The 57,671-nt window shown below is 57.9% G+C and carries 45 protein-coding genes (2 of these 45 cut by a window edge); 23 read left to right on the top strand and 22 right to left on the bottom strand.

All coding sequences use genetic code 11. The features are described 5' to 3' along the window. On the bottom strand, positions 1-256 hold the 5' portion of the coding sequence (locus ACIPR4_RS08270) for a 2-keto-4-pentenoate hydratase (RefSeq protein WP_013568204.1). It extends 518 nt beyond the left edge of the window; only the first 256 of its 774 coding nucleotides appear in the window; it begins with the start codon at positions 254-256; the stop codon falls past the left edge of the window. A gap of 145 nt (positions 257-401) precedes the next feature. On the opposite strand from ACIPR4_RS08270, the gene msrP reads away from it, so the two are divergent. The 3 genes from msrP to ACIPR4_RS08285 all read left to right on the top strand — a co-directional run bounded on the left by msrP (position 402) and on the right by ACIPR4_RS08285 (position 4,281). Further along, complete coding sequence (gene msrP, locus ACIPR4_RS08275) at positions 402-1,367, top strand: protein-methionine-sulfoxide reductase catalytic subunit MsrP (protein WP_013568205.1); 966 nt, start codon at positions 402-404, stop codon at positions 1,365-1,367. Positions 1,368-1,381: 14 nt separating this feature from the next. Then, on the top strand, positions 1,382-2,080 hold the full coding sequence (locus ACIPR4_RS08280; RefSeq protein ID WP_013568206.1) for a protein-methionine-sulfoxide reductase heme-binding subunit MsrQ: 699 nt from the start codon (positions 1,382-1,384) through the stop codon (positions 2,078-2,080). Between the two features lie 65 nt (positions 2,081-2,145). Further along, positions 2,146-4,281: a DUF1800 domain-containing protein gene (locus tag ACIPR4_RS08285; protein WP_013568207.1), complete on the top strand. Its 2,136-nt coding sequence runs from the start codon at positions 2,146-2,148 to the stop codon at positions 4,279-4,281. On the opposite strand, the gene ACIPR4_RS08290 is transcribed toward ACIPR4_RS08285, so the two are convergent. Further along, positions 4,269-4,955 carry a peroxiredoxin family protein gene (locus tag ACIPR4_RS08290; RefSeq protein ID WP_013568208.1) on the bottom strand — a complete coding sequence of 229 codons (687 nt, stop codon included), beginning with the start codon at positions 4,953-4,955 and terminating at the stop codon, positions 4,269-4,271. The two genes, ACIPR4_RS08285 and ACIPR4_RS08290, sit on opposite strands and share 13 nt — an antisense overlap. Before the next feature lie 2 nt (positions 4,956-4,957). After that, positions 4,958-6,340 carry a signal recognition particle protein gene (ffh, locus tag ACIPR4_RS08295; RefSeq protein ID WP_013568209.1) on the bottom strand — a complete coding sequence of 461 codons (1,383 nt, stop codon included), beginning with the start codon at positions 6,338-6,340 and terminating at the stop codon, positions 4,958-4,960. A 56-nt stretch (positions 6,341-6,396) separates the two neighbouring features. Between ffh and ACIPR4_RS08300 the strand changes: the two genes are divergently transcribed. Continuing rightward, positions 6,397-6,906 carry a DinB family protein gene (locus tag ACIPR4_RS08300; RefSeq protein ID WP_013568210.1) on the top strand — a complete coding sequence of 170 codons (510 nt, stop codon included), beginning with the start codon at positions 6,397-6,399 and terminating at the stop codon, positions 6,904-6,906. Here the strand turns inward: ACIPR4_RS08300 and yihA are convergent. After that, entirely contained in the window at positions 6,903-7,517 is a 615-nt protein-coding gene (gene yihA, locus ACIPR4_RS08305; protein ID WP_013568211.1) for a ribosome biogenesis GTP-binding protein YihA/YsxC, read from the bottom strand. The two genes, ACIPR4_RS08300 and yihA, sit on opposite strands and share 4 nt — an antisense overlap. Positions 7,518-7,685: 168 nt before the next feature. On the opposite strand from yihA, the gene ACIPR4_RS08310 reads away from it, so the two are divergent. Both ACIPR4_RS08310 and ACIPR4_RS08315 read left to right on the top strand, forming a co-directional pair. After that, complete coding sequence (locus tag ACIPR4_RS08310) at positions 7,686-8,033, top strand: PilZ domain-containing protein (protein WP_013568212.1); 348 nt, start codon at positions 7,686-7,688, stop codon at positions 8,031-8,033. A 5-nt stretch (positions 8,034-8,038) separates the two neighbouring features. Further along, positions 8,039-8,788 (top strand): response regulator transcription factor, encoded by a 750-nt coding sequence (locus ACIPR4_RS08315; protein ID WP_013568213.1) that lies wholly within the window; start codon positions 8,039-8,041, stop codon positions 8,786-8,788. 60 nt (positions 8,789-8,848) lie between these two features. Here the strand turns inward: ACIPR4_RS08315 and ACIPR4_RS08320 are convergent, their stop codons facing one another. Further along, complete coding sequence (locus ACIPR4_RS08320) at positions 8,849-9,442, bottom strand: YceI family protein (RefSeq protein ID WP_013568214.1); 594 nt, start codon at positions 9,440-9,442, stop codon at positions 8,849-8,851. A 176-nt stretch (positions 9,443-9,618) separates the two neighbouring features. Here ACIPR4_RS08320 and ACIPR4_RS08325 point away from each other — a divergent pair, with 176 nt between their 5' ends. The 4 genes from ACIPR4_RS08325 (at position 9,619) to cobA (ending at position 14,232) form a co-directional block, all read left to right on the top strand. After that, the gene (locus ACIPR4_RS08325) at positions 9,619-10,866 is read left to right on the top strand and encodes an MFS transporter (RefSeq protein WP_013568215.1); all 1,248 of its coding nucleotides are present in this window, start codon (positions 9,619-9,621) and stop codon (positions 10,864-10,866) included. 251 nt (positions 10,867-11,117) lie between these two features. Further along, positions 11,118-12,830 carry a nitrite/sulfite reductase gene (locus ACIPR4_RS08330; protein ID WP_013568216.1) on the top strand — a complete coding sequence of 571 codons (1,713 nt, stop codon included), beginning with the start codon at positions 11,118-11,120 and terminating at the stop codon, positions 12,828-12,830. Then, the gene (locus ACIPR4_RS08335) at positions 12,827-13,459 is read left to right on the top strand and encodes a precorrin-2 dehydrogenase/sirohydrochlorin ferrochelatase family protein (RefSeq protein ID WP_013568217.1); all 633 of its coding nucleotides are present in this window, start codon (positions 12,827-12,829) and stop codon (positions 13,457-13,459) included. The genes ACIPR4_RS08330 and ACIPR4_RS08335 overlap by 4 nt, the downstream gene beginning before the upstream one ends. Then, positions 13,456-14,232: a uroporphyrinogen-III C-methyltransferase gene (gene cobA / locus ACIPR4_RS08340; RefSeq protein ID WP_013568218.1), complete on the top strand. Its 777-nt coding sequence runs from the start codon at positions 13,456-13,458 to the stop codon at positions 14,230-14,232. The genes ACIPR4_RS08335 and cobA overlap by 4 nt, the downstream gene beginning before the upstream one ends. 7 nt (positions 14,233-14,239) lie before the next feature. Here cobA and ACIPR4_RS08345 read toward each other — a convergent pair whose 3' ends face one another. The 4 genes from ACIPR4_RS08345 to ACIPR4_RS08365 form a co-directional block, all read right to left on the bottom strand. After that, entirely contained in the window at positions 14,240-14,872 is a 633-nt protein-coding gene (locus ACIPR4_RS08345; protein ID WP_013568219.1) for an RNA polymerase sigma factor, read from the bottom strand. Between the two features lie 827 nt (positions 14,873-15,699). Further along, the gene (locus ACIPR4_RS08355) at positions 15,700-19,767 is read right to left on the bottom strand and encodes a sodium:solute symporter family transporter (RefSeq protein WP_013568221.1); all 4,068 of its coding nucleotides are present in this window, start codon (positions 19,765-19,767) and stop codon (positions 15,700-15,702) included. A gap of 223 nt (positions 19,768-19,990) precedes the next feature. Next, positions 19,991-21,133, bottom strand: a complete 1,143-nt coding sequence (gene nagA / locus ACIPR4_RS08360; protein WP_013568222.1) for an N-acetylglucosamine-6-phosphate deacetylase — start codon at positions 21,131-21,133, stop codon at positions 19,991-19,993. Positions 21,134-21,137: 4 nt separating this feature from the next. Beyond that, positions 21,138-23,240, bottom strand: coding sequence for a beta-N-acetylhexosaminidase (locus ACIPR4_RS08365; protein WP_013568223.1), 2,103 nt, complete (start codon positions 23,238-23,240; stop codon positions 21,138-21,140). A 165-nt stretch (positions 23,241-23,405) separates the two neighbouring features. Here ACIPR4_RS08365 and ACIPR4_RS08370 point away from each other — a divergent pair, with 165 nt between their 5' ends. The 4 genes from ACIPR4_RS08370 (at position 23,406) to ACIPR4_RS08385 (ending at position 27,489) form a co-directional block, all read left to right on the top strand. After that, the gene (locus ACIPR4_RS08370) at positions 23,406-24,554 is read left to right on the top strand and encodes a TIGR03435 family protein (protein WP_013568224.1); all 1,149 of its coding nucleotides are present in this window, start codon (positions 23,406-23,408) and stop codon (positions 24,552-24,554) included. Positions 24,555-24,815: 261 nt separating this feature from the next. Next, positions 24,816-26,201, top strand: a complete 1,386-nt coding sequence (gene uxaC, locus ACIPR4_RS08375) for a glucuronate isomerase (RefSeq protein WP_013568225.1) — start codon at positions 24,816-24,818, stop codon at positions 26,199-26,201. Continuing rightward, complete coding sequence (locus tag ACIPR4_RS08380; RefSeq protein WP_245536493.1) at positions 26,198-26,701, top strand: gluconokinase; 504 nt, start codon at positions 26,198-26,200, stop codon at positions 26,699-26,701. The genes uxaC and ACIPR4_RS08380 overlap by 4 nt, the downstream gene beginning before the upstream one ends. An 11-nt stretch (positions 26,702-26,712) precedes the next feature. Further along, complete coding sequence (locus ACIPR4_RS08385) at positions 26,713-27,489, top strand: SDR family NAD(P)-dependent oxidoreductase (protein WP_013568227.1); 777 nt, start codon at positions 26,713-26,715, stop codon at positions 27,487-27,489. Positions 27,490-27,883: 394 nt separating this feature from the next. On the opposite strand, the gene larB is transcribed toward ACIPR4_RS08385, so the two are convergent. The 4 genes from larB to kduD all read right to left on the bottom strand — a co-directional run bounded on the left by larB (position 27,884) and on the right by kduD (position 30,889). After that, positions 27,884-28,624, bottom strand: a complete 741-nt coding sequence (larB, locus tag ACIPR4_RS08390) for a nickel pincer cofactor biosynthesis protein LarB (RefSeq protein ID WP_013568228.1) — start codon at positions 28,622-28,624, stop codon at positions 27,884-27,886. Positions 28,625-28,643: 19 nt separating this feature from the next. Next, positions 28,644-29,096 (bottom strand): RidA family protein, encoded by a 453-nt coding sequence (locus ACIPR4_RS08395; RefSeq protein ID WP_013568229.1) that lies wholly within the window; start codon positions 29,094-29,096, stop codon positions 28,644-28,646. 59 nt (positions 29,097-29,155) lie between these two features. Next, positions 29,156-30,004: an ATP-dependent sacrificial sulfur transferase LarE gene (gene larE, locus ACIPR4_RS08400; RefSeq protein ID WP_041585999.1), complete on the bottom strand. Its 849-nt coding sequence runs from the start codon at positions 30,002-30,004 to the stop codon at positions 29,156-29,158. Between the two features lie 114 nt (positions 30,005-30,118). After that, the gene (gene kduD / locus ACIPR4_RS08405) at positions 30,119-30,889 is read right to left on the bottom strand and encodes a 2-dehydro-3-deoxy-D-gluconate 5-dehydrogenase KduD (RefSeq protein ID WP_041586562.1); all 771 of its coding nucleotides are present in this window, start codon (positions 30,887-30,889) and stop codon (positions 30,119-30,121) included. A gap of 129 nt (positions 30,890-31,018) precedes the next feature. Between kduD and ACIPR4_RS08410 the strand changes: the two genes are divergently transcribed. The 5 genes from ACIPR4_RS08410 to ACIPR4_RS08430 all read left to right on the top strand — a co-directional run bounded on the left by ACIPR4_RS08410 (position 31,019) and on the right by ACIPR4_RS08430 (position 35,382). Beyond that, a complete protein-coding gene (locus ACIPR4_RS08410) occupies positions 31,019-31,525 on the top strand; it encodes a cupin domain-containing protein (protein ID WP_013568232.1) in 507 nt (168 codons plus the stop codon). After that, entirely contained in the window at positions 31,525-32,703 is a 1,179-nt protein-coding gene (locus ACIPR4_RS08415) for a glycoside hydrolase family 88/105 protein (protein ID WP_013568233.1), read from the top strand. Before ACIPR4_RS08410 ends, ACIPR4_RS08415 begins: the two co-directional genes overlap by 1 nt. Beyond that, complete coding sequence (gene kduI / locus ACIPR4_RS08420) at positions 32,700-33,530, top strand: 5-dehydro-4-deoxy-D-glucuronate isomerase (protein WP_013568234.1); 831 nt, start codon at positions 32,700-32,702, stop codon at positions 33,528-33,530. Before ACIPR4_RS08415 ends, kduI begins: the two co-directional genes overlap by 4 nt. Positions 33,531-33,607: 77 nt before the next feature. Further along, positions 33,608-34,693, top strand: a complete 1,086-nt coding sequence (locus tag ACIPR4_RS08425; RefSeq protein ID WP_013568235.1) for a sugar kinase — start codon at positions 33,608-33,610, stop codon at positions 34,691-34,693. Positions 34,694-34,713: 20 nt separating this feature from the next. Continuing rightward, positions 34,714-35,382, top strand: coding sequence for a bifunctional 4-hydroxy-2-oxoglutarate aldolase/2-dehydro-3-deoxy-phosphogluconate aldolase (locus ACIPR4_RS08430; RefSeq protein ID WP_013568236.1), 669 nt, complete (start codon positions 34,714-34,716; stop codon positions 35,380-35,382). Between the two features lie 245 nt (positions 35,383-35,627). On the opposite strand, the gene ACIPR4_RS08435 is transcribed toward ACIPR4_RS08430, so the two are convergent. Then, complete coding sequence (locus ACIPR4_RS08435) at positions 35,628-36,815, bottom strand: alginate lyase family protein (protein WP_013568237.1); 1,188 nt, start codon at positions 36,813-36,815, stop codon at positions 35,628-35,630. Positions 36,816-36,824: 9 nt separating this feature from the next. Continuing rightward, positions 36,825-38,708: an aminodeoxychorismate synthase component I gene (pabB, locus tag ACIPR4_RS08440; protein WP_013568238.1), complete on the bottom strand. Its 1,884-nt coding sequence runs from the start codon at positions 38,706-38,708 to the stop codon at positions 36,825-36,827. A gap of 101 nt (positions 38,709-38,809) precedes the next feature. On the opposite strand from pabB, the gene ACIPR4_RS08445 reads away from it, so the two are divergent. Continuing rightward, complete coding sequence (locus tag ACIPR4_RS08445) at positions 38,810-42,079, top strand: alpha-mannosidase (protein WP_144312367.1); 3,270 nt, start codon at positions 38,810-38,812, stop codon at positions 42,077-42,079. Positions 42,080-42,133: 54 nt separating this feature from the next. On the opposite strand, the gene ACIPR4_RS08450 is transcribed toward ACIPR4_RS08445, so the two are convergent. After that, the gene (locus tag ACIPR4_RS08450) at positions 42,134-43,318 is read right to left on the bottom strand and encodes a glycoside hydrolase family 27 protein (protein ID WP_013568240.1); all 1,185 of its coding nucleotides are present in this window, start codon (positions 43,316-43,318) and stop codon (positions 42,134-42,136) included. A gap of 298 nt (positions 43,319-43,616) precedes the next feature. On the opposite strand from ACIPR4_RS08450, the gene ACIPR4_RS08455 reads away from it, so the two are divergent. Further along, positions 43,617-47,081, top strand: a complete 3,465-nt coding sequence (locus ACIPR4_RS08455) for a TonB-dependent receptor (protein WP_013568241.1) — start codon at positions 43,617-43,619, stop codon at positions 47,079-47,081. 95 nt (positions 47,082-47,176) lie between these two features. On the opposite strand, the gene ACIPR4_RS08460 is transcribed toward ACIPR4_RS08455, so the two are convergent. From ACIPR4_RS08460 to ACIPR4_RS08485, 6 genes are all read right to left on the bottom strand, one after another. Next, on the bottom strand, positions 47,177-48,229 hold the full coding sequence (locus ACIPR4_RS08460; protein ID WP_013568242.1) for a hypothetical protein: 1,053 nt from the start codon (positions 48,227-48,229) through the stop codon (positions 47,177-47,179). Between the two features lie 50 nt (positions 48,230-48,279). After that, positions 48,280-49,422, bottom strand: a complete 1,143-nt coding sequence (locus ACIPR4_RS21580; RefSeq protein WP_013568243.1) for a lactonase family protein — start codon at positions 49,420-49,422, stop codon at positions 48,280-48,282. Between the two features lie 21 nt (positions 49,423-49,443). After that, a complete protein-coding gene (locus ACIPR4_RS08470) occupies positions 49,444-51,006 on the bottom strand; it encodes an FAD-binding oxidoreductase (RefSeq protein ID WP_013568244.1) in 1,563 nt (520 codons plus the stop codon). A 165-nt stretch (positions 51,007-51,171) separates the two neighbouring features. Beyond that, positions 51,172-52,338 (bottom strand): lactonase family protein, encoded by a 1,167-nt coding sequence (locus ACIPR4_RS08475; RefSeq protein WP_013568245.1) that lies wholly within the window; start codon positions 52,336-52,338, stop codon positions 51,172-51,174. Between the two features lie 114 nt (positions 52,339-52,452). Beyond that, the gene (locus ACIPR4_RS21585; RefSeq protein WP_013568246.1) at positions 52,453-53,463 is read right to left on the bottom strand and encodes a type 2 periplasmic-binding domain-containing protein; all 1,011 of its coding nucleotides are present in this window, start codon (positions 53,461-53,463) and stop codon (positions 52,453-52,455) included. Continuing rightward, positions 53,463-55,439, bottom strand: a complete 1,977-nt coding sequence (locus ACIPR4_RS08485) for a phospholipase C (protein WP_013568247.1) — start codon at positions 55,437-55,439, stop codon at positions 53,463-53,465. The genes ACIPR4_RS21585 and ACIPR4_RS08485 overlap by 1 nt, the downstream gene beginning before the upstream one ends. A 316-nt stretch (positions 55,440-55,755) precedes the next feature. Between ACIPR4_RS08485 and ACIPR4_RS08490 the strand changes: the two genes are divergently transcribed. Continuing rightward, complete coding sequence (locus ACIPR4_RS08490; RefSeq protein ID WP_245536494.1) at positions 55,756-57,630, top strand: alpha-L-arabinofuranosidase A; 1,875 nt, start codon at positions 55,756-55,758, stop codon at positions 57,628-57,630. A 25-nt stretch (positions 57,631-57,655) separates the two neighbouring features. Next, positions 57,656-57,671, top strand: partial view of an L-ribulose-5-phosphate 4-epimerase gene (locus ACIPR4_RS08495; protein ID WP_013568249.1) — the beginning only. 671 nt of this gene lie beyond the right edge of the window; the window shows 16 of its 687 coding nt (coding positions 1-16); the start codon lies at positions 57,656-57,658; the stop codon falls past the right edge of the window.

Genomic DNA, 57,671 nt, shown 5'->3' on the forward strand with positions numbered 1-57,671 from the left:
TGCTCGCGTTCTCTTTCATCCAGGCCTTGGGCATGGGGGCGAAAAAGGGAGTATCCGTAGCCGAGGGTGCGCCGACCTTCCAGCCGCCGTTGGGGCCGAAGGTGGGAGCGATGGAGTCCTGAATGAAGTAGGCCTCATCCAGCGTCTGGGGCGTGTGGGCTTCGTGGACCGAAGCGAGTGGTTTGCCGTGTTGGCGGGCTTCGCGCAGGGCGTCTGCAACGCTGGTAAGTTCTTTCTTTCTTTCGTCCGAAAACATAAATCGAATCCTCGCCGCTGATTGCGTCGCCTTACAGTCTGGCTTAGAGAAAGGGGATGCGCAACCTATGGTGTGTGAAAGTGAGAGGAAAAGAGATTCGAAGACACGATGAGTGGCGTCATATCATTGCAGGTTAGGAGCACTCATGCTTATCGGAAAGTCCCCCGAATTCAAATCATCCGAGATTACGCCACGCGAACGATTTCTCAATCGCCGCAATCTCATCTTCGGAGGTCTCGCGGCGGCGGGTGCAGCCTACGAGCTGCGGCACGGCCTGCCACCCTACGTTTCGACGGGCGTGGTGCAGGCCTCGAACAAGCTGCCAACAGTTCAGAGCCAATATACGGTTCCCGAAGCTCCGACCCCGAAGCAGAAGGCGATCACGTACAACAACTTTTATGAATACGGGACAGGCAAGTCCGATCCCTCGCACTATGCGAAGAACCTGCGCACCCGTCCGTGGACGATCTCCATCGAAGGCAAGGTGCAAAAGCCTCTGACCTTCGACATCGATCAGCTGGCAGGCTACCGTCCACTGGAGGACCGCACCTATCGCTTCCGCTGCGTGGAAGCGTGGAGCATGGTGATTCCGTGGGTCGGATACTCTCTTTCGGAGCTCATCAAGGCATGTAACCCTCTGCCAAGCGCGAAGTACGTGCAGTTCCTGTCGCTCGACGATCACAAGCAGCAGCCGGAGCGTCCGGACAGCTATGACTGGCCGTACAGCGAAGGTCTGCGCATGGACGAGGCGATGCACCCTCTGACGCTGCTCACCTTTGGCGCGTATGGCGAGACGCTGGAGAACCAGCAGGGCGCGCCGGTTCGGATTATTGTCCCGTGGAAGTATGGCTTCAAGTCGGCAAAGTCGATCGTCAAGATCCGCTTCCTCGACAAGCAGCCGCCAACCACTTGGAACGATCAGGCCCCCAGCGAGTACGGCTTTTACTCCAACGTGAACCCGAACCACAGTCATCCACGCTGGAGCCAGAGCCAGGAGCGTCATATCGATGCTGCGCTGTTTCCTCGCACCATCAAGACGCTTCCGTTCAACGGATATGCGGACCAGGTGGCGAGCCTGTATAACGGCATGGACTTGAATAAAAACTTTTAGCTCGCCAAGGAACGATGAACAACAACGCGATCCGTCTTCTGAAGCCTCTGGTTTTTCTGTTCTGCTTGCTTCCAGTGGCTGCGCTTGTGCGACAGGCACAGCAGGGAAACCTCGGCGCCGACCCGGTCGCCCACATCACGCACTTTACGGGCAACTGGGCGATGTACATGCTGCTGCTGTCGCTGGCGATTACACCGGTGCGGCGGATCTCGTCGAAGCTGGCTTGGCTGATCCGGTTTCGCCGAATGCTTGGCCTTTACGCATTCTTCTATGCCACGCTGCACTTGGCGACGTATGTCTTTCTCTTCTCCGGCTTCGACATTGCGGGAGCGTTCAGTAATCTGCGAATCCATGATTTCCATGGGATTGCGGAGCAGTGGCGGGCCGTCTGGCCGGTCATGGTGACCGATATCCAGAAGCGGCGCTTCATCCAGGTCGGCCTGCTAGCGTGGTTCATTCTGTTCCTGTTGGCGATTACTTCTCCGCAGTGGGTGATGCGGAAGATGGGTGGAAAGCCCTGGCAGACGCTGCATCGCTCTGTTTATGCGGCTGCGGTGCTGGCGGTCATCCATTTTGCGTGGACGCTGAAAAAGGGCAATCTGGAGTGGTGGAAAGACGGCCTGGTGCTGGCGATTCTGCTCGGTCTGCGCATCCTTTGGTCGCTGCAAAAGCGTTTTGCTCAGGGAAGGCCTAAAGTAGCCGTATCACGTTAGGCGCAACTTCTCTCCTTGGGATCGCGTCTTTACCGTGGACTCGCCCATGGGCGACAGGAGTTTGCATGCGCCTTCGGTCCGCCAGTAGATTCGTACTTCTCGGCACGATGATCGCGGTCTCAGCCCATGCGGCGGAGCGTAAGCCGAAGGCCAAGGTCAAAGTACAGGCCGTTGCAAGCGCTCCGCTCTCTGCGCGAGAGAGGGCATCGCAGTTTCTGGATCGCTTCACCTTTGGAGTGAGGCCGGGCGAGGTGGAGAAATTGGTAGCTGCGGGGCCAGATGGTCCCGACAAGTGGTTCGAGCAGCAGCTCAAACCAGCGGCGATTCCGGATGGCGATCTTGAACGAAGGCTGCGCGACTATCCCACGCTCAACATGACGTCGCCACAGGTGCTGGCAACTTTCCCGGATCGCGGAACGATTACCCGCATCGCAGACGGCAAGGCGCAGCCTCCAACCGATCCCCAGCTCGCCGCAGTCTATGAGGTGCAGCTTTACAAACTGCAACTCGAACGCGATGCCAAACGTACGGCGCAACTCAATGCAGCGGCTGCCGCCCCGGCGGGGACGGTAGATCCGCAGAAAGAGATCGACAAGGCCACAGCATCGCGCATCGCCGGGCAGCTTTTCTCTCTTCCCAAGGGGGAGCGGATGAAGGCGCTGCTGGCCCTGCCGGTTGCGGACCGCGCCGCCTTTACCTTGAATGTCGCGGGACAGCAGAAGACCACGCTCATGGCGGACTTTACTCCACGCGAGCGCGAGTACTTCAACTGCATGGCGGCCGGTGTCGGGCCCAGCTACCTGGCCCTGAACGAACTGACGCAGGCACGCATTTTGCGGGACATCCTCTCCGAACGCCAGTTGCAGGCGGTTATGGCGGATTTCTGGTTCAACCACTTCAATATCTACGCTCCGAAAGACTCCGACCAGTGGTACACGACGGCCTACGAGCGGGACGTCATCCGCAAGAACGCTCTGGGTAAGTTCAGTGACCTGCTCATGGCCACGGCCACGAGCCCGGCGATGCTGGTCTATCTCGATAACTGGCTTTCCATAGGACCCAACTCACCCGCAAATGGTGGAAACAACGCGAATGGCAAACGGGGCAATCGCGGACTGAATGAGAACTATGCACGCGAGGTGATGGAGCTTCATACGCTCTCGGTGAATGGCGGTTACTCCCAGGCGGATGTCACCAGCCTGGCGGCGGTGCTTACGGGCTGGTCGGTCGATCATCCAGAGCTTGCTGGACCGTATCTCTTCGACCCGAAGAAGCATGAACCCGGACCAAAGCAGTGGCTGGGGCAGACCATTCCGGCAGGTGAGGCAGATGAGGGTACAACGGCGCTCAAGGCGCTGGCAGCGAGCCCGAAGACCGCTCACTTCATCGCGTGGAAGCTCGCGCAGCGCTTCCTTGCAGACGATCCTCCGGCACCTGCCGTCGACCGCATCGCCCAGACCTACATGAGCACGGACGGAGACATTCGTGCCATGCTGCGAACGCTGGTGCAGTCGCCGGAGTTCAACTCTCGCAAGTACTTCCGGAACAAGGTGAAGACGCCGGTGGAGTTTGTCGCGTCGACCTTTCGCACCACGGCGACCGATCCAACGAACCCCGGCGTGATAGTCCAGTCGATCGACCGAATGGGTATGGGGCTCTATCGCGCTCTTCCACCGACGGGCTATTACATTACGGCAGACAAGTGGATGAACACCGGCGCTCTGCTGGACCGTCTGAACTTCGCCCTGATGCTTACGGCCGGGAAGTTCGGTGGACAGCGCTTCGATTCGTCGCGTCTGCTCGCGCTGGGGCTGATGTCTCAACCCGCAGGGACGACCCCATCCACCATCGCCTCGCGCGCAAGTGTAAAGGCCGCACCATTGAACGGGGCACCGTCCGCCGCCAAGGTGCGTGAAGTACGCATTTCACAGCGGACTTCAGATTCTGAGATGGAAGACGCTGCAACGCCCGGCATCACTGCAGCCACTGGCGCAAGTTCCGTAGCTACGGGAACCGGGGCAGAACTGGCTCTTTCCGTTCTGGAGACTACGCTGGTCGGTGGAGAGGTTTCGGCGCAGACGAATGGCCTTATCCTGCAGCAGCTGCATCAATCTGCATCAGCAGGCGCGGCCAACTCGGCGTCCACGCTCGATATGCTGACGGCGCTGGTTCTAGGAGCGCCGGAGTTTCAACTACGCTGAAGCGCCGCGAGGACCTCTTCCGGTTCGGGGCGAACGCGGAAGTCTGCATGTGCTTCGGCGAAGGTAATGACACCGTCACGGTTCACCACGAAGGTCGCGGGAATAGGAAGCATCCAATCTCGCTCCAGTGCCGCATCCGCGGAAGCCATGACGTTACGCCCAGCATTAATAAAAGGAATATTTACAAGGATGGAGCGGTAGTACCGCTGCATCTCGGGCGTGAGCGCATAAGCCACACCGAACTTTTCCGCCAGCGTGCAGCCCTCATCGCGCAAAAGCGGGAAGGGGATGCCATGCTGCTGCACGGTGAAGTCGCTCTGCCTCAGCGTCTGCGGAGAGATGGCGACGACGAGTCCGCCCAGTTCGCGGAGCCGAGGCTGCAGGTCGCGCCACGTCTCCAGTTCCGTGACGCAGTAGGGGCACCAACGGCCACGGAAGAAGTTGATCACGAGCGGACCGAGCGAAAGCAGGTCGCTGGATCTGATGATTTTTCCGCTGATGGCGTCGGGGAGAGCAAAGGCGGGTGCAGTGTCCCCCACCTTGAGCGCTCGGTCTTCGATGCCGCTCTCGAAGAGGTCTGCAACCGCACGTTCGCCGATGGCAAGACGTTCTTCTTGCACAAGCTTCCGTGTGTTCTGCGTGATCTCGTCGAGACGCGGCTGCAGCGCGGACATCACTACCGGCCGAAGCGGTTCATGCCGCCCATCTGACTCATCAGGCGACGCTGCATCTTGCCGCCACCCGAGCCGATGCCCTTGAACATCTTGCGCATCTGCGCGTACTGGCGGAGAAGGTTGTTGACGTCCTGCACGGAGGTTCCCGAGCCGCGTGCGATGCGCTTGCGGCGCTGGCCTGAGATGATCTCGTGGTTTGCTCGTTCGCGCGCCGTCATGGAATTAATGATGGCTTCGGTACGCGTGAGCTGGCCTTCGTCCACGTTCTCTGCCGCGGCCTGCAGGCCCTGGAAGGGACCGACCGACGGGAGCATCTTCATGATCGACTGCATCGATCCGAGCTTTTTGATCTGGCGCAGCTGATCGCGGAAGTCTTCGAGCGAGAAGCCATCTCCGGAGAGAGCCTTCTTGGCAAACTCTTCACTCTTGCCGCGATCGAGTTTTTCTTCCGCGCGTTCGAGCAGGGTAGCGACGTCGCCCATGCCCATGATGCGCGAGACGATACGGTCGGGATGGAAGGCTTCAAAGGCGTCCGGTTTTTCGCCGGTGCCGATGAACTTGACCGGAGCACCGGTGACGTTGCGGATCGAAAGTGCCGCGCCGCCGCGTGCGTCGCCGTCCATCTTGGTGAGGACGACGCCGGTGATGCCGAGCTGTTTGTGAAAGGCGTCAGCGGAGTTGACCGCGTCCTGTCCGGTCATCGCGTCGGCGACGAAGAGGATTTCGCTAGGGTTGAGCAGCTTCTTCAGGGAAGCCATCTCGTCCATCAGCGGCTGATCGATGCCGAGACGTCCGGCGGTATCGACGATGAGAACATCGCAGCCGAAGTTTGCAGCTTCGCGCTTGGCTTCGCGTGCAAGACGTTCGACGAGAGGCGTGCCTGCTGGCTCTCCCTTCAAATCGCCGAGATAGATCTGTGCGCTGATGGACTTGGCGACGATCTCAAGCTGCTGACGCGCCGCGGGACGATAGACGTCGACGGAGACCAGCATGGGGCGATGTCCGCCCTTCTTCAACCAGGCCGCCAGCTTGCCGCTGGTGGTAGTCTTTCCGGAACCCTGTAGGCCTGCCATCAGAATGACGGTGGGCGGCTGCGAGGCGAACTTGAAACGGGCCGTATCGCGACCGAGAATCTCCACAAGTTCATCGTGAACGATCTTGATGACCTGCTCGGTGGGGGACAGCGCGGTGGCAACCTGCGTTCCCAGCGCCTTCTCGCGGACGTGTTCGATGAGCGTCCCGACGACGTTCAGGTTAACGTCGGACTCCAGAAGGGCGAGGCGGATCTCAACCAGCGCCTCGGTGATGTTTTCTTCCGTGATGGTGCCCTGGCCGCGAAGGTTCTTGAAGGCCCGCTGAAGTTTTTCCTGAAGATTCTCAAACATATCGCTTCCAAGTTTATCAGTCGCGCAGGGATATCCTGATCCAGGAGAAAAACCGCATGGCAGCGCCCCAACCCGAGCCTTGGCTTCGCCAAACGCATACCGACATTCCTGTGGTCCACCGTGCCGTGCTCCATGCCCTGGAGCAGGCCGGAGAGGATATTGAAGCCTGGTGCAAGCCACTCACGCTGGAGGAGCTTGAATCCCGGCCGCATGGACTTCCGTCGGTTGCGTTTCAAGTGCGGCATATTGCTCGGAGTCTCGACCGGCTGATGACCTATGCGGAGGGGAATCCTCTGAGTGAAGCGCAGTTTTCGGCACTTCGAACGGAAAGTGAGCCATCTCCGACCAAGGTGGAGCTATTTGCGGAGTTTGAGGGAACTCTCGCTAGAACATTGCAACGACGATCGGCTCTGCAGTCTGTAGATCTGAATACGCCTCGCGGCCTCGGACGTGCGGCGATTCCGACTACCGTCGGCAGCATCCTGATCCACGTGGCCGAACATACACAGCGGCACGTCGGGCAGGCGATCACGACGGCGAAGGTCGTCGCATCTCTGCGGAGCTAGTCGACGAAGGGCTTGTCGCGTGTAGCCAGAATGCGCGCCCAGAGGTGCTTAATGTTGCGCTGATCTTTCACTGAGCAGGGCATCACTTCGTCCACGCCGTGGCCTTTTTTCAGAGCCAGCACCGAGTTGCCGAGCGTGTTGTTTGAAAGCTTATCGCTCTTGGTTCCGACGACGAGGAAAGGGCGGCGGATCTCGCGCAGATAGTTGATGAGCTGCGTATCGGGCGGCTGCGGAGGAATATTGGTGTCCACCAGGCAGATGCAGAGCGCAAGCGTTTCGCGGTCGGCGAGATAGGGATCGATGAAGCCTGACCACTCCGCGGAGATGGATTTGGAGATCTTGGCGTAGCCGTATCCGGGAAGATCCGCGAAGATAACCTCGGGCTGGGGCCTCGGATCGTCATAGAGACCGAAGAAGTTGATGGAGCGCGTGCGTCCTGGGGTGGAGGAGACGCGAGCCTGCGTGCCGCCCAGAAGGGCATTGATCAGGGACGATTTGCCTACATTCGACCGGCCGAGGAAGGCGACCTCGGGGGCGTTGTGCGTCTGCGCTTCCTTGGGGAAGTGTGCTTCGTCGAAGGCTGAGAGCAGGAAACGGGGGGTGAGGCGCATCCTTTCATTGTAGTCGGGGATAAACTGTCGGCCTTATGATCAAGCGCTACGCCACTTTGATCGCACAAGACGTCTGATCCAGATTCTGCATCTTAAGTATCTTTAGTCTTGTAATTCAAATTGGTTCGCATAAACTTTGGAGTAACTACAGTAACCTCCCGAGGTATTGTGCGTAACCTACAAGACATAGACAGCGGCAAGCAGGCAGGGCCTGCGGTCGACCCGATACGTACGGCGGTTCGCTTTCCCCTTCGGTTAGAACTCATCCTGGATACGGATGAAGGGGAGTTGACCGCAACGACTGAGGATGTTTCCGCCAACGGCGTCCTGTTTTCCGTGGCGAAACTGCCTGCGGTCGATAGCCGGGTGGAGTTCACCATGATGATGCCGGCTGCCATCATGGGCCACGAAAATGACGTGGTGGTGCATTGCGTAGGACGAATCGTTCGTCATGATCGATCGGGCCAGACGCTGCGGGCTGCAGCCGTGATCGACGAATATTTTTTAAGGGCTTAGCTAAAATGTCTGAATTTCCTGGTAACGATCAAGATGGCACGGAAGATGAGGACGGTTTTTCCGGAGGGGTCCGCATTATTCTGGCCGACTCACAGGCCATTTACCGCGTCGGCCTGCGGAAGGTCTTTGCGCTGGAAGATGACATGCGTGTCATCGCGCAGGCCGAAACACTGGCAAACCTGTACACCGCGTTACAGCGCTATCCGACGGATGTCGTAGTCATCGAAGGTCAACTGATGGCCGGTGCGGTGGATGCCATTCCGGAGTTGGTGCGGCGTGCGCCACAGGCCAAAATCATCGTTCAGGTGCTGGAGTCTGACGAAGCGAATACGGTAGAGATGTACCGTCGTGGTGTGCGGGGTGTCGTTCCGCGCTCCATTTCCCCAGACCTGCTGATCAAATGCGTTCGGAAGATCGCGGCGGGCGAGACCTGGATCGACAATCAATCGGTCAGCTGGGTGATTGAGGCGTACCGATCACAGGCGGTTCAGTTGATGAATCCGCGCTCACAACCGAAGCTCTCGCCGAAGGAGCTTGCCATCATTAGCTGTATCACGCGGGGCATGCGGAATAAAGAGATCGCCTATCAGATCGGAACCACGGAGCAGGTGATCAAGAACTATCTCCGCAAGGTCTACGACAAGCTGGGGGTGAGCGACCGGCTGGAGCTGGCTCTTTACTGCATGCACCACCAGTTGCTGAAGCGCTATGCGGTAGAAGAACCGACAACCGAGATGGTGACGAAGGTCGTTTAGAGGTCCCGCGAAACTACAACGAGGCGCGCCAGATCGGCGCGCCTCGTCTGTTACAGGGAGTTACTGTTTATCGACTTCGAGGTCGATCGTGAACTTAATCTCGTCGCCAACGGTAGGAGGAGCGAACTTAGGACCAAAGTTGAAGTCAGAGCGCTTGATCAGGCCAGTTGCCGAGAAGCCACTGACAGTTTTTCCGTTATTGGTCTGAGGCGGGACAGGACCGTCGACATCGAGCGTAACGGACTTCGTCTGGCCGTGGAGGGTCAGGTCGCCGATCAGCTGCAGCTTGCCGTTGACGTTCTTCACCGAGGTGGACTTGAAGGTCAGGGTCGGGAAGTTGGCTACATCGAAGAAGTCGGGGCTCTTGAGATGTCCATCGCGCTTGTCGTTGTCGGTGTTGACGGTTGTGGCATCGATGGTGGCGATGACGCTCGACTTGCCCGGATCTTTCTCATTCCAAACAACATCTCCAGTTACCTTCGAGAAGGCGCCATGAACGTTGGAGACGGCGAGATGGCGGATCTGAAAGTTCACGCTGGAGTGGGCCGGGTCGATCTTCCAGTTGGAAACCTGTGCGAAGGAGGGCAGAGCGAGAGAAAGCGATGCGAGAGCGAGTGCAAAAATAGCACTACGCCGATTGAGGTGAGGTTTCATGGTCGGACTCCTTGAAGGACTTGCGTCCTGATTGTGCCTTATGGCTGGCAGCTGTAATGGATGTAAGACGACACCTGTTGGATTCTTCCGTTTATTTATCTCATAAGAAAGGCTGAAATCAGACCAAAAAACTTCCTGAAGGTGGATCGGGCGGAAGCTGGTAGCATTCCGCAGATATGGCAAGCGGGATCCTGGAAAACTTTCAGCAACTCACAGTAAAGCAGCGGAATGCCTTTGTCGCTTGTTTTCTTGGCTGGACACTGGATGCGTTTGATTTTTTTATCCTGACCTACTGCCTTTCCGCGATCGCCGCAGATTTTTCTGTTGGCATCAAAAAAGTGGCGGAGTGCCTCTTCTGGACCCTGGCGATGAGGCCGGTCGGAGCGCTCCTCTTTGGCGCCATGGCAGAGCGGTGGGGTAGAAAACCCACACTGATGCTCAATGTGATCAGTTTTGCCGTCTTTGAGCTGGCAAGTGCATTTGCGCCCACGCTCGGCTGGCTGATGGTCTGTCGCGGGCTATTCGGCATAGCGATGGGTGGAGAGTGGGGCGTGGGTGCAGCGCTGGCGTTTGAGACGCTTCCTCCAAAGGGGCGAGGATTCTTCAGCGGCCTGTTGCAAGAGGGGTACGTTTGCGGAAATCTTTTAGCTGCAGCGGTCTACTGGCTTGTCTTTCCGCATCTGCATAGCCATGGCATGTTGACGAACTGGCGGGTGATGTTCATGATCGGTGCGTTTCCGGCCGCGCTTGTCTTCTTCATCCGCATGGGTGTGGATGAGTCACCGGCATGGAAAGAAGGCAAGGCCGATCCGGTCAAGCCAAAGTTCCAATGGAGCCAGGTCGGAGCTTATCTACCGTCCTTTTTGTTCTTGGTCTTATTAATGACCGCATTCACGGCATTCAGCCATGGAAGTCAGGATCTCTACCCCACATTCCTGGAGAAGACCAAGGGATTTGCCGCTGCCGAGGTGGGAAAGATTGCGATTATCGCTAACCTGGGAGCGCTCTTCGGCGGGATTTGCGTAGGCACGCTCTCGGAGAAGTTAGGGCGGCGGAAGGCCATTGTTCTGGCCGCCCTGCTTGCCATCCCGATGATTCCGCTTTGGGCCTATACGCACTCCATGGGTGTCGTTATGATCGGTGGTTTTCTGATGCAGTTCATGGTGCAGGGTGCGTGGGGCGTCATTCCGGCGCATCTGAACGAGCTTTCGCCTTCTGCCGTACGCGCGACGTTTCCGGGACTGGCGTACCAGCTTGGGAACCTGATCACGTCTCGGAATGCTGTGTTTCAAGCGGCGCTCGCAGCGCGGTTTGGAGGGATGACGATTGTGATGGCGGGGACGGTGGTTGTGGTTGCGCTCATCGTGGCGGGGTTGGCTGCGGCAGGTCGAGAGCGGAAGGGCGAGGAGATGAAGCTGGCCTGACCTATGGGACGTTTGACCTGTGCCAATGCAGCATTTAACCTAAAGTAGTTATGAATTTTTATGCCGAAGTGATGGGTGCGACGAATGTGCGCTGTTGTTGCGTATGTTTGGGGTTCGCGCGTTCCTTCGAGCGTGTCTGGAATTGAAGACGCTCTGATCGAATTCAGATGTTGCGCATGCCCACGAACCAGATCCCGATCGTGGGCGTTGTTGTTTGTAGGGCATAGATTTTGGAAGGCAGGATAAGGGCGATGGCAGAGCAGGTTGCGGATGCGGTAGTAGCGAAAAAAGAGACAAAGGCGCAGAAGTCCGAGCGTCTGAAGCTGGAAAAGAACCCCTGGCAGGCGTGGGAGGAGGTTCGCCAGTTTGCACGCGAAGGGCGCGAGGCCGTCGTTCCCGATTGGGCCAATCTCTACTTTAAATGGTGGGGTATTTACACGCAGGGCGATGGCGCGGGTGCAACCGGCGGCGTAGGTGGAGAAGGTCTGGTTACTGAATACTTCATGATGCGCGTCGGGATTCCGAACGGCATTCTGACCAGCGAGCAAACTCGCGTGATTGCGCAGATCGCCAAGGACCACGGGCAGAATCTAGCCGATGTGACCACGCGACAGAACATCCAATTTCACTGGCTGACGATTGAGAGCCTGCCGCTGGTGGTGGATGCGCTCGAAAAGGTCGGCCTTTCGCCGAAGGGCGCCTGTGGCGATGTGGTTCGCAATGTAACCGGTTGCCCGCTGGCTGGGCATGATGCAGCGGAGCTTTTCGATGCTTCGCCAATTGCCAAGAAGGTGGCTGCGACGCTGACAGCGAACAACGATTTTGTGAACCTGCCGCGCAAGTTCAAGATCTGCATTACGGGCTGCCCGATCTGGTGCTCTTACCCGGAGATCAATGACATCGCGCTGACCGGTGTGGCGAATGCCGCTGGTGAGCTTGGTTTCGCAGTGCGTGTGGGCGGTGGTCTGTCGAAGGACCCGCATATCGCGGTGAAGTTGGATGCGTTCATTCGGCAGGAGCAGGCAGAAGAGGTTTGCATCAAGATCGTGGAGATCTTCCGCGAGCAGACGGTGCTGCGCGAAAGCCGCACGACTGCGCGCCTGAAGTTCCTCTTCCTGAAGCATGGCTGGACGGCCGAGAGCTTCCTCGCAGAGCTGGAGACGCGCATGGGCTTCAAGTTCGATCCCGCTCCTGCTGAGCATGTTCCCGGCGATCAGTATCGCGATCACACGGGCGTTCATCCGCAGAAGGAGAAGGGTCTGAACTATGTTGGCCTGACCGTTCTGCGCGGACGTATGACAGGCGATCAGCTCTACGCGTTGGCGGACCTGGCGGACAAATACGGCGCAGGCGATCTGCGCTGCACGATTCAGCAGAACATTATTCTGATGGGCGTGCCGAGCGAGAAGGTACACGACCTGATCGCGGAGATCAGCAAGCTGGAGTTGCACGTCGAGGGTTCGAGCTTCTGGCGCGGGACTGTAGCTTGCACAGGCACCGAGTTCTGCAAGCTCGCCATCACGGAGACCAAGGGTTTCGCGCGCTGGATCGTCGACGAGATGGAAGAGCGCATGCCCGAATTTACAGAGCAGCTGCGGATCAATGTTACGGGCTGCCCGAACAACTGTGGACAGAGCTGGATCTCTGATATCGGCCTTGAAGGCAAGAAGATCAAACAGGACGGCAAGCTGGTGGATGCGTACTACTTCCTTCTAGGCGGGGCTGTGGGCGACCACGCGGGCATCGCGCGTCCTGTGGGATATCGCGTTCCGGCTACAGAAGTTCCCGTGGCGATTGAGCGCCTGCTGACGACGTACATGAAGCAGCGCGTGAGCGATGAATCGTTGCGCGGCTATTTTGCCCGCTACAGCAACGAAGAGTTGCGTGGACAGCTTGCTGGCGAGATCGTGGCTCCAGTAGAGCGCGATTTACCTGCGGGACGCGTTCCGGGGAATGTAGGATGAGCCTCTTTCCTCTCTTCCTGAAGCTCACGGCGAGGCCTTGCCTCGTTGTGGGCGCAGGTGCGATTGCGGAAGGGAAGATCGCTGCATTGCTGGAGTCTGAGGCGACGGTGACGGTGGTTGCGCCACAGGCCGATCCCCGGGTAGAAGAGTGGGCTGCGAGCGGTGAGATCACTCTGCTGCGACGTGAGTATCAGACAAGCGACGTTGAGGGAATGTTCCTCGTCGTTGCGGGGACGAATGTGCCTCCGGTGAACCGCGCGGTGTACGCAGCGGCGACGGAGCGCGGCATCCTGTGCAACGCGGTGGACGATCCTCCTTACTGCGACTTCTACTTTCCCTCCATCGTGCGTCGAGGCGAGTTGCAGATCGCGATCTCGACGGCGGGTGAGAGTCCGGCGTTTGCGCAGCAGTTGCGCAAGGAGCTGAACGAACAGCTGCCGAAGGACCTTGGACCGTGGCTGATGGAACTCGGACGTCTGCGTCGAGAAGTGACTGCGGTGGAGCCGCTCGGCGAGCCGCGCAAGATGCTGCTGCATCAGCTGGCAAAGCGTGAGGTTTGCGGCGCGCAGGATTGCCCGACACGGATGATTGCGCGCGAGCATATGGCTTCGATCAAGAGGGTGTCGTGAACGGTAAGGTCTATCTCGTGGGTGCTGGTCCGGGCGATCCGGAGCTGCTGACGGTGCGTGCCCTTCGCCTTCTGGAGACGGCGGATGTGGTGCTGCATGACGATCTCGTGCCGGATGCGATTGTTGCCCTGGCAAGCAAGCGGGCGCTGGTGACGAGCGTAGGCAAGCGTTGTGGACGGCCACGGATCACACAAGCCGGGATTCATGCCCTGATGATCGATTCATCGCGGCGTGGTCTGATGGTGGTTCGATTGAAGTCCGGCGATCCGATGGTATTCGGTCGCGCGGCAGAAGAGCTGAATGCCCTGCGTGAGGCTGCGATTGAGGTCGAGGTAGTCCCCGGCGTTTCTGCCATGTTTGCGGCCGCTGCGGCGATGCAGGTTCCGATGACGGACCGGCGGACGGCTTCGAAGTTGATCCTGATTGCGGGACAGCATGCGGCGGACAAGAGTGCGCCACCTCCGCTTTGGAGTGGTACTTTGCCTGAGGATGCGACGCTGGCGATCTACATGCCTGGACGAGACTTTGCGGCGCTGGCGCGAGAGCTCCGTTCTGCAGGAGTGGCGGGGGATGTTGCGGTGGTGGCTGTGAGCAAGGCCGCAACACCGGAGCAGCGTGTGGACGGCGTACGGCTCTCCGAACTGGAAACGCTGCAGGCGGGTGCGGCACCACTGCTCGTGCTGGTGGGACGCGCCATGGATTGCGTTCTGGCTGGCCAGGGAGAACATCTGATTGAAGAACTCTCAGCCGCAGCCGAAGGGCTTCACGGCTGAGAGCGGTCTACGAGAGTTGGTGCTGTTGTGCGAACTTTTGTTGGCGCTCGATCATGTAAGCGGGCATTCTTTGCACGCTCTTCCTCAGAAGCTTTTTCCCGCGTTGCAGATGCGAAGCGACGGCGCGATGGGACTTGCTGCGTAGCCTTGCAATCTCCTCAATGGATTCGTCTCCAAAGAAGTGAAGCGTTAGGATCTGACGCGTCTCTTCGGGCAGTTTTGCGAGATGTTTCTTCACAAGTGCGACCTGCGCTCTCCGGATACTTACCTCTTCGGGATTTTCCCTGAGCAGGCTGGCTTCGACTTCTGCCAATGCTACGGATTCGGCCTCATCTTCCATGAAGAAAAGGTGCCTGTTACGCCGTTTGCGCAGTTCGTAAAAAGCGGCATTGGCGACAATGCGCGTGAGCCACGTCTTCATCGCCGCATCTTCGCGGAAGCGCTCGACGGCCTTCCACGCCGAGCAGAAAGCCGCGTGCAGAGTGTCTTCTGCGTCCGCTTCGTGATGCAGGATGGATGTGGCGACGCGAAGGAAGTAGGAGCGCTCCTTCATTGCTAAATCCGCGAGAGTACGGCGTCGTGCAACGAGTTCTTCCGGGCTGCAGGAAGCCTGAGGATTGGCTGAAATAGAGTCTTGCATGGGATGTCCTTTTCCCGACGGCTCATCGCCGTCTTACGCGCAGAGTTCTGCGAGTGCCAAAGACTTCGTCGCGATTGCGACGACGGGTCTGTCAGGCGAAGGAATGGACGGGAGGGGGGCGGAACATCAACGTGGGGAGCCAGAGGCTTGCGTCGCTGCGGGGATGCAGGCATTCGCACTCATGCAGGCGCGTTGCTACAACAGCAGTAGGAGCCGTGCTGAAAAGGAAGAAAAGGAAGAGTGTGGAAACAGCGATGGCGGGTGGAGTAGATCGCTTCGCTCGCTGTGCAATCTCCGAGAGGCTGGAATGTGCGGAGACTGCGCGGCTGCCCGTGCGCTGTGGAGCGTGATTGATCTGGGTGAATTTGCAGTTAAGACTGCCAGTGAAAAGTCCAACGAACAGCAGCACAGAGAAGAGTATCCACTGTGTCCGCGACCTGGGGTTCACTGGGTGCAAGGTCAGCCTCTCTTCTTATTTTAGACGTAAACCTTACGGTGAAGGGTTAGGCGCTACTTAGTAGGGCAGTTTAATGATGCTGCCTTCCCGAATGCCTTGACCGAAAGGGTACCGAATACGAAGAAAGCCCCGAAGGAAAGAGCGGAGAACCAAAGCCGCATCTGAACATCTGGGCGTGCGTAACATGAGGGTCCGTAGGAACGACAAACCAGGTGCCCAAAAAGCACAACTACGGTCCAGAAATGAAAGAATCGCGCAAATGGATCCGCCGAGCATCAGAACGATCCTTGAGGTCAGTTTGGCAAGCCGTACTCTCCCATTCAAGACCCTAAACTTAAATTCCTACTCAGGGCACTCCGAACTCCCTTCACTACTTTCCCGACGGTAGGAATCCATAAAGCAAATACTTCGCCCGAATCTGACGGTAGGCGAAAAGATCGTCTTCCCACATGGCGGCGATCTTCCGGGGATCGGTATCGGCCATGATGGCATCCTGAGTGGCTTGGTTGCCGCCGATTCTGCCGAGACGGTCCGTCTTGAAGGCGATGGGGAATTGGCTATGAATGACGGAAATAAGTTCGATGCCGAGCTCAGGAGCGTCGATGCGCGAGCGATCAGTGACGGTGATGTGGACGCCGTGGCAGAGTTTGCCTGCCCCTGGATAAGGGGCAGTGGGCGTGAAGCTGATGGGCTCAAACTGGACGCCGGAGATGTGACGTGCGTTCAATGCATCAGCGAGCTTTTGGGCGGCTTCATCGGTGGGAATTAAAGGAGAGCCGACGATGAGGAAGGGCGTGGGCGTGCCTCGACCGACGGAGAAGTTGGAGTACTGGAGAAGCTCCACACCGGGGTAGGTGGCGGAGGCTTCGACCGAGACGAGGTTAGGTGATGGACGTACCCAGGGAATGCCCGTGGCGTCGTACCAAAGGCCGCGTTGGTAGTTGGCCATTCTGACGACGGTGACGGGTACGTCGAGATGCTTTTCGCCGTTGATGAAGTTCGCCATCTCGCCGAAGGTCATGCCGTGCTGCACGGGTTCCACCATGTAGGCGGTGTAGGACTCTTTGCCCGGATCAAGCATGGGACCCGCGACCTGTACGGCAGAGGCGAGAGCGGGACGGTCGAGGATCACGATGTCGAGACGGTGGCCGAGCTTCTTCTCTTCGGCAGCAGCTTCGAGGAAATATCCCAGGACTGTCTTGTAGGTGTAGAAGCGGACGCCCGCGTCCTGCAGGTCGATGAGGACAGCGTCGAGGTCTTTGAGTTGCTCGTGTTTGGGGTGACGGTCCGCAGCCTTTTCGCCGTAGAGGGAGAAGATAGGCAGATGGCTGGCGGCATCTTTGGTGGAGCCGATGCCTTCCCGGTCTTCCATGCCGGAGATACCGTGTTCTGGAGAGAAGAGCATCGTCAGCTTGATCTTCGTCGGAGCCTGCGTCAGGAGAACGTCGATGTTGCGTTTGCCTGTAGCGTCGAGGCCGGTGCCGTTGGTGAGGAGGCCCATGTTGAGATGGTCGTCGTGTTCTTTAGCGAGCGCGATGAGTTGGGTGAAGCGACGGGATTCGAGCTCGTCGAGGCCGGTGGTAACGACGGGGCCGGTAGCGTGTGCTGGTTTTGGAGCCTGATCTCCGGTTGTACCGGCGATTTTCTTGAGAACTCCTCCGTCTTCCGAGGATGTCTCGGAATAGAGGCCGAGGGCTTTTGCTGCGGCGGTGGCGATGGCTCCACGCAGAGGTGTGATGGGCTGCGAGACGCGGGGATGGACGGCGTTGCTCAGCAGGACGTAGAAGGTGTCCGTGCGCGGATCCATCCAGAGCGTGGTGCCGGTGAAGCCGGTGTGGCCGAAGCTGCCGACAGGAAAGAGGCTGCCTCGTGGGCGGGAGAAGGGCGTGTCGATGTCCCAGCCGATGCCACGGAGGTTCCTGCTGCCGGTCGGCTGCGCTGGCTCGCACATGATGCGGAGGGTTTCGGTCTTGAGGGGAAAGTTGGAGGGGCGGCCTGCGAGGCGGTCGAGGAGAGCCTGCGTGTAGATCGCTATGTCGCCGGCGGTGGAGAAGATGCCGGCGTGTCCTGCGACTCCTCCCATGCGACGCGTGGTGGGATCGTGCACGGTGCCGCGCGTGATCTGGTTGAAGTGCGGGTTGGTCTGGGCGTTGCCTTCGTCGTCGTGCGTGGTGGGCGCGATGTTGGCAATGAGACCGCCGGGCCAGGGTTCACCGATGCACTTGGCGAGCGGGCCGTTGGGGTTGTAGACGACGGCTGCGCCGATCTTCGTGTTGCGTCCACAGACCTTGTCATAGGGCAGGTAGCGTGTGTGTGTCATGCCGAGCGGGCGATAGATGTGTTCGACAACGTACTCGTCTTCGCGCTGGCCGGAAAACTTTTCTACGAGAAGGCCCGCGACGATGTAGTTGATGTCGGAGTAGACGAATTTTCGGCCTGCTGGACCTGCGGGGACGGAGGTGAGGGCGAGGCGAATGCCCTCGGCGCGGTCGGGAGCGGCGAGGCCCCAGGGGTCTTTGAGCGGGACGTCTGGCGCAAGGCCGGAGTGATGCGTGAGGATCTGGCGGATCGTTATGGCCTCTTTGCCATTGACGGCAAAGTCGGGCAGATACTTGGCGACGGGATCGTCGAGCTGGAACTTGCCCCGTTCATAGAGCTGCATCATCGAGGTCGCGGTGGCGAGGCATTTCGTCAGAGAAGCCATGTCGAAGACGGTCTCTTCAGTCATAGGTTCTACGGTGGGTTCAGTCTGACGGTTTCCGTAGGCGCGATGGTAGGCGATATGACCATTGGTGCTAAGGATGAAGACTGCGCCGGGGAGTTTGTGTTCGGTGATCGCAGTGGTGAAGAGCGTGTCGATTTCGCTGAAATCATAGGACGCCGTCGGCTCTGATACGAACGCGTGCATTGTGCGGGATTGGAACGCGATGATGCCGAATGCAATCACGATGATCGCCTTTGATTTCGACTGTTTTGTGAACACGCTCACCAGTGAGCCAATGGCAAAGGTGACGATGGAGCCGATGAGGACGAACCAGGGATAAGCGACCTTGGGCAAAATGAAGCTGCCAAGTTGGACAGGAGCGGTCTGGAGCCAGAGGGCGAGATTGAGAGCGAATCCAAAGATCATGCCGACGATGGCTCCTGTTTGCGTTGCGTATTGCGTAAGTGTGCCGAGAAGGAAGACGCCGAGCAGCGAACCGTAGGCGACGGAGGCGATGGAGAGGCCGGTTTCCACGACGTGGCCCTTGCCTCCGACGAAGACGGAGTAGACGGCGATGCCGAAGAGGATGAGCGCCCACATGAAGGTGCTGGCGCGGGAGATCATCGTGCGCTGCTGCTCTGTCGCGTTGGGGTGGAGATGAAGATAGAAGTCCACGACCGTGGTGGAGGAGAGTGAGTTGAGCGCGGCGGAGAGATTGCTCATAGCGGCGGCCAGAATCGCTGCGACGAGAAGGCCTGCGATACCTGTGGGCATCTGCTGCACGATGAAGGTGGGAAAGATCTTGTCCGCGGTGGAGAAGGCCTGCGGATGCTGGCCGTAGAAGACGAAGAGGCCTGCGCCGATCAGCAGGAAGAGCGTGAACTGTACGAAGATGATCGCGCCGGAGGAGAGCAGGGCGAGGCGGGATTCGCGGAGGTTCTTCGCGGCGAGCAGGCGCTGCACCATGAGTTGATCGGTTCCGTGGGAGGCCATCGTGAGGAACGTTCCGCCGAGGATGCCTGCCCAGAAGGTATAGGTCCTGCTAAGCGACCAGGCAAAGTCGAAGATCTGGAACTTGCCTGCGGCTCCGGCGACGGCGTGGATGGTTGTCCATCCGCCCTGGACGTGGGTTCCAAGCGTGATGATGGCGACGATGGTGCCGAAGAGGTACAGGCCCATCTGTACGACGTCGGTCCAGATGACGGCAGCCATTCCGCCTTCGAAGGTATAAATCAGCGTGAGCGCGGAGATGATGCCGATGGAAAGAATGTCTCCTGCTCCGATGGCGAGCGAGACGACGATGGAGATGGCGAAGACACGGACACCTTCCGCTGCCGCGCGGACGATCAGGAAGAGGCCCGCAGTCACCTTGTGCAGCGTGCTGCCGAAGCGGCGGTCGATCAACTGGTAGGCCGTGAGGAGGTTTCCTTCAAAATAGCGCGGGAGGAAGACGATGCAGAGGACGATGCGTCCGAGCATGTATCCCATGGCGAGCTGGAGGAAACCGAAGTTGCCGCCGAAGGCGAGGCCTGGGATGCTGACGATAGTGAGAGTGCTGGTCTCCGCCGAGACGATGGAGAGCGCGATGGCCCACCACGGGGCGGATCTGTCGGCCAGGAAGTAGTTCTTCAGCGACTTGTCTGAACTACGGAAGCGCAGGCCGAAGAGCGTGATGCCAATGAGGTACAGCGCGACGAGCGCGAGATCGAAAGGATGAAGGCGGGCGGGGAGCATTGTGGATGAGTGTATAGGTTAGCGAGTTAGCGGGTCAGCAAGTCAGCTGATTCAGGGCGTTCTTCGACTTTGTCATCCCGTAGCGAAGCGCAGGGATCTGCTGTTACGGAAACTTGAGAACGCCGGATAGCTTTCGCGAATTCCTCAGACATCCGGTTTGTGCGCTCCGGGCGACCCCACCCTTTCGCGATGAAGCCGCGAAAGAATGGGGCACGGTGGGGTATTAGAGGAGTTGGCCGCGGAGGATGGTTTGGGTGCGGCGGCCGGAGGGGAGGTAGACATTGAAGTTTGCGGGAGCGCCTTCGATGAGGGCTTCGGGCAGACCCAGCATGCGGGCGGGGTTTGCGGTGGCCAGACGAATCGCCGTGGGGAGATCAGCACCGGTAAAGGTCTGCAGGTTGGCTACGGCCTGATCCAAAGAGAGCACGCTTCCGGCGAGAACGCCTTCCGCCGAAGTGCAGCGGCCGTCTTTGACCTGGACTTCGGTGCCGCCGAGTTTGTAGGTGCCATTGGGCATGCCCATGGCTTCCATCGCATCGGTGATGAGAATGGCCTGTTTGGGACCTTTTGCTTTGAGCCAGAGGCGAATCAGTTCAGGAGCAACGTGGATGCCGTCGCAGATGAGGTCGGCAAAGAGCTTGTCGTCGTCCAGAGCAACGCCGAGAATGCCCGGCTCGCGATGATTGAGAGCGCGCATGGCGTTGAAGGTGTGCGTCGCGTTGGTGGCTCCTGCGGCGATGCCCGCGAGAGCCTCGGACTTCACAGCGTTGGAGTGGCCGATGGAGATGCGGATCCCAAGTTCTTTGGCGTGTGCGATGGTGTCGAGCGCATTGGGGAGCTCCGGAGCGATCGTGATCAGACTGATGTGGCCGCGTGACGCGTCCCAGAACTTATTGAGCAGGTTCACCGTAGGAGGAATGATGAACTCGGTCGGGTGCATGCCTTTCTTGGCGTGCGAGACGAAGGGGCCTTCGAGGTGAATGCCGATGATCTTCGCCGCATCCCCTTCGGGCGTGCGTTCGATGCCCGTCGCAAGGGCATCTAGGGCATGGTACGTAGAGTCGAGCGAAGCCGTGACGGTGGTGGCGAGGTATTCCGTTACGCCTGTCTTCGCAAGGTGCGCGGAGACGGTGTGGAGGGCGGAGGGTGTGCCTTCCATGACGTCGTGCCCGGCTGCGCCGTGGATGTGGATGTCGAGGAGACCGGCGGTGAGGATGGCTTCGCCGAAGTCGTGCGTGACGCTGGAAGCTTCTGTACTTGCGCGGGAGGAGACCGCGGCGATGCGGTCTCCTTCGAGCGTGATCAGAGGATTATCGAGGACGCCTGTTGCGGTGATGAGTTGCTTTGCTGTGAGAGTTGTTGCCATGAGTTCAGTGAGCCGCCGTGACCGGGGGTGCCGGAATACCGAGTTCTGTTGCGGTGGGGATGGTCTGCGTGGCGGTCCACTGGCGCTGGGCGGAGCGGACCTTGTCGATACGCGAGAGCCAGAGCTGGGTGGTGAGATCGTAACGAGCTAGGTTGTTATGCAACCAGTAGGGGCGGTAGCTCTTGAGCCAGGCCTGTTCGTAGAGATCGCGCGTGAGAGAGTAGCCGTCGCGCAGGTCCTGCAGCTTGCCATTGACGCCGTTGATCGCGCCGAGAGAGCTTCCGACCAGGGAACGATCGGTCTTCACCTTGCTCGTCTGGTTCTTTGAAGCAAGAGCGTAGTAGTTGGCGATCTCGTCTGTGACCTGGAACTTCAGACCGATGAGGTCCATGCGACGAGCACCGAGTTCGAGAGCATCGAGGGCATCGGTCTCACGCAGGTTGGCGGTCATACGGGCCTGGCGGACGAGCACAATGGCGCGCTCTGCATGGAGGCGAAGCTCCGAAGTATAGGGACGAATGAGGTCTCCGAGGTGCTGACCGTCCGGCGACCAGGGATCGACCCAAAAGAGGAGGTCGGAGCCATCGGACTGCTTGAAGTTGTCCTTCAGAAGGGCGTGCGCAAGCATCATCTCCTTCTGGGCCTCGTCGATCTTGCCAGTGGCGTCACCGTGGAAGACTGCACCGTAGGCGGATTGGAACTGCGGAATGGGAGCCTCTCCCTGCTGCCAGGCGGCGGCGGCTCCATAGAGGATGCCGTACCAGTCGGAGTTGATGAGGCCTTCGCCATCGTCGTTCCAGATGGTGTTGAGCTGGCCGGTGCAGCCGCCCTGCTGACCTTCGGCGGTGAACTTCTGGATGTTGGCGAACATCATGTTGTTATTCGGGTAGACGCGCGACCAGTTGTTCACGCCCGGAGAGACCCAGCACTCGATGCCTGCGTCGATGTAGGGCTTGATCCAGGGAGCGAAGCCCTTGGGTTGCGGGTTGTACTCCCAACCGAGAGCGATCACAGAGTCCTTGAAGGTCTGCGGAAGCGCCTTGACGAGCGCTGGATCGTGCATGGCGATGTCGCCCCAGAAGAGTATCTTGCGGTTGAGCGGCTTGAGCTCCGCAACGATCTTCTGCATGTAGTCGAGGTAGACCGCGCCGAGACCGCGTGTATCGACGTCGGCCTTGGTCTGGCCACGGCCGAGTTCGTTGGTCTCATCCGCACCCACATGGAGATAGGGGCTGGGATAGATCTGCGAGAGTTCGATGAACATCTGCTTGGTGAGCTGGAGGGAACCGGGCTGGCCGGGAGCCATGACCTGTCCGTGCGGCGTTTCGGAGAGTGGCGAGTACTGCTCGTAGTTGAGCAGGTAGTGAACGTGGCCGAAGGCTTCCTGCTCGGGAATGACGGTGATGTGGTACTTCGCGGCGTAGGCGACGAGCTCGCGGGCGTCAGCGGCGGAGATGGAGCCTCCCGGCGGCGCTATGAGCGGCTGCGAGGCGTACTGCATGGTGTGTTCAAAGTAGGGCGAATAGACGTTGAGCTTGAAGGAAGCAAGGATACGAATCTGCTTCTTCTGGAAGTCGAGCGTCGGAACGGGGCCGCGCGAGAGATCGTCGTCGAGACCGCGAATCTTCAGGGTAGGCCAGTCGCGGATGGTCGCGGTGTGGAGCATCTTGTTCGCATCCACGAGCTGCTTGGCCGTCTGTGCACCATAGAAGACGCCGGAGGGTGTGCTGCCGATGACGGCGATGCCGTTTCCGGCGGGAAGGATCACGTATCCCTCGGCGTCCATGTCGGCGGTCCAGGTGATGTGGGCATTCGACATGGCGGATTTGGCCTCGGCGGAGTTCGTGCGCATAAGGGCGATCTGCGGCGCTGTGGTGGAGGCGACGGAGATACCACGCTCGAAGAGGGCCTTGCCCAGATCGTCGGCGGCGAAGGAGTCCTCTTTGTCGCACTGATTGCAGACGATGGAGACACCGTTAACGACGTTGATCGGAGCCGCATCGTGGACTTCGCGCGGCATTGGGATGAGCGCGAGTTGGGCCGAAAGGGCGAAGGGCGCGAGCACGCAGGCAGCGAAGGGAAGCAGGCGAAGCCGATGAAGATGCATACGGCAACGTTAACCGATGAATGCCTTGCATGGGAAATGATCTGGTAATCGGACGGAATGGGGCGGGCTTGGCTGTGTGCGACTGAATCAACGACATCGCCCTTCAGAGCAAATCCTTCGAGCGAATGGTCGACTTCTGCGTCCATCTGGTAAGGACAGGGTGATATGCATCGGTTGGACGAAACTGCAGGGAGATTCGGTCTGAACAAGGCGCTTCTCTTTATTGCGAGGATCGCGCTTGTTGTGAGTTCCGCGCTTCATGCCCAGGAAATCACAGGGACCTGGCAGGGAATTTTGCCCGATGCCGACAGTCCGCGGATTGTCCTCAAGATCGCGAAGAACGAGGATGGCTCTCTGCGCGGTGGTTACTCGCTGATCGATCGCGATAGCTCCAGCGTCCCTTTCTCTGCCGTCTCTTTTGCTTCCCCGAATCTGAATATTGTTTCGGACGTCGCCGACCTCAGCTATGAAGGAAAGTTAGCCCTGGACGGGAAGTCGATCACTGGAATCTGGACGCAGAAGAAGAAGCCCTTGCCGCTGACCTTTGTCCTGGCCACACCAGATACGCGCTGGAAGCGGGGAGGTTCTTCCGCCCTGCCACCCATGTCCGCAACCGCAGATCCTGCCTTTGAGGTGGCGACGATCAAGCCGAGCCCTCCGGACGCCAAACAACGGTCCTATGCAACACGCACGCGGCAGTTTCAGGCCAAGGCCACCACCGTATCCGATCTCATCCAGTTCGCATGGCAGGTGCGGCCTCGTCAGCTTGAAGGTGGCCCGCCCTGGATCGATGATCTGAAGTTCGATATCGCGGCGGAACCGGATGCCCCAGGCCAGCCCAGTCTGGACCAATACCGGCTGATGCTCCAAAAGTTACTCGTGGAACGATTCGGTCTCAAAATTCACAAGGTCGAGAGGATTTTTTCCGTTTATACGGTGACCATCGAGCGAAATCCTCCAAAGCTGACCAGAAGCGACCCCGATGAGAAGGGGCCTGGAAATATCTACGTTCACAAAGAGGACGACGGTGAATGGAGGCTTCAATTCGCTTCCATGACGATGCTGGAGTTCGACAATCTCCTGATGAATTTCATCAAGGATCGCCAGATTGTCGACGAAACCGGTTTGACCGGCCTCTTCAACTTTACGCTCCGGCTTCCTGCAGGTGCTCTGGGTGAGGGCTCCAATGTGGATGACAGCGCAGCTGCATTTATCCACGCTCTGGAGGCGCAACTCGGCTTGAAACTCAATCCGAAGAAAGCACCACTTGAGGTCCTTGTGGTGGATCACCTCGAAAAACCTTCTGCAAACTAGGTTGCTTGCGGTGCTACTCAAAGCAGGTCCCTTCGGCTGTGTTGCGGGGTGACAAAGTCGGATACCTGGGTTCTGCCGTCAAAGTCCGGAGCCGACGTACGCATGATTTAGATCTGGCATCTCTATGGCAAATGGCCTATAAATGGTAAGCCATTGGCAACGTTGCTATCCATGGCTATGATTCCGGGATGTCAGTATTTGAGTTCGTGCGAAAGGCCAAGGGCCTAAGTGTGAGCAGGAAATTAAGCGAGGCTCGAAGAAATGTTGCATAAGGACAGGCTTTTTCCCGCGGAAGGTGTGGCGCGGGACGTTGCTCGCAAGCTTTATCAAGTAGCGGAGAAGCTTCCCATCGTCAGTCCGCACGGGCACACGGATCCCAGTTGGTTTGCGGAAAATGAAGCATTTCCGAACCCGACCGCGCTGTTCATTCAGCCGGACCATTATGTGTTTCGGATGCTGTACTCGCAGGGTATTTCTTTGGAGTCCCTCGGAATCAGCGGACAACCGGCGGACCCGCGTGAGGTCTGGCGGATCTTTGCACGGAACTACTATCTCTTTCGCGGAACGCCCACACGGGCGTGGATCGACTATGAGTTCGAAAATCTTTTTGGTTTCACGGAACGGTTGAGCGAAAAGAATGCGGACGCGTTTTATGAAACGATCGATAAGAAGCTGAAAGAGCCAGGCTTTCGACCTCGCGCACTGTACGAGCAGTTCAATCTTGAAGTCCTGGCCACGACCGATGCGGCGACGGACACGCTGGAGCACCATGCGAAGATTCGCGCAAGTGGATGGAAGGGACGCATCGTTCCGACGTTCCGTCCGGACGGCGTCGTCGACGCGGAATTTGCCGGCTTCAAAGACAACATTGAGACGCTGGGGAAGCTGACCGGTGAGGATGTTTCAAGCTGGAAGGGGTATCTCGATGCTCTCAGAAAGCGACGAGCGTTCTTCAAGGAGATGGGCGCGACGGCGACGGACCACGGGCATCTGACGGCGCGGACGGCTGACTTGGGCGAAGCAAAAGCTGCCGAGCTGTATGGAAAGATCTACAAGGGCACCTTCGAGGCTGCGGACGTAGAGCTGTTCCAGGCGCAGATGCTGACGGAACTTGCGGGTATGAGTGTGGAGGATGGCTTGGTGATGCAGCTGCATCCGGGCTCTGTGCGGAACCACAACACCAAGGTCTACGAGAAGTTTGGGCGGGACAAGGGCGCGGACATTCCTTCGCCGACGGAGTATGTGCGTGCGCTGCGGCCGCTGCTTTCAAAGTATGGGAACGAGACGGGATTTACGTTGATCCTGTTCACGCTGGACGAGACGAGCTATTCGCGTGAACTGGCTCCGCTGGCTGGGCACTATCCCGCGTTGAAGCTTGGGCCGGCGTGGTGGTTCCATGACTCGCCTGAGGGCATGATGCGGTATCGCGAACAGGTGACGGAGACCGCCGGGTTCTACAACACCTGCGGCTTCAACGACGATACGCGTGCACTGCTTTCGATTCCGGCTCGCCACGATGTGGCGCGCCGCGTGGACTGCGCCTTCCTGGGACGTCTGGTCGCAGAGCATCGTCTGGACGAGGATGAGGCCTTCGAGTTGATCGAAGACCTGACGGTGAACCTGGCGCGAAAGGCATACAAACTGTGAGCGCGCCGATGATTGTGGTGTTGATGGGAGTATCGGGGTCGGGGAAATCCACGATCGGAACCCTGCTGGCGCAGCGCGAGGGCGCTGTGTTTGCCGATGGGGACGACTACCATCCGCTGGCCAACAAAGAGAAGATGAAGGCCGGGCAGCCGTTGAACGATGACGACCGCGAGCCCTGGTTGGAGCGCTTGAATGTGCTTCTGCGGGACTGGCTTGAGACGGGGAAGAGTGGAGTCCTGGCGTGTTCGGCTCTGAAGGAAAAGTACCGTGAGACGCTTTCGGCGCATATGCCTGCGGGTGCGGTACAGTTCGTGCTTCTCGAAGGCTCCAAGGAGCTAGTCGCGAGTCGGCTGGCTCTGCGAAACCACGAGTTCATGAACCCAGGGTTGCTGGAGAGTCAGTTCAAAACGCTGGAAGATCCAGACGACGCTTTGCATGTGAAAAATGACAGGACTCCGGATGAAGTAGTCACCGAAATTTTGACGAAGCTAACGAAGTAAGAGAGGAAGTTATGGGACACCCATTGTTTGATCTGAAGGGCCGCGTTGCGGTGGTGGTTGGTGGTACGAGCGGCATTGGTCTGGCGATGGCGGTTGGACTCGCGGAGGCTGGCGCGGATGTTGTTGCCAGTTCACGGCGCAAGGAGCAGGTGGATGCAGCAGCGGCGGCGATTGAGGCGAAGGGTGTTCGTTCTCTGCGTCTCGTTTCGGATGTTGGGGATCGGGCTTCGTTGCAGGCCCTCCTCGACGGGACGATTGCGGCCTTCGGTCGCGTGGACGTGCTGATCAACTGCGCCGGCAAGATCAAGCGTGAGCCAACATTGACGGTTTCGGAAGAGACCTGGGATGACATCTTCGATACGAATGTGACTGGGACCCTGCGTGCGTGCCAAATCTTCGGAAAGTACATGCTGGAGAAGGGTTCGGGGCGGATCATCAATATCGCTTCGCTGAATACCTTTGTTTCATTGAAGGAAGTGACAGCCTATGCGGCGAGCAAGGCGGCTGTGGGTGCGCTGACGAAGTCGCTTGCGGTGGAGTGGAGTTCGCTTGGCGTGACGGTGAATGCGATTGCTCCCGGTGTGTTTCGCACGGCCCTGAATGCGGAGTTGCTGGACAAGTCTCCACGTGGGCAGGAGTTGAAGATGCGTACGCCGATGGGGCGATTTGGGAAGACGGAAGAGCTGGTTGGGTCGGCTGTGTTTCTTGCGAGTGATGCTGCGGCGTTTATTACCGGGGAGATTCTGGTGGTGGATGGTGGTTTTCTGGCTAGTGGCGTTAATCAGTAGGTGCTATGCAATCAGTAGGTGCTATGCAGTAAGGATGGGGATCGGTTCTTTGCCGATCCCTTTTCATTTTGTGGTTCGTTACTTTGTCATCCCGTAGCAAAGCGAAGGGATCTGCTTTTTGCGGAGCGACCGCCAAAGCCAGCCTCAAAAGCTGTCAAGCCCCTGCAAAGAAAGAATACTTGCAAGCTGTTGAATTTAAAAGCAATACAGACCACCCAGTTTTGCCGATTTACCCTTTCCAAATCGCTACAATTAAAACAACAGGGGAAGATCCGCATTTGGATCTTCCCTGTTTTACGTAAACCCGTTTCGGGTTTGCTGAGAGATCTGGTTCGTGTGCTTCGCGCGACTGCACCCTTTCGCAAAGAGCGCGAAAGGTGAGACACGAGGTTGTTTATTTTGCGGAGGCGCGAGCTATGAGGACAGCTGTGTAGGCTGCGCCGAAGCCGTTGTCGATATTGACGACGGTGACGTTGGGGGAGCAAGAGTTCAGCATCCCCAGTAGGGCTGCCGCTCCGCCGAAGGATGCTCCATAGCCGACCGAAGTAGGGACGGCGATGACGGGAACGGCGACCAGGCCTCCTACAACCGACGGAAGCGCGCCTTCCATGCCGGCGCAGACAATGACAACGTCTGCAGAGCGGAGGCGGTCCTGGGCTGCGAGGATGCGGTGGAGACCTGCGACGCCTACATCGGTGATGCGGTCTACCTGCGCTCCGAAGAGTTCTGCTGTGACGGCGGCTTCTTCCGCGACGGGGAGATCGCTGGTACCCGCGCAGACGACGGCGATTTTGCCAGTGGTTGGTGTGGGAGATTGCAGCAGCGTCAGGGTACGTGCCAACTCGTTGTACGTCGCGGAAGGAATGGCTGCGGCGTGCTCCGCCGTCGCGCGGGTGGCGAGCACGTTGGCGCCCGAGGCGGCGAGCCGGGCGAAGATGTCCGCGGTCTGCGCGGGCGTTTTTCCGGCGGCGAAGATGACCTCGGGCATGCCGATGCGCAGGGTGCGGTGGTGGTCGATGGTGGCGGTGGCGGTCTCTTCGAACGGAAGGCGCGAGAGGGTCTCTGTAGCTGACTCGATGGAGAGTTGTCCGGACTGTACCTGGGCGAGGAGTTGCAGGAGGGTGTTGCGATTCATTTGAAAGTATTCTTCCCGTTTAGGTAGAGGCGATGCAGTCGATGACAATGCCGTAGTCGCCCGTAGGGAGGGCTGCGGGCTGGGTGGTGTTGCGCGCGGGGAAGATGGGTCCCCAGTTGCGCGTTTTATAAACGGCGTTCATGCGATCGAAGTCTTTGATGTCTTCGAGGTAGACCTCCATCTTGAGGACCTTCGCGAGTGAGGAACCGGCTGCGGTGAGGTTCTTCTCCAGCTCGTCGAGGACCCACTTGGTCTCCTCTTCGATGGTGCCTTTGACTCGGCAGCCGATGCCGGAGACAAAGAGCAGATTGCCGAAGCCGACGACGGGCGTAAAGGGGAAAGGACCGGGTTTGCCGGAGGCTGCGCGCTTCTGCGCTGTCTGCGCCTGCGCCGGAAGCTCGGAGGCGAGGAGGGTTGCGCCAGCGGCTGCGGAGGCTGCGTTCTTGAGAAGATTTCTGCGAGTTCGTTGCATGGAAGAAACTCCTGCGAGGTAATGAGGAACCTGTCCACTGTACCGAATGCAGAAGCAGATTACTTTGCGGCGGCGATGGCGGATGCCGGCAGAAGGTCGTTCATGGAGCCGGAACGGTAGCCGTCGGCGTCGATGGAGACGAACTGGAAGCCTGCAGCGTGCACGGCGGCAGAGATGGCTTTGACCGTTTCTATGTTGAAGGCGCGGGGCAGGTCTTCGATGGCGATTTCGATGCGGGCGAGATCGTCGTGGGCGCGGACGCGGACCTGTTGGAAGCCGAGTTGGTAGAGGGCTTCTTCGCTCTGCTCGATCCTGGTGAGGGTCTCGCGGGTGACGGGCTGACCGTACTGGATGCGCGAGGAGAGGCAGGCGGAGGCAGGCTTGTCCCAGAGACGAAGACCGGCTGCATGGGCAAGGCGCCGAATGGTGCCCTTGTCGAGCTGAGCGTCGGCTAGGGGAGCGAGCGCGGCGTGATTCGCTGCGGCGCGCTGACCGGGGCGGAAGTCTCCGCTGTCGTCGAGGTTACGACCGTAGGCGATGGCTTTGAACGAGGAGGTCTCGAGTTCGCGCTGCATGACGGTGAAGAGTTCGTCTTTGCAATGGAAGCAGCGGGTTGCGTCGTTCTGGACGTAAGCCGGGTTCTCCATCTCAGAGGTTTCGAGGATGCGAAGAGGGATATCGTGTTCTGCGGCGAAGGCCACAGCGTCGGCGAGGTGTGTGCGCGGGAGTGAGGGAGAGTCCGCGATGACGGCGAGCATTTTCTCGCCAAGGGCTTGATGGGCGGCCCAGGCGAGGTAGGCGGAGTCGATGCCGCCGGAGTAGGCGACGAGGAGGCCTTCCTGCTGCTTCAGGAGGGAGAAGAGGGTTTGTTGTTTTTCCAGATCGCCGGGTTGGAGAGGAGATTCCATGGGATATAGAAATCGTAACTCAGTAGGGAGCGATTTCTTTAGGATCTGGTTTGTGCGCTCTGCGCAACCCCACCCTTTCGCAAGAAGCGCGAAAGAATGGGGCATAGGGTCGGGCTAGCGGCCTAGCCAACCGCCATCGACGTTGAAGACGGTGCCGGTGACGTAGTCGCTGGCGGAGGAGGTCAGGAAGACTGCGGCTCCGGCCAGGTCGGAGGGTTTGCCCCAGCGGGCAGCGGGGATGCGTTCGAGGATCTGGCGATTGCGCGTCTCGTCCGCCTGCAGCGCTTCCGTGTTGGTGGTGGCGAAGTAGCCGGGGGCGATGGCGTTTACCTGGATGTTTTTGACGGCCCACTCGTTGGCGAGCGCCTTGGTGAGTTGGGCTACGCCGCCTTTGGAGGCTGCATAGGCGGGCACGCGGATGCCTCCCTGGAAGGAAAGAAGAGAGGCGATGTTGAGGATCTTGCCGGGGGCGTTGCGAGCAATCATGTCACGGGCGGCGAGCTGCGAGAGCTGGAAGACGCTGGTCAGATTGACCTGAAGCACGGTCATCCAGTCGTCGAGCGGAAAGTCTTCGGCGGCGTGGCGCAGAATGGTTCCGGCGTTGTTGACGAGGATGTCGATCTGGCCGAAGGCCTTGATGGTCTGGGCGATGAGGTGCTGCGGGCCTTCGGTGGAAGAAAGATCGGCAGAGAAAGCTGCGGACTTTGACCCGGCAGCAGAGATGGCTGCGGCGGTCTCCGTGGCGGGTCGGCGGTTGCCGTGGCAGGCCACGGAGGCTCCCGCTTGCGCAAGGGCCGTGGCGATGGCTGCGCCGAGGCCGGAGGCGGATCCTGTGACGAGGGCAACTTTGCCGTCGAGGCGGAAGGTATCTAGGACGTTTGTCATTCTGCTGCTAACGATACTGCCCATGGAGATGGCGGGCAAATGCGTGTTTCGCTTGACCATGTTTTCCGTGCTCCCGTATGTTGAACGGTGGAATTGCGCATTTCTTTTTTGCGCCAAAGGAATCCTGATATGACGAAGTTTTTTGCTCGACTGGCACTGGTGGCATCGGTATCGGCTGGATCTCTGGCGGCGCAGACAGCGCTGCCTCCAGTAACGAATGACACGGTAGATCGCAGAACCTCTGCGGAGATTGAAAAACAGGCTGCGGAGTTGTTGAAGATCGCTAAAGAGAAGCCGGACGGCATGGGTGGTGTGACGTTGGAGCGTTATCCCGGACATCTGACGATGCTTACGGTGCGGACGAAGTCCGGCGGCGGTGAGATGCACAAGCATTTCAACGACTTTTTTATCGTCATCTCGGGCGAAGCCAATGTGCTGACGGGCGGAACCATCCCCGACGCCAAGGAAGGCGCGAACGGCGAGGTACGCGGGAGCAGCGTTGTGGGCGGCGTGGACCACTTGATCCGCAAGGGCGATGTGCTGCACATCTCTCCAGGCATCAACCACCAGACAACAGTCAAGCCGGGAACGGTATTTACGTACTACGTGATCAAGGTTGAGGAGCCTAAGAGCTAATGTTCGACTTAAAAAGTTTGGCTATAACGACTCCCTTGGCGTTCGCGCTCTGCCTGGGGGCGCAGACGGCAACTCCGGAGCGCCCGAAGCAACAGATCCTCAACAAGGCAGCGGGGGATACCAGCGACAACCCTGGAAAGGTCGACACTTCACTGTCGTCGAAGATCGCGCATAAGGATGTACGTATGGCGATGAAGAAGGTCGCGGACTGGGAACTCGGCCACTCTGAGGCGATCTTTACGCAGGACTGGACGTATGCGCCTTTGTATAGCGGTTTGCTGGCGACTTCTGCCACGATCGGCGATGCGAAGTATCACGATGCGGTTTTGAGGTATGCCGAGAAGGTGGACTGGCAGCTTCTGTCAGGGCGTTATGATCACGCGGACGATGAGGCCATCGGGCAGAGCTACGAAGTTCTCTATCTGGAGAGGAAGGACCCGAAGCGGATTGCGGCCCTGAAGGAGAATCTCGACAAGGTGATGGCGCGGGAGCGCGATCCTAAAAAAGACCTGTGGTGGTGGTGCGATGCGCTGTACATGGCGCCGTCGACGTTTGTCACGATGGCGAAGATCACGGGTGACCGCAAGTACATCGACTTCGTGGACAAGGAATGGGACCTGACGACGGAGCACCTGTATGTTCCGGCAGACAAACTTTACTTCCGCGATGCGACGTTTCTGCAGAAGACCGAGGCGAACGGACAGAAGCTCTTCTGGAGCCGTGGTAACGGATGGGTTTTGGCTGGGCTGGTACGGACTTTGACGGTAATGCCGAAGGATTATCCACAGCGGGCGAAGTATGTTGCGCTGTACAAAGAGATGGCGGAGCGCATCGCCGGTTTGCAGCAGCCCAGTGGTCTGTGGCGCACAGGGTTGCTCGATCAGACCGCGTATAAGGAAGATGAGATCTCCGGTTCGGCGTTCTTTACATACGCGATGGCCTGGGGCATCAACAATGGCGTGCTGGATGCCAGCAAGTATCGTCCTGTGGTGGAGAAGAGTTGGACGGCTATGCTGGGACATGTGTTCGAGGATGGCAGGCTGGGATCCATTCAGCCGATCGGAGCTGCTCCGGGGACCTTTGGGCCGGGTTCAAGCTATGTTTATGGTGTGGGCGCGTTTCTGCTCGCGGGATCTGAAATCGACAAGATGGCTGGCATGAAGGGAATGAAGAAATGAAGCTTTACCAGATGGCGGATGCGGTACGTTACCCGCGTATGACGACAGCGGAGTTGCGTGAGACGTTTCTGCTGGAAGAGCTGTTTCGGCCGGGTGCGATTGACCTGGCGTATGTGGATCTGGATCGCACGGTGATTGGCTCGGCGGTTCCAACTATTTCTCCACTGACGCTGGAGACGACGAGCGAGCTGCGGGCAGAGTATTTCTGTGAGCGGCGCGAACTGGGCGTGTTGAACGTTGGTGGCAAGGGAAGTGTCGTGGTCGACGGCAAGACCTTTGCCTTGGACAAGCTGGATTGCCTGTACGTTGCGCGTGGCAGTAAGGAAGTCACCTTCGCGAGTGAGAGCGAGGGCGCTCCGGCTGCGTTTTACCTTCTGAGCTACCCCGCGCATGCGGTGCATCCGACGGCGATGGTGAAGTTCGCCGATCTGGAGCCGGTCAAGCTGGGTGCGATTGAAACCTGCAACAAGCGCTCGATCTACAAAGCGATCCACGCAGGAGGTCTCAAGAGCTGCCAGCTCGTGATGGGGTTCACGCTCCTTGAGGCAGGAAGCAACTGGAACACCATGCCTCCGCATGTGCATATGAGGCGTTCTGAGGTGTATCTCTACTTCGACGTGGATGCCGCGCATCGCGTGATGCACATGATGGGGCCGAAGGACGAGACGCGGCATCTGGTGATCGCCGATAAGCAGGTGGCGGTAAGTCCGGGTTGGTCGATCCATGCGGGTGTGGGCACGAGCAACTATGCGTTCTGTTGGGGCATGGGTGGCGAAAACCAGGACTACAGCGATATGGATGGGATTGCGATCGCCGATCTGAAGTAAGACGTATGTCCGCAGACTGCGGAGACCCGGTTCGCCTACACTTCAATGGTGTAGGCGAATGTCTTTTTGGAGATGGAATGGAACTGTTGACGCTGCGCGAACGTGCAGAATGCAAGTTTGACCTGTTGAGTATGGGTGAGGTTCTGCTGCGGTTTGACCCCGGCGAAGAGCGCATCGTGCAGACGCGGCACTTCCGCGTGTGGGAAGCCGGTGGGGAATACAACGTGGCTCGCGCGCTGCGGCGTGTGTTTGGGATGAAGACTGCCGTAGTGACGGCGCTGGTGGACAATCCAATGGGGCGGCTGGTCGAAGACCTGATGCTGCAGGGCGGCGTCAACCTGGACCACGTGGTGTGGCGTGAGTATGACGGGATCGGTGCGGAGTCACGGAACGGCGTTTATTTCATGGAACGCGGATTCGGCGTGCGCAACGCCGTCGGTTCGATGGATCGCGGACATACGGCGATCTCGCAGCTAAAGCCGGGCGATGTGGATTGGGACGCAATCTTCGCGCAGGGTGTGCGTTGGTTTCATACGGGCGGAATCTTTTGCGCGCTGAGCGCCACGACACCGGAGGTCGCGAAGGAAGCGATGCAGTCCGCGCGTCGTCATGGGGCCGTGATCAGCTATGACTGCAACTATCGGCCATCGCTGTGGAAGGCTGTGGGGGGACGAGCGCGTGCGGCTGAGGTGAATCGTGAGCTGGCGCCTTATGTGGATGTGCTGTTTGGGCACGAAGGGGATCTCGCGCTGGAACTTGGGCCGTATTCGTATGCTCCACCGCAGCATACGCTGGAGAGTTATCAGGATATGTGCGACCGAATTTTGAAAGCGCATCCGAACTTCAAGGCGATTGCGACGACGACGCGCAGGCCGCATACGGCGAGCGTGAATGACTTTGGAGCCTTCGGATACGCGGAAGGTAAAGCCTATGAGGCACGCGAGATGCGGGATCTCGCAATCTTTGACCGCGTCGGCGGCGGCGATGGTTTCGCCAGTGGTGTGGTCTGCGGTTTGATGGAAGGGCGCGGTATGGAGTGGGCGCTGAACTGTGGCGTGGCCCACGGCGCGCTGACGATGACGACGGCGGGCGATAACTCCTTTGCGACTCGCGCTGAGGTGGAGCGCGTGATGCAGGGTGGATCTGCCGGGGCACAGCGATAATAGATCTTTAGGAGATTGTGATGGCAATGCAGACGAAGTGGACCAAACGGACGATCCTGGACAAGATGCAGCAGGTTGGGCTGATGCCCGTGGTACGGGCGAGTTCACCTGCCCAGGCGGTGCGGTTGGCGCGTGCGATTGCGGCGGGTGGCGTGACGGTACTGGAAGTGACGATGACTGTTCCGGGGGCGCTTGAGGCTCTGCGGACGCTAGTGAAGGAAAATCCTGAGCTTTTGATCGGTGCGGGCACAGTGCTCGATCCGGAGACGGCGCGGACGTGCATTCTGGAGGGCGCGCAGTTCATCGTGAGTCCCGGGACCAACGTGCGCACAATCGAGATGTGCAACCGGTACACGGTGCCGAGTCTGCCGGGCGCTTTGACACCGACAGAGGTGATCACGGCCTGGGAAGCGGGCGCGGACGTGGTGAAGGTGTTTCCGGCAAGTGCGATGGGTGGGGCAAAGTACATCAAGAGCCTGAAAGCGCCTCTGCCTCAGATTGAGATGATTCCTACGGGTGGAGTTTCTTTGGCTTCGGCGAAGGAGTTTCTGGAGGCGGGGTCGTTTGCGCTTGGAGTTGGGGCTGATCTGGCCGATACGACGGCGATTGATGAGGGGCGCGATGCGGATGTGACGGCTACGGCGCGGAAGTATATGGAGATTATTGCGGAGTTTCGGGCGGGGTTGTAAGGAACACTCGCTCCGCATACGTTGAAAGAAAGGCGGATCCCTTCACTGCGTTACGGGATGACAAAGGTAAGATCTCGGATAAACGCCGAAGCTTTGTCATCCCGCAGCAAAGCGGAAGGATCTGTTTTTGAAGCCTAGCAAAGACCGATTGAAGTGTTTCGCAGCCCTCCATACGAATCTGGTTTGTGCGCTCCGCGCGACCCCACCCTTTCGCGATGAAGCCGCGAAAGAATAGGGCACAAGGTTTATACAGGAACGGGGATGGTCCAGAGGGCTGGCTGGCGGATAGGGTAGTTGCGGATGATCTCGGGGACGGTGGGGTCTGGGTTGAGGCGTTTCCAGAGCGTGAGGTATTCGGGGCGCTGCAGTGCGCGGGCCGCGAAGATGAGGCTGGGTGAGCGCACCGGAAGGTCGCGGAAGTATTCCACGTCTGCTTTGTACGGCCACTTCGCTTTGCTCTCGATATAGGGATACATAAAGGCAATGGCGGAGCGCATGCCTCGACCATCGGCGAGTTGGTAGTCCCAGAGTTTTTCGAAGGGCGTCGACAGTACCTCGCAGGTCGTCGCCATGACGTCGAGATTGAAAAGAGAGTAGCTGTAAGGCTTCGCGCGTGCAAGTTCCAGCGGGAAGGCTCCGTCGAAGTTCATCTGCCGGATGAGCTTTTCGCGGAACTGGTGACGGCAGAAGGTGATGATGGCGTCATTCTTCGTGAAGCGTGCGAACTCGGCGGCTTGGAGTGTCCAGCAGGTGCCGTGGTTGTTCTTCTCGTCGCGTTCGAGCATGCCGTTTTTCGACTCTGTGAGCCAGGTGAGGTAATCGGCAAACCATTTCTTCAAGGCGGCTTTGTCTTCGGCGCCAAGGAGATCTGAGATCGTGAGAAAGCTGGCGGCGCGTACGACTTCCACAAGCTGAAGTGTGTCGATCACTCCGATGCCGCGCCCGGCGCTGACGCCCTGAATCGCCTGGGCATGCTCCAGGTTCGGATTCATACGTGTAGCAGGCGTAATGAACCACGCGCGAAGGTGCGCCACAGCTTGCTTGGCGTATGCGTCGTTTTTCGTGAGATTCCATGCGGCGACGAGCGCGGGAACGATGAGCGACAGGCGGATGAGCGCATCGCGATGGTCGTTGAAGTTGTCTGGATTCGAGAAACCATCCTTGCGGATGTACGGGCCGGTGGGGTTGTCGGGATCGGGCCACCAGTAGTCGCCTTCGGAGAAGTAGTCGTGCTCGTCACCAGTGCTGCGAGTCGCTCGCTTCGCCGTTACGGTCATGGGCGGTTCGTTGAGATATTTATCCGCCGCGGCGAGGATGCGTTTGCGATCGAACTCCGCAACGTTGAGGTGCGTGGATTCATTCTCGGCGAGGATAGCCGTCGGAGCCAGTATGCAGGCCGAAGCATTCAGGAGAAAATGGCGGCGTGTGAGCATGGCGGAAGGTTACAGGATCGGCGGGAGAGTGCGCGACTCCCAAACGACGGTCAGGCCTGAAGGCGTTTCTTTTACAACTCTTTCCACGAAGCGGACGCCGCGTACGGAGTTGCAGATGGCGAGCGCCTCTGCGGAGACGAGATCGTCGAGTGTCAGGGCGGATTCGCGTGCGTTCGATCGACGGTGGAGCAGATGCGCCCGTTCGATACCGGGGAGCACACCGCTCTGCAGGCGCGGTGTATGCCAGAGGCCATCGTGGAAGACGAAGAGGTTGTGAATCGCCCCTTCGGTCAATTCTCCTGCAGTGTTGAGAAAGAGCGCATCGGCGCAACGATGTGTTTGTGCATGGACGAGTTCCTTGTCGTACAGATGCCGGTGTGTGGTCTTGTGGCGAAGGTAGAGGTCCTGAGCGTCCGTTCGATGGGGTGAGAGAAGCAGGGTGACGGCTTCGCGTGAAGGCGCTGCAATGGTTGAAGAGCTTGTGGTGAGAGCTCCATTGCGAGAGTGCAGGAGGCGAACCCGATGGCTGCCACTGTAGCCGAAGACGCGGGATTCCTGGTAGAGGGCGGCTTCCGCAGCGTCGCGATCGAAAAGGAAGTCAAAGTATTCCGCAGAACCTGCCATGCGGTCGAGGTGTTCGGGGAGAGAGACAAACGCGTTGTCTTGCCATAGGACGGTTTCGAGAAGATCGAAGGCTGGCGTCCTGCGTGAGAGGAAGGCCGTCTTGGTCAGGCATTCAAAGTATTCTTCTGCGGGATCGGAGTCGTAGACGATGCCCGAGCCCACGCCCATGCTGGCATGACCGTCCTTCAACGCGATGGTGCGGATCGCCACGCTGAAGGTGGCGTCGCCATTTGGAGCGAAGAAGCCGATGGCTCCTGTGTAGACGCCACGAGGCTTTTGTTCGAGCTGGTGCAGGATCTGCATCGTGTGAATCTTCGGTGCACCCACGATGGAACCTGAGGGAAAGAGCGCACGAAAGAGATCGAAGATGCGCACTTCTTCGCGGAGCGTGCCTTGCACGGTCGAGGTCATCTGGAACAGGGTAGGGAACTTCTCTACCTGAAAGAGATCCGTCGTCAGGACCGATCCTGGTACGCAGATGCGTCCAAGATCGTTGCGCAGCAGATCTACGATCATGAGGTTCTCGCTGCGATTCTTCTCGTCGGCGGCGAGCCAGGCTGCCCGCTCGATGTCTTCCTTTGTATCCATGCCGCGGGCGGCGGTGCCCTTCATTGGTTTAGTGACGATGTGAGCTCCTTCGCGACGGAAGAAGAGTTCGGGGGAAGCCGAAAGGATGTGCTCGCCGTCATGATGAATGAGGGCGGCAAACTCGACAGGTTGTGCGCGGACGATGCTTTGGTAAAGCTCCAGCGGTGTCAGTTCCGTGGACCAACTCGCCGACGTAGTGAGATTGGCCTGATAGGTATCGCCCGCTTCGATGAAGCGATGAATCTCTTTGACGCGTCGGAGATATTCGGGCGCAGGGAGATCGAGACGCACTTCGGGGGTCGTGGCTGTGGAATCTTCTCTTTGAGCAGAGGTTATGTGTTCGGTGTTGTGGTCGAAGATCTGTGGTTCTCGATAGACGGCGAACCAGGCCAGGCGACCCAGAGCGGGCGCGAGTGTGTGAAGCGAGGGTTCAAAGGCGTATCCAGCTTCATAGGTCAAATAGCCTGCGACGTAGAGACCTTCTGAGAGCGCCTGATCGATCTGCTGAAAGAGCGCGGGAATATCGGAGAGGGTGGTCGCCGTCAGGATGCGTTCGGGATGCAGGAAGAGATAGCTTTTCGCAGTGTGTGCCGAGGCGCGCGCTGTCTCCAGAAGAACTGAATCGGGAGTTTCTGCCGCCAGGCGGCGGAACTCAGACGGAAGTGGAGCAAACGAAGACATCTCTTCTTCAAAGATTACTCGTTTTGATTGACAGCCGGACAAGGCATACTTAAGGTCAACTGGCGAATGCTTTTGAGTTTTGTGGAGGATCGATGGTAAAGATGCGTAGATTTGCGGCGGTGGCGATGGTGTGTGCCACCGTGGTGGTGGCACAGAGCCGGACGGCAGCACAGAAGGGTCTCGTTCTTTCGCCCAAGGCGACCGAGGTGCTCAAGACACTGGATGCGTTGTCGTCTTTGCCCGATGGCCCATGGCGTTATCACAGTGGGGACGTGCCGCATGGTGAGGCCGTCGATCTGGATGACTCGTCCTGGAAGAGCGTAACCAAAGAGGCGAAGGCTGATCGTGATGCGGGTTGGTTCAGGCGCACGATCGAAGTGCCGAAGACGCTGGATGGCTACGATCTGACGGGCGCTCGTATCTGGTTCCAGTTCCATGCAGGCGCCAATGGCCCCATGCCGCAGATCATCTACTTCAACGGGCGTCGCGTAGCTCTGGGAGATGACCTGGAAGCGATTGTGCTCTCCGAGAGCGCGAAGCCAGGAGAGAAGATTGAAGTTGCGGTGAAGCTGCTTGCGACCATTGATGAAAAGACCTTCCGTGGAGCAACCTTCAAGATCGAAAGTTCCAAGTCGCGTCCCAGCCCGTCGGACCTCCGCACTGAAGGGATTACGGCAGCGACTCTGCTTCCGGTTCTGCAGGGGTTCAAGCCTGAGATGGAAGATAAAATCGATTCGATTATTGCGTCGGTAGATATTGCAGGGCTGCACAAGGCGAATCAGATAGCGTTCGATGCTTCTCTGAAGCGTGTGCATCGCGAACTGATGCAGTTTGAGCCGATGTTGAAGACGGCAGTGATCGATCTGGATGGCAACTCACATATCGATGCGGCCTGGTTGTGGCCCTGGACCGAGACAGTGGATGCAGTCAAGCGCACCTGGGGAACCGCCCTTCAGCTCATGAATGAGTACCCTGATTACAAGTTCACGCAGTCCGCTGCGCAGTACAACGTGTGGATGAAGGACAAGTATCCCGCGATGAATGAAGAGATTAAGAAGCGCGTTGCCGAGGGGCGCTGGGAGATCGTGGGCGGCATGTGGGTAGAGCCTGATCTCAATATGCCCGATGGCGAATCGCTGGTTCGCCAGCTTCTGATCGGCAAGCGGTTCTTCAAAAAAGAGTATGGCGTGGATGTGCGGATTGGCTGGAATCCGGATTCCTTCGGCTACACATGGCAGCTGCCGCAGATCTATAAGAAGAGCGGCGTTGATTACTTTGTGACGCAGAAGATGCACTGGAACGACACGAACCAGCTTCCTTTCCGCACCTTCTGGTGGGAGTCACCGGATGGCAGCAAGGTTTTGACCTACTTCCCGACGGACTACACGCACAGCAACTTGAATCCAAATCGCTTGGCGAAGGACTTTGTGGAATCGACACAGAGGCTGAATGGATTTACGCACCTGCTGGATCTCTACGGTGTAGGCGATCACGGCGGCGGACCGACGCGCGATGTTCTGGACGAAGGTCTGCGCTGGATGAAGCCCGATACCGTCGCACCGACGTTGCGCTTCAGCACGGCACAGAGCTACTTCACGAGTGTTGAAAAGACCCTGGAGACGGAGTCACCGCAGTGGAACTATGACAGCCTCGCCAAGGGCTTCACCGTTCCGGCGATGGGAAGCGAAGGTAAGCTGCACATTCCCACGTGGAAGGATGAGCTTTACTTCGAGTATCATCGCGGCGTTTACACCACGCAGGCCGGGCACAAGGCATACATGCGCGAGAGCGAAGAAGCCCTCCTCAACTCGGAGAAGTACGCTTCGCTTGCCTGGTTGAAGGGCGTAACGTATCCCACCTCGGACTTCGAGGACTCCTGGAAGAAAGTCACATTCAATCAGTTCCACGATCTTGGTGCAGGCTCGGGCATTGGGGTGATCTACAAGGAAGCTGCGGAAGACTACAAGCATGTCTTCCAGCAGGCGCGCGATGCCGACATGGCTTCGCTGCCCGCGTTGCTGGCGACGGTGGATACGCAGGCGGGTAAGGGCGTTCCGGTGGCGATCTTCAACCCGCTGGCCTGGGAGCGTTCTGACGCTGTCGTAACGGTGGAAGTGCAGATGCCAGAGGCTACGCCAGACGGCGTGCATGTTGTGGATGCGAAGGGCAAGGTGCTTCTGTCGCAGGTGCTCTCCAGCAACAACAAGACCAACAGCTACAAGCTCTTGGTGAAGACAAGCGCTGTGCCTTCGTTGGGTTACACCGTGCTGCATGTGTTGCCGGGGCAGAAGTCTGCTTCGACAGATGTGCATGCTAGTGGACTTACGCTGGAGAACTCTCGTCTGAAGCTTGTCGTCGACGCAAAGTCGGGCTGCATCACCAGCCTGGTGGAGAAGAAGACGGGCTTTGAAACGATTGCGGCAGGTGGCTGCGGCAACCAACTGCAGACGTTCAAGGACACGCCCAAGCAATACGACGCATGGAACATCGATCCTGGCACGCTGGATCACTTTACTCCCATTGAAAGTGTGGAGTCTGTGCAGCTACTCGACAAGGGACCGTTGCGAGCCACGATCCGTGTGACACGCACGTGGCAGAAATCGCACTTCGTTCAGGACATCTCGCTCGATGCTGAGGCCGATGCGGCCACGATACAGAACGAGTTTGACTGGCACGAAGAGCACGTTCTGCTGAAGGCCTCTTTCCCGATGGCCGCAACAAGCGCGAAGGCGACGTACGAGATTCCGTATGGAACCATCGAACGTCCCACCGCGCGTGTGAACAGCTTTGAAAAGGCAGAGTTCGAGGTTCCTGCAATGCGTTGGGCGGAACTGGGCGATGGGAAGCACGGTGTCAGCCTGTTGAACCGGACTAAGTTCGGTTATGACGCTGTCGACAATCTTCTGCGCCTGACCTTGCTTCGTTCCGCGACTTGGCCCGATCCGGTTGCGGACCTTGGCCACCAGAGCTTCCAATATGCGATCTATCCTCATGCAGGCGACTGGAAGCAGGCAGGAAGCATGCAGCACGGGTGGGAGTACAACTATCCACTGCGTGCGATGCAGGTGGCTGCGCACGCAGGGGCTGATGCCGCGACGAAGGGCTTCGCTTCAGTCGGCGCAAGCAACGTCGTAGTGACCGCGATCAAGAAGGCGGAGGACCGGGATGCTCTGGTCGTCCGCATGTTCGAGTTCGAGGGCAAAGATGGCGATGTGAAGGTGAGTCTGCCCGCTGGCGCAACGTATGCCGTTGCGAGCGATCTGATGGAGAATCCAGATGCTGCACATCTGCCGGTAACCGACGGTGCGGTGACAGTCCACGTCCATCCGTATGAGATCGTCACGCTGCAGGCCATGTACTCTCCGCAGTAAGAAGCAGGAATGCCCGGCGCTCATTATGAGCGCCGGGCATTCCTATTGCAGCGTTTATTTGACCTTCAGCAGAACCACACCGTGCTTCGGCACCGTCATGCGGTCGGTATCGTGGATGACGCCAAGGTCCTTCGCCTCCCACACATTGCGTGCATGGACGGAGTTGCCAAGGCCGATCTCCTTCAGGTGAAGATTCATACCGCGCATTTCGGCGGTGTCTTCGCCAAAGTTGAAGATCGCCAGCGCATGAGAACCATCCGCGAGCGGGCGCGACCAGATTTGCAGAGGACCCTCACCCCAGATGCGGTCGCCCTGTTTGCCGAGTGGATCCTGATCGATGGCGATGACTTCGCGGTTGGTCAGAATCGACTTCACCTCGGGCGACATAGCGGTGAGATTGTTGCCTGCAAGGAGCGGAGCAGCGAGGATCGCCCACATGGTCATATGTGTGAGGTTCTCGTCATGTGTGAGCTTTCCATTGCCTACTTCCAGCATGTCGGGATCGTTCCAGTGGCCTGGCCCGGCGTACTTGGCAAGTCCAGCCTGCGTGAGAGCGATGTAAGACATCTGCTGATAGTGAGCATTGATGTCATCCGTCGTGCGCCATAGATTCGCGCCTACCTCAGGTCCCCATTCCCAGACAGAGTCGAAGCCGTACTGGCAGAGAGAGTAGATCATCGGGCGACCAGTCTTCAGGATAGCCTGATGCATTTTCTCGTAAGCATCGCGCATCATCCTGTTCTGTTTGGCGCGATCATTGGGAGCTTCCTGCTGCATGTTGTCGCGGAAGGAGCAGAGATCGTACTTGAGATAGTCGATACCCCAGTCAGCATAAAGCTTCGCGTCCTGCTCTTCATGCTGATAAGAACCTGCGTAGTGCGCGCAGGTTTCGCGTCCGGGAGAAGAGTAGATGCCGAGCTTGAGGCCTTTGGAGTGAACGTAATCCGCAAGGGCCTTCATGTCTGGAAACTTTCCGTTCGTGTGAAGAACGCCCTTTGCGTCCCTCTTGCCTTCCCAGGTGTCATCGATGTTGACGTAGATGTACCCTGCGTCACGCATGCCCGTAGAGACGAGAAGGTCCGCGGTGTCGCGGATGTCCTTGTCCGTCACTCTTCCGGCAAAGAAATTCCAGCTATTCCATCCCATGGGTGGTGTTGCGGCCAACGTGTTTTTCGATTGGGCCAACAGCGGAGAAGCCGCTAAAGAGAGACAGAGAGCAGAACGAAATAAGAAACGCATGAGCGAGTGGAACCTCCTTTGGAATGCAGGACTATGAGACGCGTAGATGGAAGGAGTGTCAAATCGTACGGGTTTTCCACACAGCTCAAAAATGCCGAGATTTGCATACGTCTTTTGACCTACTAAGTTTCAACAAAGACACGGATTGTTGAAACTTTTCTGTTGTCAGTTCCAATATGGGCGGCTAGAGTCTAGCAATCAAACAAAGTTCATTGATCGAAGAGGGTTCCGGCGGTTGTGTCTATACGCAACGTCAGGAAGCCGTAGATCAAGTAACAGTACGTAATCAGGAGAGCAGATGCGCACGATTTTGAAATCACTCCACTACTTGGCTGTAGCGCTACTGTTGGTATGTAGCGTTTCAGGCCTTGCCCAGACGATCACCGGCGGCGTCAACGGAACGGTCACCGATCCGGCAGGCGCGATCATTCCGAACGCAAAGGTTACGGCAACAAATGTCGCCACAAACGTATCCACTGTCTCCACGACCACCAGCTCTGGAACCTACAACATCCGCAATCTACAAATCGGTCAGTACAAAGTCATCATCGAAGCTTCCGGTTTCTCTGCACAGACACTCGGACCCTTCACGCTGGAGTCCGGTCAGGATGCGAAGTTCGATGCGAAGCTTGGACTGGAAGGTTCAAATACCGCTATCGCGGTGAACGAATCACTGGTTCCTCTCCTCAACACGGAGAATGCAACGCTTGGTGCAACTCTCGATGAGAACGCCATCAGCAATATCACGCTCGTGAGTCGCAACTTTACCCAACTGACGCTTTTTGTTCCAGGAGCGGTTACGGGAACGCCCGCATCCTTCACAGGCTCAGCGGCTATTGAAAGAAATGGCAATGGCACGCTAGCCTCTCAAAACGGTAACCGCCAAGAGACGAACAATTACCTGCTTGATGGTGTGGAGATCAACGAAACCATCAATAACGGAATCGGCTATAATCCCAGTCCTGATGCGCTTGGGCAGGTGCGCGTTATTTCGTCTAATGCCAATGCTGAGTTCGGCAATGTCGGTGGTGGAGATGTCGTTGCGCTGCTAAAAAGCGGAAGCAACACATTTCACGGAAGCGCCTTCTTTTATTTAGCGAACTACAACATGGATGCAAATTCATGGGCTAATAAGAATTTTGCGTCTTCTTCTGCGTTTGTTCCAAAGACACCCTACACCCAGTCGACGTTCGGCGGTACTGTTGGCGGACCCATCATCAAGGACAAGCTGTTCTTCTTTGGCGATTACGAAGGCATCAGGTACCACTCTGCGGGTACTGGCCTGGCTTCCGTAGCGACTGCTCGTATGCGTTCAGGAGATTTTGGGGAGCTGCTGGATCCAACTCAGATTGCAACCACGGTTCAGCTCTACAACACTCAGGCCGCTGGACAACCAGCCTATGCTGGCAACTTACTGGGTGCCGTGTCAAATCCCGTAGCCGCCTATCTGTTCGCGCATCCCGAGGTTTATCCGCTTCCGAACCACACAGCCACGGTTGGCACTTTGATCCAAAATAACTACCAGGCACCGACGAAGACAAATCGCTATAACAACCAGTATGACGTCAAGATCGACTGGAAGGCCTCACCGCGCGATTCGATCTCGGGCCGTTATTCCTGGGGTCGGAATGGCGATTTCACCACTCCGGTTCTCGCAATTACTTTCCCCGGAGCGAACATCAATCCGTTTCAAAGCTTCGCATTCAATTCCGTGCATACCTTCAATGCGCGTCTTATCAATGAGTTCACCGCTGGTTTCACACGTGTTGTTGCGTTGGGAGGTCTCCCAAGCGATTCAACGGGTACCTTCGGTTTGAATGGTAATGCTGTTGTCGGCATCTCAGGTGTCGCTCAGCCCTATAACGGCTTCATCCTGCAGTCCTTCACGGGAACCAACGGTGCGTTCAGCTCTGTTGGTAACTCGGCGACGGGAACAACGTATTACGACAACACCTTCAGCTACTATGACAACCTGACTTACCAGGCTGGACAGCACACGATTAAACTTGGTGTCCAGTTTCTCCGCTATCAGCAGAACACTTTCTATCCGGGTAACGACGGTGCAGTTGGCCGCTATCTCTATTCCGGAGCATTCTCTGCTCAGAATGGAACGGTTGGCGGTTATACGCTCGCCGATTTCTACCAGAATCACATTCTCACGCGCGCGATCGGTGGAGTCACCGGTCTGGCGGGTCAGCGCTCGTGGCGCGATGCAGCTTTTGTCCAGGACGATTGGAAGGTTAGTCCGAGACTCACCCTCAACCTGGGGCTTCGTTGGGAGTACGACCAGCCCATCCTGGAAGTCAACAACAAGCAGGCGAATATCAACTTCGCAACCAAGACAGTGCAACTCGCCGGCGTCAACGGAGCAAGCCGCGGTCTTTACAACCCGGTTTGGACCAACTTCATGCCGCGTATCGGATTCTCTTTCAATCCGTCGCCTCGCGTTGTAGTTCGTGGCGGCTATGGTATAACTACTTACTTTGAAGGAACGGGCGCTAATCTTCGCCTCAACTTTAACTATCCATTCCAGAATGGCTTCACGGCCACCGGCTTTGCCCCAAGCACAACCAGCGCAGGTCAGTTCTACACAACTGCGCAGGGCTTCGGAACCGCGAACACATCCTGCAACATTCAGACAAGCACTGTACCTTGCACCACTACGATCCGCGCATGGGACCAGGCAATTAAACCGATGTTCCTTCAGCAGTACAGCCTTACTGCGGAATATCAGTTGAGCAATACCGCATCGCTCACCTTTGGTTATGTCGGTGAGACGGGGCAACATCTCATCACTGCTGGTGCTGCCAACGCTCTGCCAAAGCCCTGCATCATTGGTGGTGTTGTGCAGACTGTGCTCACTTCAGCACAGTGTATTGCTGCTGATCCCGCTCCTTTCATTAACCTGGTTGGTCAGACGGGCTCGGTGGTCTTCACCGCGTCCAATGCGATGGAAAACTATAATGCGCTTCAGGCGACATTCCGTCAGCGCCTCAGCAAGGGCTTGGAATTCACCGCGAATTATGCATATGCCAAAGCGATGACGAACAGCACGGGCTTCTTTGGTGCACAGGGAATCAACGGACAGTCTGCCTATGCTCAGAATTTCTATGACAATCATTCTGAATATGGTCCGGCTGCTCAGGATGTTCGTCATAACATCAACGGGCATTTGACTTATGAACTTCCCGTGGGACGGGGGCGTATGTTTGGTACCAATATGAACCGGGCAATTGATGAAGTGATTGGTGGCTGGAAGGTTGCGATGACCACCATTGTTTATACAGGCTTCCCGGTAAACATCAACTCTGGCTCCAACAACAGCAACACTGCGAACAATTCTCAGCGTGCGAACCACTATCGTAAGCTGAATGTCGTAAATCGGAGTGCTCAGGCGTGGTTTGGAACCGATCCTTCGGTTCTTCACCAGCGGTCTAGCACAACGGCAGGAGCTCAGTGTTCGGCTGCAGGTGTAGATGATGGTGTCTGCGCTTATGGTCAACCCGCCGCTGGCACATTCGGTACTGCTTCCGTCGATTCAGAGCGGGCTCCTGGTTACCAATCAGCAGATGCTTCGATCTTCAAGGATTTTGCAATCACTGAGGCGCACAAAATCAGCTTCCGTGCGGATGCTGCCAATGTGTTTAACATTACCTCGCTGGGTAACCCCACTAACAATGCGCAGTCTGCAACCTTCGGACAGATTACAGCTTCTCGTTCGCAGGCTCGTCAGCTGCAGCTTTCGGCGAAGTATTCCTTCTAAAAACATCAACTGGAAAAGGCCCGGCCTCCTGAGGAGACCGGGCCTTTTCTATTGAATGCACAATGGGTTTGATTAACTGGCTGCTTTGCTTGGAATTACCTTGCGAAGAAACGATAGCTGATAGTCCAGGTTTGGGTTTCACCTGGCGCTACGTGGATCTTGATATACGCTTCGGGGCATACCGTCTTTGGAGTCGACCAGAAGTACGACAGGCTGATCGGTGAATCAGATGTCTGCTGAACACCAATGCCGAGGTCTTTATCTTCGAAGGTGAAGTCGTAGTCAGAGACCTTGGTGGAGTAGCCGGTGAGGTAGCCTTGTACGCCGCGGCGTTCAAGCGGTGCGATGAACTTTATGGTGTTGTCTTCGATGACGGCTTTGCTTGGGTCGATCGGGCTATCGAGGGCTGGAGTAAAAAGGAAGTGGACTTGCATGCTTGGCCCGGTCTGCTTGTGATCCAGCATGAAGAAGTCGTGGTCGTAGACCTGCGTGTCGATTGGCTTGGTTCCGACATTCTTCAGGCGGTGTTCTAGGCAAAGGATGTTGCCATGCTTGTCGAGCGTCAGTACTTTTTCGTAGATATAGGAAACTCCGATGGACGAGTGTAGTTCCTGGCGGAAGGTGACTGAATTTTTATGGACCTTCGTCTTCCACTTGCCTGCGTCGACGATGGGGTAGGCGTTGCCGAATTTGTATGGCTTGTCGTCGATCCGTTTCAATACGCCTACACCGATCTTTACAAACAGACCGCCCGGTGCAGCGTCGTCGTATCCGATCTCGCTCGTGGGATGGCGGAACTCTTCCACGGGGCCGGTGATCGTGTCGTTGCCTGTGGGGTCGTACCTGTTGAACCACTCGCCGAAGAAGGTGTGGCCGTTCAAGGAGAGGCAACCCACGACGCCGCTCCAGTCGAAGCGGGGACCGCGGTAGTATCCGACCTCTTTGTCTGGCAGAAATACAACCGCATTGATGGCACCGTTGCTCAGGCGTGCCATCGGGTGATCTGAGTGTGGCAGATCCGTGCAGGTTGAAGAGGCCTGTGTGGCGAGCGGTACAGCGGGTATCGTCTGGGCGCGCGCTGTACGACTGAAGAGTGCAATGGCAGGGATAAGCGCAAAACGCGCAAAGGAATTGCGAGCAGGGAACATGCTTTGCTCCTTATTGTGCTGATCTTAAGCGTCGAAGCAGGGACGCGAACTCAAAGAATGGCAAAGCTGTGCGCGGAGGAGAAATTACCGACTTCAGTCAACCCGCTGATCGATCCGTTTGCGATGGAGAACTCGCCTCGCACCATACGGCCGGTGGGTGCATGGGCGGCGATGATTGTACGGCCCGAGCGGTCAAAGGCAATTTGTGTCGCTTCTACCGGAAGCGATTCCGCTGGCTGGATGCGTCCGTTGGAGCGGTCGATCTTCCACGCAGTCATCCTCGCGCCGTTTGCCGTGAGAAGAAAGCGGCCGGAGGGATGCATGGCGATGGTGCTGGCGCCGTTGGTTGCAACGCGCTGGTGCGAGGCTTGCGTCTGTCCTCTGGAGGTGTCGATCCGGTGTACTGAGATGGAGCCATCCTCGGAGTTGAGAGCGTAGACGAAGCGAGCGTTTGTGTGGCCGACCATCTGCGAGGGGCCAGCGCCCTTATGAACGCGACGGCGATGTAGCGGTGTGAGCGTGTCAGTTTCGAGGCGGAAGGTGCTGAGCGACTCATTGCCCGTATCTGCCGCGACGAGCGTCCGGCCATCGGAATGAAGCACGAGACTGCTCGGGGTCGAGGTTTTGCCCACACCGGCTTCTGTAGAGAAGCCCACTTCTTTGAACAGGCCTGAAACGGGTAGGGGCAGGCCGTTGCTCTCCAGGGGAAGCACGTTGTAGGAGCCGCCACCCGCGACAGCGACGATGAGATGCGATCCGTCCGGAGTCACCAGGGCGTGAGAGGGGTTGATGGCGGAAAGCGCCAGAGGCTGTACGCGCTGTAGTGTGAGATGGCCTGTTTCGGCGTCGATCGCGTAAGCACTCACTGCGCCGCGAGGAAGACTCTCCCATTCATTGACAGCATGTACGGCGTAGAGCATGGAGCCAGAAGGATGAAGCTCAAGATGAGCAGGCGAAGCTGATGCCATCGTCTGAACGACGCGCGAACCGTCCTTTGATAGATCCACGACGTGGATCGCACCAGCTTCGGCTTCGCCCGATCCAATGTAGGCAAAACGACCTGGGACAGAGCGTCGGGTCATGGTCGCGCTGGCCTTGCCCGAAGCGCCGAGCGTTGCGGCAGCCGCGAGCGAGGTGGAGAAGGCCCGGCGGGTCATGGGGAACGTCTTCGATTGCAAGCTGCTCTCGCTCATCTTTTCCTCCGCGACTCCGCGCTACGCCTTGGGCCGAATCGACATGGCATTGTGAAAGATATTGTTCGGGTCGTACTTCTTCTTCACGTCTTGTAGAAAGGGATAGAGCCCTTCTGTGCCGTAGTAAAGTTCGCCCCAGAAGGGATACCGCACCATATCCACGTCGGGATAGTTGATGTAGCAGCCTTCGTAGTATTCATTGTGAAACGGTGTTCCGGCGTGTTGTGCATCGACGTTGGCGGAGTAGATGTCTGTATACATCTCGTCGAAGAACTTGATGCGTGCTTCGTCTTCCGCTGGGTCTTGCCAGTACTGCTGGTACTGCAGCTTCATTACAGAAGCACGCTGCGGCATGGCGGTTTCACCGGCCAGATGCGGCTTGTTAGTTGCGCCGCCGTAAGAGTCAACCGCGATGATGCCGCTCACGGGTACTCCTGGGATTTCACGCGTCAGATGTTTGTAGATTCGACGCGCTTCTTCCGTAGTAAAGTTCTTCTTCATATAGCAGGACTTGTATTTGCCGCGTGTGTTTCCGTTGCCGCCGCCAGCGCCCTGTCCGCCGGTGGTCGCATCGAGCCATGGGCGCGTGGAGAAGGCGTGCTTTCCTGCGACGCAGGGAGACATCTGTTGGCGATCTCCGCGACGAGGGGCCTGATGCGATGTGGTCGCTGGATTCGGATCAGAGAGGGCATCGCCGCATTTCAGAAAGAGGTCGAGAAATTCCGTGGGTATGCTGAGGTCTGGCTCACCGTTCATGCCGTGCATGGCGGCGGAGATGCCGATGCCACCGCGAGAACCTTCAGGACCTCGGCGGTTCAGGCCCATGAAGGTGAAGAGAGGCCACGTATCCGGATCCTTACCACGTTTTTCAAAGTAACCGCCATAGGTCTGCACAATGTGGATGAACTTCTCCTCCGTCATCGTCTCCCATGGAAAGTTCACGCCAGCATTGCTGATGTACTGCGGCGCGGTCGGCAAAGTATCGAAGTAGAAGCTCGTGATCACGCCGAAGTTTGAGCCCTGTCCGCCGAGGCAGGCGCGGAAGAGGTCCGCATCATGATGCTTGTCGATGTGCCGCTTCGCTACTTTTCCGTTCGCTTCCACGGTGCAAATATCGATCGCGGTTACATAGTCACAGCTCAGGCCTAGCTGACGTGCCAGTACACCATAGCCGCCTCCGCTGATGTGTCCACCCGTAGCGACGGTATAGCAGCTTCCGCCTGGGATGGTTACGTTAGCCTTCTTATAAAGCTCTGTGTAGACGCTGCCAAGCATGCCGCCGCCGCCCACCTTGTATGGTCCTTTACCGCCGGGACCGGTCTCCGTGGAGTTGAGCATGCTGACATCGATGATGGCGCCGCCGGGATTGTTTACGACAAAATCTTCATAGCAATGGCCACCGGCGCGAACGGTAGGACGCATGCCCGCGCTCACGATGCGCTGTAAAGCCTCGGCTACATCGTCTGCGTTCTGGCAGACTTCGATTCGTGCCACGGCATCGGAATCCTTCGCGGGGAAGCGGGCATTTTTACCGCGACGAAGAAGATCATAGCGGGGGTCTTGTGCTGTAACCGTCGATGACATATTGCTCCGAACTAATCTCTAAAAGGGAGATTCCTTCGACGGGATGCGGGACCCGCTTCCGTCGAAGTCTAGCCTGTAAATGGCAGTCTAGCGACCATCTTCGCCAGACTGTAAAGCGCTGTCAATGAGGCAAATGCCCTGTCCGCAAGTGGACAGAGAGCCTTCTTATGCGAAGACTATGCACATCGGCTTGCTCTTTACTGGATACGTATGGACCGGTGCCGAAAGTTCCCCGGTTGTCCGATTTCGCTCATGAATCACGATGGTACCGCTGTCCTGGTCGGAGATGAGCAGCCAACGGTCGGTCGGGTCGAGCGTGATGTGGCGGGGGTTCTTTCCACCATTGACGGAGTTCTGCTTTAGCGTCAGCAAGCCCGTTTTGCGATCGCGATCAAAGACCGCAATTGTGTCGTCCGCAACGCGATTGCCTACGTAGACAAATTTGCCATCCTGCGAGACCGTGATTTCGCCCGCGAAGGCGGTGTTCGGAGGAAAGCCAGCCGGAAGAGTAGAGACGAAGCCCTTCGAGGTCAGGGTTCCGGTGCTTGCATCCCAGGCCAGGATGTCGACCGTCGAATCCAGCTCATTCACACTGTAAAGAAACTTCGCGTCCGGGCTGAAGGCGGTGTGGCGCGGACCCGTGCCGGGTCGGCCAATCCACGCGGGCGGCTCGGTGGGCGTCAGTTCAGCCGTGGCGGGATTGACGCGGTAAGTGTGGATGCAATCGAGGCCAAGATCGTTCACCAGAAGATAGCGTCCGTCGGGCGAGGGCATGACGCAATGCGCGAAGGAGTGCATCTGGCGCTCCTTATTGGGGCCACTGCCTTCGTATTGGAAGTGCGAGACCGCAGGCGAAAGGGAACCGTCCGGCCTTACGTGGAAGGAACTCGCGCTGCCGCCACCGTAGTTCGCAACAAACACGCTGTTTCCATCCGGGGTGACGGAGATGTGCGTAGGTCCATTCCCCTCGGTGTCCACCTGGTTCAGCTGCTTGAGTGTCTTAGCGCCAGCTACCGTAGCGAAGGCAGTGATGCCCTTAATGCCGCCATGTCCACCTTCGTTCACGGCATAGACGAAACCCTGTGCGCCCTGTTTGTGGAGGGCCAAAAACGTTGGGTTGGCGACTTCCGCTGCCAACGTGATTTCGCCGAGTTCACCCGTGGCAACGTTCCAATCCGCGATAAAAATTCCATTTCCTGCGCCGTGTCCGTTCGTGCCGATGAGAATGCGCGTTGACTTGGATTTAGCGGAGGAAGACTTTTTCGCCAGGGCTGCTTTGGCGACAAAGGGTGCAACAGAGAGTGAGCGGAGGAAGGTGCGTCGCTGAATCATCAGAAAGCCTTTCAAAGCACAGGAATGCGCGGAAGATGGAGCATGTGTTCCGCGAAGGAACATCTGCCGTTTCGTCACCCACTCTACAACATGGGCGCGGTGCAGTGCTGTGATCTACTTCAGCGGCAGAGGGAGAATCAGGCCGCCCTCGCTGGTGAGACGATTCCGGCCACGCGTAAGACTCAGAGTAGACGCCTCGCCGAACGTCCGGTCGAAGACTTCACGATAGTTTCCTACGGAACGGAGTACAGAGGCGGCCCAATCTTCAGACAGACCGAGGGGCGTTCCAACCGCGTGGGTCGCACCGAGAAGATGGCGCACTGCCGGATCGGCAGACTTGGCTGAGATGTCTATATTGGCGCTGGTTACGCCAAGAGCTTCTCCGTGGAAAAGAACCTGCGCCGTCCAGTCCACAATGCGGCCCCACTGTGGATCACTGCTGCGGTAGGCGAACGCCAGGGGATCTGCCGCGATGACCTCCGGCAGGATCATATGATCGGGAGCTTGTGTTTCGAAAGAAGCCCGCGTCTGCGCAAGGCGGGTTAGATCTCCCGCAATTGCGGCGCAGTTCTTTGTGATGTAGGCGGCCTCCATCTCGCCTTCTTCCTGGAAGGGAAAGGGAAGGAGATCCAGATGCTGCCTGGTAAACCACGCCTGTAGTGCGGTCTCGACATTTGTCTCCGCGAGGAAGCAGACTTTGCGGTGGGTGAGATCTGCGGCATGTGCAATGCCGGATTTACGCAGCACAAGAAATCCGACGCCGTCGTACAGGACAGGGGCGCTCTCACCCAGACTAGCGTTCGTTGTGTGGCTGAAGTCAGCGCTTAGGGTTGCAATGAGGTCGATCTTGCCCGCAATTAATGCGTCAACTCCGCTCTTGTCATCGAGAAAGGTAATGACCTTCGTCTGAGCCTTTTCACCCAGAGCCGCCACTGCGACTGCCTTGCAGAGATCGAGATCGAATCCGCCACGGCTTCCATGATCGTCTTCGGTGTTGTACTCCGCGTCTTCAGCGATCACGCCGCAGGTTAGAACGCCCGCAGCGCGTACTTTCTGGAGGGTCTGTTGTGCGCCGAGGGTGAGTGAACTGCAAACGGCGAGCAAAAGAAGTGAAACAGCGCGCATTATGGAATCCAGTTTCCGGAGGTTGGGATGCCTGGCGAAGTATCCGGACGGGGATTGAAGTCTGCGGGTACCGGATTCGGTTTGCCAAAGTCTGTTGGCTGGATACCGAGCGCTTTGCAGCCTTCTCCCTTCCTATGCGGGAAGGCATCGAGCTCTGCATCCGGAATGATGGCGTACTCCGCAGGCAATGGCTTGCGCTTGCCCATGAGACGAAGGGTGTCAAAGCCGGAGAGCATATCGCCTACGCCGGGGACCTTGTCGTCTGCCGGTCCCAAGTCGTTCTGGCCGAATTTGTCCTTGCCAATCTGGCGGCCGCGCTCTTCATCGGGGAGATCGGCCAGTGGGATCAGGCCAAACAACTCATCCACCATTTTGATGATTGAACTATGTTCCGCAGGTTGGTGCGAGATGCCATGCGCCACGCCGTAGGGCGAGATGAGAATGGAAGGAATGCGTGGGCCCTGATCGAGCGGGAGGCCTGCCGCATCGTGCGAGCGCACCCTGGGGCGCGTGTGGTCATAGAGACCGTCGGATTCGTCGTACGCAATCAGAATGACGGAGTCTTTCCAATACGGGCTGCGCGCGATCGCGTTGATCTCTTCGGCCAGGAGCGCCTGGGAGATCTGCGAGTCGGAGTATCCGGGATGATCGTCGTTGCCGCTGAAGATTCCTGCAAGGCGAGGGTTAGGATCCATCGGATGGGTGCCCTTCAGATTGCCGTATCCGCCCCGGACGTAGAAGACGCCGCTTTCCGGAAGGCGCTGGCTCTTCACATCGTCGAAGAACTCTGCGAGGCCATGCAGATGCTTCGTCACATCAGGATTGTTCGCAATGTATCCGAAGTAGGCTGGGCCATTGTGATGGATGACATAGCCTTTATGCGACGCCACTTCGTTCACATCCGTAGGCTCGTGGTCGTATCCCTGCTGATACCAGCCCCACTTCACTGCAGCTACGCCGTGGCCTGCGATCTTTGCGATGTCTTCTTTGACGTCGGGAAGGTCGAGCGCCGGATCGCGGTCCTTTGACGTCGTGAGCTCGATCTCATCTCCCATGAACGATAGGGGGAGCGTAGCGAAGGTAAGGTTCGGAAGAGGACGCTTTGAAGGTGTCGGCTGGGGCATGCGATGGTCCAGGTCCAGCATGGAGCCCCAGTAGGGTAGGGCATTGGCCACCATGGGGAGAGCGCTTCCGTCCTTCGGCTCTGCCAGTTCGGGATGCAGCATCCACTGGGTCTCTCCCGACTGGCCCGCTATCATGGCGACGGCGTTCGGTCCGGAGGGCCCGATGACCGTGTCGAAGAACTGGTCGAAGAGCGTGAAGCGGTCGGCATAGTTCCAGAGAAAGGGGACGGTATCGCAATCGACGTGCGACATGACGAGCTCTCCGAACTGCTTTCGCTCAAGCGAGGGAAACTTTGAGGGCCTGCCGTTCGTGAGGGTGATGCCTTCTTCTGTCACGGCATAGAGATCGTTGCGCGCCACGAGATTGGCATCCAGATTGAGCTTCCTGGCGATGCCGACATGGCTATGGTTCACCGAGGCAATGTCTGCAGGATAGAGGGGAACAGTCTTGCCGTGGATGTCCTGGACCGTCGTCGGAATGCGAAAGGCGGTGACGCTTCCAATGGTTCCATCGACGTTGACGATCGGTTGGGTAAATCCAGGTGTCTGGTCTGCCGGATGGGAAAAGAGGCCCTCCGCTCCTGGATAGGTTCCGAAGTAGAAATCAAAGGCGCGATTTTCCTGGAACAGGATGAAGACATGCTTCACTTTGCTGCGAAGAAGCTTCAGCTTTGCCTCCTGCGAAATCGCTGGCTGGCGGGCAGGATCGATAAGATAAGGCTTTAACTGCTTGCTAGAAGCCGGTGCAAGTTCTACTTCACGAGCCTGTGAGGATGCAGAGACCGAGTAAGCGAGTAGAGGCAGGGAAAAGAACTTGAGGAACCGGGGGGTCGCCCGGGTTGAAACGCGCATCGCCATCTCCTGAGTTGAAGCACCGAATAAATCGACTCTCTTAGAGTGCCAGAAGCCGGTGCGCATCGAGCTCACAATCGCATCAAATCGTTCTTAAACGCAAAAAAACGCCTCGATAGAACTACAACAAAGGAGGATCGAGATTATTCCAGAAAGTGCAGCGATGCTCGGCATCAGCGTTGATGTCAGCCTTTCCGGCTTCTAGATCGCCCGTGTTCTCACAGTAAGCTTGTGGACAGCTACGCTGTCATGTTTTCCTTAGGAACCGGTTGAAGCAAAAACTCCAGGATGGCAGGGAATAATCCAAATGAAACCTATGTTCCGTCTTATGGCTACCTCTCTTCTTTGCGGTTCTGTTGCGATGTCCGCACAGACTGCGAAACTTACGGTGGATACGAGCACTGCTGTGGCCACCGTAAGCCCAACTCTGTACGGCCTCATGACCGAAGAGATCAACTACTCTTATGACGGTGGCCTGTATGCGGAGATGGTGCAGAACCGCTCATTCAAAAGAAGCTGGCAGGGCTACGAGTCCTGGACCGTCATTGCGCGCGGAACCGCTCAGGCCAAAATCGAAAGGGGCGCTACCGGGCCAAGTTCGGCACTCCCGAAGAGCATGATGCTCAAGATCGACCCAAGCGCAGGCCCGTATGAGGCTGGTATAGCCAATAGTGGTTATTGGGGTATGGCGGTGCGGCCTTCCTCGACGTATAGCGGATCGTTCTACGCGATGGCAACGGGAGTTGGTTCGGCGCGGGCGCGACTGATCTCCGATGTGACGGGTGCAACGCTGGCCGAGGCGATGATTCCGTTGTCGGACGGTGATTGGCAGAAGCATACCTACACCATGAAAACGTCGGCTTCGGTGAAGCCAGGGAAAGAGAATCACCTGGAGATTACCTTCGAGCACCCCGGAACGGTGTGCCTGCAGTTGGTCTCTCTTATGCCGCCGACGTTTCATGACCGGCCCAACGGCAACCGTCCGGACCTGATGGAGATGATGGCGGCCATGAAGCCACACTTCCTTCGTCTTCCCGGTGGGAACTACCTGGAGGGGGATACGATTCGCGAGCGGTTCAATTGGAAAGAGACGATTGGTCCGTTGGTTGACCGTCCCACCCATCGTGGTCCGTGGAACTATCAGTCCAGTGACGGGATGGGCCTGCTGGAGTTTCTGGAGTGGTGCGAAGACCTGAAGATCGAGCCGGTGCTCGCGGTCTATGCAGGATATTCGCTGCACGGTGAGTCGGTTGTGGGCAAGGAACTGGAGCCTTTTATCCAGGACGCTTTGGACGAGATCGAATACGTCACCGGAGATGCCAGTACGAAGTGGGGCGCTGTCCGCGTGCAGGATGGTCATCCCGTGCCGTTTCCGTTGCACTACATCGAGATCGGCAATGAGGACACCTTCGACAAATCGGGGAGCTACGAAGAGCGGTTTGCTCGCTTCTCGAAAAGCATCCGGAGCAAGTATCCGCAGTACAAACTCATTGCGACCACGCCTGTGAAGGAGTCGGTTCCAGACGTCGTGGACGATCACTATTACCTGACGCCTGACGGCTTCTTCGAAATCCTGCACAAGTACGACACCATGGATCGCAAGGGACCGAAGATCTTCGTGGGCGAGTGGGCGACCCGCACGGGTACGCCCACGCCGGACTTCGGCGCCGCCCTTGGGGATGCGGCCTGGATGACAAGTATGGAGCGGAACAGCGACTTGATCGTCATGGCGAGCTATGCGCCACTCTTCACGAATGTAAATCCCGGCGGCATGCAATGGTCTACCGATTTGATTGGTTATGACGCTCTGCGGGCTTACGGATCGCCAAGTTACTACGCGCAGGTGCTTTTCGGAAGTCACCTTGGCGATCACACGGTGAAGTCCGATGCTTCCGGAGTGAATGCACGATTCTCCTGGTCCGCGACGGTATCGACGGAGGACAGGGTCTTGCATCTGAAACTTGTAAATGCCTCCGATGCAGCGCAGCCGCTTGTCCTCGATCTGAGGGGGGCGAAGTCAGGATCTGCTGCTCTGTATTCATTACACGCGGCAACACGGTGGGCGACCAATTCGATCGAGCATCCGGACGCGATCAAGCCGATTGTGAGTAAGGTCTCTGTAACGCCCGGCAACTGGAATCGTGCAGTCGCCGCCAATACGATTGAGGTCATCGATATTCCGCTCCAATAGCGAAGATCGAGAAAGGTAGAGAGACGTGCTAGAGCGCTTGA

It is taken from the genome of Terriglobus saanensis SP1PR4, assembly GCF_000179915.2.
Taxonomy (GTDB): Bacteria; Acidobacteriota; Terriglobia; order Terriglobales; family Acidobacteriaceae; genus Terriglobus; species Terriglobus saanensis.

Excerpts from the sequence above, each read along its gene's own strand:
- msrP (WP_013568205.1), top strand. The coding sequence starts at position 402 with ATGCTTATCGGAAAGTCCCCCGAATTCAAATCATCCGAGATTACGCCA.
- ACIPR4_RS08280 (WP_013568206.1), top strand. The coding sequence starts at position 1,382 with ATGAACAACAACGCGATCCGTCTTCTGAAGCCTCTGGTTTTTCTGTTC.
- ACIPR4_RS08285 (WP_013568207.1), top strand. The coding sequence starts at position 2,146 with ATGCGCCTTCGGTCCGCCAGTAGATTCGTACTTCTCGGCACGATGATC.
- ACIPR4_RS08290 (WP_013568208.1), bottom strand. The coding sequence starts at position 4,955 with ATGTCCGCGCTGCAGCCGCGTCTCGACGAGATCACGCAGAACACACGG.
- ffh (WP_013568209.1), bottom strand. The coding sequence starts at position 6,340 with ATGTTTGAGAATCTTCAGGAAAAACTTCAGCGGGCCTTCAAGAACCTT.
- ACIPR4_RS08300 (WP_013568210.1), top strand. The coding sequence starts at position 6,397 with ATGGCAGCGCCCCAACCCGAGCCTTGGCTTCGCCAAACGCATACCGAC.
- yihA (WP_013568211.1), bottom strand. The coding sequence starts at position 7,517 with ATGCGCCTCACCCCCCGTTTCCTGCTCTCAGCCTTCGACGAAGCACAC.
- ACIPR4_RS08315 (WP_013568213.1), top strand. The coding sequence starts at position 8,039 with ATGTCTGAATTTCCTGGTAACGATCAAGATGGCACGGAAGATGAGGAC.
- ACIPR4_RS08320 (WP_013568214.1), bottom strand. The coding sequence starts at position 9,442 with ATGAAACCTCACCTCAATCGGCGTAGTGCTATTTTTGCACTCGCTCTC.
- ACIPR4_RS08325 (WP_013568215.1), top strand. The coding sequence starts at position 9,619 with ATGGCAAGCGGGATCCTGGAAAACTTTCAGCAACTCACAGTAAAGCAG.
- ACIPR4_RS08330 (WP_013568216.1), top strand. The coding sequence starts at position 11,118 with ATGGCAGAGCAGGTTGCGGATGCGGTAGTAGCGAAAAAAGAGACAAAG.
- ACIPR4_RS08335 (WP_013568217.1), top strand. The coding sequence starts at position 12,827 with ATGAGCCTCTTTCCTCTCTTCCTGAAGCTCACGGCGAGGCCTTGCCTC.
- ACIPR4_RS08345 (WP_013568219.1), bottom strand. The coding sequence starts at position 14,872 with ATGCAAGACTCTATTTCAGCCAATCCTCAGGCTTCCTGCAGCCCGGAA.
- ACIPR4_RS08355 (WP_013568221.1), bottom strand. The coding sequence starts at position 19,767 with ATGCTCCCCGCCCGCCTTCATCCTTTCGATCTCGCGCTCGTCGCGCTG.
- nagA (WP_013568222.1), bottom strand. The coding sequence starts at position 21,133 with ATGGCAACAACTCTCACAGCAAAGCAACTCATCACCGCAACAGGCGTC.
- ACIPR4_RS08365 (WP_013568223.1), bottom strand. The coding sequence starts at position 23,240 with ATGCATCTTCATCGGCTTCGCCTGCTTCCCTTCGCTGCCTGCGTGCTC.
- ACIPR4_RS08370 (WP_013568224.1), top strand. The coding sequence starts at position 23,406 with ATGCATCGGTTGGACGAAACTGCAGGGAGATTCGGTCTGAACAAGGCG.
- uxaC (WP_013568225.1), top strand. The coding sequence starts at position 24,816 with ATGTTGCATAAGGACAGGCTTTTTCCCGCGGAAGGTGTGGCGCGGGAC.
- ACIPR4_RS08385 (WP_013568227.1), top strand. The coding sequence starts at position 26,713 with ATGGGACACCCATTGTTTGATCTGAAGGGCCGCGTTGCGGTGGTGGTT.
- larB (WP_013568228.1), bottom strand. The coding sequence starts at position 28,624 with ATGAATCGCAACACCCTCCTGCAACTCCTCGCCCAGGTACAGTCCGGA.
- ACIPR4_RS08395 (WP_013568229.1), bottom strand. The coding sequence starts at position 29,096 with ATGCAACGAACTCGCAGAAATCTTCTCAAGAACGCAGCCTCCGCAGCC.
- larE (WP_041585999.1), bottom strand. The coding sequence starts at position 30,004 with ATGGAATCTCCTCTCCAACCCGGCGATCTGGAAAAACAACAAACCCTC.
- kduD (WP_041586562.1), bottom strand. The coding sequence starts at position 30,889 with ATGACAAACGTCCTAGATACCTTCCGCCTCGACGGCAAAGTTGCCCTC.
- ACIPR4_RS08410 (WP_013568232.1), top strand. The coding sequence starts at position 31,019 with ATGACGAAGTTTTTTGCTCGACTGGCACTGGTGGCATCGGTATCGGCT.
- ACIPR4_RS08415 (WP_013568233.1), top strand. The coding sequence starts at position 31,525 with ATGTTCGACTTAAAAAGTTTGGCTATAACGACTCCCTTGGCGTTCGCG.
- kduI (WP_013568234.1), top strand. The coding sequence starts at position 32,700 with ATGAAGCTTTACCAGATGGCGGATGCGGTACGTTACCCGCGTATGACG.
- ACIPR4_RS08425 (WP_013568235.1), top strand. The coding sequence starts at position 33,608 with ATGGAACTGTTGACGCTGCGCGAACGTGCAGAATGCAAGTTTGACCTG.
- ACIPR4_RS08430 (WP_013568236.1), top strand. The coding sequence starts at position 34,714 with ATGGCAATGCAGACGAAGTGGACCAAACGGACGATCCTGGACAAGATG.
- ACIPR4_RS08435 (WP_013568237.1), bottom strand. The coding sequence starts at position 36,815 with ATGCTCACACGCCGCCATTTTCTCCTGAATGCTTCGGCCTGCATACTG.
- pabB (WP_013568238.1), bottom strand. The coding sequence starts at position 38,708 with ATGTCTTCGTTTGCTCCACTTCCGTCTGAGTTCCGCCGCCTGGCGGCA.
- ACIPR4_RS08445 (WP_144312367.1), top strand. The coding sequence starts at position 38,810 with ATGCGTAGATTTGCGGCGGTGGCGATGGTGTGTGCCACCGTGGTGGTG.
- ACIPR4_RS08450 (WP_013568240.1), bottom strand. The coding sequence starts at position 43,318 with ATGCGTTTCTTATTTCGTTCTGCTCTCTGTCTCTCTTTAGCGGCTTCT.
- ACIPR4_RS08455 (WP_013568241.1), top strand. The coding sequence starts at position 43,617 with ATGCGCACGATTTTGAAATCACTCCACTACTTGGCTGTAGCGCTACTG.
- ACIPR4_RS08460 (WP_013568242.1), bottom strand. The coding sequence starts at position 48,229 with ATGTTCCCTGCTCGCAATTCCTTTGCGCGTTTTGCGCTTATCCCTGCC.
- ACIPR4_RS21580 (WP_013568243.1), bottom strand. The coding sequence starts at position 49,422 with ATGAGCGAGAGCAGCTTGCAATCGAAGACGTTCCCCATGACCCGCCGG.
- ACIPR4_RS08470 (WP_013568244.1), bottom strand. The coding sequence starts at position 51,006 with ATGTCATCGACGGTTACAGCACAAGACCCCCGCTATGATCTTCTTCGT.
- ACIPR4_RS08475 (WP_013568245.1), bottom strand. The coding sequence starts at position 52,338 with ATGATTCAGCGACGCACCTTCCTCCGCTCACTCTCTGTTGCACCCTTT.
- ACIPR4_RS21585 (WP_013568246.1), bottom strand. The coding sequence starts at position 53,463 with ATGCGCGCTGTTTCACTTCTTTTGCTCGCCGTTTGCAGTTCACTCACC.
- ACIPR4_RS08485 (WP_013568247.1), bottom strand. The coding sequence starts at position 55,439 with ATGCGCGTTTCAACCCGGGCGACCCCCCGGTTCCTCAAGTTCTTTTCC.
- ACIPR4_RS08490 (WP_245536494.1), top strand. The coding sequence starts at position 55,756 with ATGTTCCGTCTTATGGCTACCTCTCTTCTTTGCGGTTCTGTTGCGATG.